The sequence below is a fragment of the Halochromatium roseum genome (assembly GCF_016653315.1).
Taxonomy (GTDB): domain Bacteria; phylum Pseudomonadota; class Gammaproteobacteria; order Chromatiales; family Chromatiaceae; genus Lamprobacter; species Lamprobacter roseus.
The window spans coordinates 114,888-172,558 of the sequence record NZ_NHSH01000072.1 but is presented as its reverse complement, the minus strand read 5'-3'; the positions used below and the strand labels follow the sequence as shown (position 1 = coordinate 172,558).

49 protein-coding genes (2 of these 49 cut by a window edge) are annotated in these 57,671 nt (G+C 63.2%); 13 read left to right on the top strand and 36 right to left on the bottom strand.

The genetic code is table 11. The annotated features are described in order from the left end of the window. The 20 genes in view from CCR96_RS20420 to CCR96_RS20325 are tightly spaced (at most 43 nt apart) and all read right to left on the bottom strand, a layout consistent with a single transcriptional unit that may run on beyond the window. Positions 1-506 carry the 5' portion of a hypothetical protein gene (locus tag CCR96_RS20420; protein ID WP_201222936.1) on the bottom strand. It extends 52 nt beyond the left edge of the window, so the window shows 506 of its 558 coding nt (coding positions 1-506); it begins with the start codon at positions 504-506; the stop codon falls past the left edge of the window. Next, positions 503-805, bottom strand: coding sequence for a nucleotidyltransferase domain-containing protein (locus CCR96_RS20415; RefSeq protein ID WP_201222934.1), 303 nt, complete (start codon positions 803-805; stop codon positions 503-505). The genes CCR96_RS20420 and CCR96_RS20415 overlap by 4 nt, the downstream gene beginning before the upstream one ends. 43 nt (positions 806-848) lie before the next feature. After that, complete coding sequence (locus CCR96_RS20410) at positions 849-1,652, bottom strand: ParA family protein (RefSeq protein ID WP_201222932.1); 804 nt, start codon at positions 1,650-1,652, stop codon at positions 849-851. Then, positions 1,649-2,020 carry a response regulator gene (locus CCR96_RS20405; protein WP_201222930.1) on the bottom strand — a complete coding sequence of 124 codons (372 nt, stop codon included), beginning with the start codon at positions 2,018-2,020 and terminating at the stop codon, positions 1,649-1,651. The genes CCR96_RS20410 and CCR96_RS20405 overlap by 4 nt, the downstream gene beginning before the upstream one ends. Then, a complete protein-coding gene (locus CCR96_RS20400; RefSeq protein WP_201222928.1) occupies positions 2,017-3,183 on the bottom strand; it encodes a sensor histidine kinase in 1,167 nt (388 codons plus the stop codon). Before CCR96_RS20400 ends, CCR96_RS20405 begins: the two co-directional genes overlap by 4 nt. Next, positions 3,176-3,763 (bottom strand): SpoIIE family protein phosphatase, encoded by a 588-nt coding sequence (locus CCR96_RS20395; RefSeq protein ID WP_201222926.1) that lies wholly within the window; start codon positions 3,761-3,763, stop codon positions 3,176-3,178. The genes CCR96_RS20400 and CCR96_RS20395 overlap by 8 nt, the downstream gene beginning before the upstream one ends. Further along, on the bottom strand, positions 3,760-4,266 hold the full coding sequence (locus CCR96_RS20390; RefSeq protein ID WP_201222925.1) for an anti-sigma regulatory factor: 507 nt from the start codon (positions 4,264-4,266) through the stop codon (positions 3,760-3,762). Before CCR96_RS20390 ends, CCR96_RS20395 begins: the two co-directional genes overlap by 4 nt. A 1-nt stretch (position 4,267) precedes the next feature. Then, positions 4,268-4,678, bottom strand: a complete 411-nt coding sequence (locus CCR96_RS20385; protein ID WP_201222923.1) for an anti-sigma regulatory factor — start codon at positions 4,676-4,678, stop codon at positions 4,268-4,270. Next, positions 4,671-5,063, bottom strand: coding sequence for an STAS domain-containing protein (locus CCR96_RS20380; protein WP_201222921.1), 393 nt, complete (start codon positions 5,061-5,063; stop codon positions 4,671-4,673). Before CCR96_RS20380 ends, CCR96_RS20385 begins: the two co-directional genes overlap by 8 nt. After that, complete coding sequence (locus CCR96_RS20375; protein WP_201222919.1) at positions 5,060-5,944, bottom strand: STAS domain-containing protein; 885 nt, start codon at positions 5,942-5,944, stop codon at positions 5,060-5,062. The genes CCR96_RS20380 and CCR96_RS20375 overlap by 4 nt, the downstream gene beginning before the upstream one ends. 41 nt (positions 5,945-5,985) lie before the next feature. Beyond that, positions 5,986-7,311: a methyl-accepting chemotaxis protein gene (locus tag CCR96_RS25390; protein WP_201222917.1), complete on the bottom strand. Its 1,326-nt coding sequence runs from the start codon at positions 7,309-7,311 to the stop codon at positions 5,986-5,988. Next, complete coding sequence (locus CCR96_RS20365) at positions 7,304-7,678, bottom strand: response regulator (RefSeq protein WP_201222915.1); 375 nt, start codon at positions 7,676-7,678, stop codon at positions 7,304-7,306. Before CCR96_RS20365 ends, CCR96_RS25390 begins: the two co-directional genes overlap by 8 nt. An 11-nt stretch (positions 7,679-7,689) precedes the next feature. After that, positions 7,690-7,926 (bottom strand): hypothetical protein, encoded by a 237-nt coding sequence (locus CCR96_RS20360; protein WP_201222913.1) that lies wholly within the window; start codon positions 7,924-7,926, stop codon positions 7,690-7,692. Beyond that, entirely contained in the window at positions 7,926-10,682 is a 2,757-nt protein-coding gene (locus CCR96_RS20355; protein WP_201222911.1) for a chemotaxis protein CheA, read from the bottom strand. The genes CCR96_RS20360 and CCR96_RS20355 overlap by 1 nt, the downstream gene beginning before the upstream one ends. Beyond that, the gene (locus CCR96_RS20350) at positions 10,679-11,053 is read right to left on the bottom strand and encodes a response regulator (RefSeq protein WP_201222909.1); all 375 of its coding nucleotides are present in this window, start codon (positions 11,051-11,053) and stop codon (positions 10,679-10,681) included. Before CCR96_RS20350 ends, CCR96_RS20355 begins: the two co-directional genes overlap by 4 nt. Then, the gene (locus tag CCR96_RS20345) at positions 11,050-11,895 is read right to left on the bottom strand and encodes a CheR family methyltransferase (protein ID WP_201222907.1); all 846 of its coding nucleotides are present in this window, start codon (positions 11,893-11,895) and stop codon (positions 11,050-11,052) included. Before CCR96_RS20345 ends, CCR96_RS20350 begins: the two co-directional genes overlap by 4 nt. Continuing rightward, positions 11,895-12,527, bottom strand: a complete 633-nt coding sequence (locus CCR96_RS20340) for a HEAT repeat domain-containing protein (protein ID WP_201222905.1) — start codon at positions 12,525-12,527, stop codon at positions 11,895-11,897. The genes CCR96_RS20345 and CCR96_RS20340 overlap by 1 nt, the downstream gene beginning before the upstream one ends. Positions 12,528-12,552: 25 nt before the next feature. Further along, positions 12,553-13,638 carry a chemotaxis-specific protein-glutamate methyltransferase CheB gene (gene cheB, locus CCR96_RS20335; RefSeq protein WP_201222903.1) on the bottom strand — a complete coding sequence of 362 codons (1,086 nt, stop codon included), beginning with the start codon at positions 13,636-13,638 and terminating at the stop codon, positions 12,553-12,555. 10 nt (positions 13,639-13,648) lie between these two features. Beyond that, positions 13,649-15,286, bottom strand: a complete 1,638-nt coding sequence (locus CCR96_RS20330; protein WP_201222901.1) for a chemotaxis protein CheW — start codon at positions 15,284-15,286, stop codon at positions 13,649-13,651. A 29-nt stretch (positions 15,287-15,315) separates the two neighbouring features. Beyond that, positions 15,316-17,241, bottom strand: a complete 1,926-nt coding sequence (locus CCR96_RS20325; protein WP_201222899.1) for a methyl-accepting chemotaxis protein — start codon at positions 17,239-17,241, stop codon at positions 15,316-15,318. Between the two features lie 347 nt (positions 17,242-17,588). Between CCR96_RS20325 and dnaE the strand changes: the two genes are divergently transcribed. Next, positions 17,589-21,248, top strand: a complete 3,660-nt coding sequence (gene dnaE / locus CCR96_RS20320; RefSeq protein WP_201222897.1) for a DNA polymerase III subunit alpha — start codon at positions 17,589-17,591, stop codon at positions 21,246-21,248. Between the two features lie 222 nt (positions 21,249-21,470). Beyond that, complete coding sequence (locus CCR96_RS20315; protein ID WP_201222895.1) at positions 21,471-22,394, top strand: hypothetical protein; 924 nt, start codon at positions 21,471-21,473, stop codon at positions 22,392-22,394. A gap of 135 nt (positions 22,395-22,529) precedes the next feature. Here the strand turns inward: CCR96_RS20315 and CCR96_RS20310 are convergent, their stop codons facing one another. Beyond that, positions 22,530-23,414 (bottom strand): TauD/TfdA family dioxygenase, encoded by an 885-nt coding sequence (locus CCR96_RS20310; protein ID WP_201222893.1) that lies wholly within the window; start codon positions 23,412-23,414, stop codon positions 22,530-22,532. An 80-nt stretch (positions 23,415-23,494) separates the two neighbouring features. Between CCR96_RS20310 and CCR96_RS20305 the strand changes: the two genes are divergently transcribed. Together CCR96_RS20305 and hrpA are read left to right on the top strand one after the other, a co-directional pair. After that, complete coding sequence (locus tag CCR96_RS20305) at positions 23,495-23,974, top strand: universal stress protein (RefSeq protein WP_201222879.1); 480 nt, start codon at positions 23,495-23,497, stop codon at positions 23,972-23,974. Between the two features lie 29 nt (positions 23,975-24,003). Continuing rightward, complete coding sequence (hrpA, locus tag CCR96_RS20300; protein ID WP_201222877.1) at positions 24,004-28,485, top strand: ATP-dependent RNA helicase HrpA; 4,482 nt, start codon at positions 24,004-24,006, stop codon at positions 28,483-28,485. 88 nt (positions 28,486-28,573) lie between these two features. Here hrpA and CCR96_RS20295 read toward each other — a convergent pair whose 3' ends face one another. From CCR96_RS20295 to CCR96_RS20250, 10 genes are all read right to left on the bottom strand, one after another. After that, the gene (locus tag CCR96_RS20295) at positions 28,574-29,548 is read right to left on the bottom strand and encodes a calcium/sodium antiporter (protein WP_201222869.1); all 975 of its coding nucleotides are present in this window, start codon (positions 29,546-29,548) and stop codon (positions 28,574-28,576) included. 233 nt (positions 29,549-29,781) lie between these two features. Further along, the gene (locus CCR96_RS20290; protein WP_201222861.1) at positions 29,782-30,306 is read right to left on the bottom strand and encodes a hydrogenase maturation protease; all 525 of its coding nucleotides are present in this window, start codon (positions 30,304-30,306) and stop codon (positions 29,782-29,784) included. Continuing rightward, complete coding sequence (locus CCR96_RS20285; protein ID WP_201222859.1) at positions 30,267-31,610, bottom strand: Ni/Fe hydrogenase subunit alpha; 1,344 nt, start codon at positions 31,608-31,610, stop codon at positions 30,267-30,269. The genes CCR96_RS20290 and CCR96_RS20285 overlap by 40 nt, the downstream gene beginning before the upstream one ends. Beyond that, complete coding sequence (locus CCR96_RS20280) at positions 31,603-32,526, bottom strand: NADH-quinone oxidoreductase subunit B family protein (protein ID WP_201222857.1); 924 nt, start codon at positions 32,524-32,526, stop codon at positions 31,603-31,605. Before CCR96_RS20280 ends, CCR96_RS20285 begins: the two co-directional genes overlap by 8 nt. Before the next feature lie 22 nt (positions 32,527-32,548). After that, positions 32,549-33,406: an FAD/NAD(P)-binding protein gene (locus tag CCR96_RS20275; protein ID WP_242519242.1), complete on the bottom strand. Its 858-nt coding sequence runs from the start codon at positions 33,404-33,406 to the stop codon at positions 32,549-32,551. Next, a complete protein-coding gene (locus CCR96_RS20270) occupies positions 33,403-34,524 on the bottom strand; it encodes a 4Fe-4S dicluster domain-containing protein (protein ID WP_242519241.1) in 1,122 nt (373 codons plus the stop codon). Before CCR96_RS20270 ends, CCR96_RS20275 begins: the two co-directional genes overlap by 4 nt. 543 nt (positions 34,525-35,067) lie before the next feature. Beyond that, entirely contained in the window at positions 35,068-37,326 is a 2,259-nt protein-coding gene (locus CCR96_RS20265) for a putative bifunctional diguanylate cyclase/phosphodiesterase (protein WP_201222855.1), read from the bottom strand. Between the two features lie 70 nt (positions 37,327-37,396). Next, on the bottom strand, positions 37,397-37,843 hold the full coding sequence (locus CCR96_RS25385) for a circadian clock KaiB family protein (RefSeq protein ID WP_201222853.1): 447 nt from the start codon (positions 37,841-37,843) through the stop codon (positions 37,397-37,399). Next, positions 37,840-39,561, bottom strand: coding sequence for a circadian clock protein KaiC (kaiC, locus tag CCR96_RS20255; RefSeq protein ID WP_338035924.1), 1,722 nt, complete (start codon positions 39,559-39,561; stop codon positions 37,840-37,842). Before kaiC ends, CCR96_RS25385 begins: the two co-directional genes overlap by 4 nt. Positions 39,562-39,744: 183 nt before the next feature. Continuing rightward, positions 39,745-42,723, bottom strand: coding sequence for a sensor domain-containing protein (locus CCR96_RS20250; RefSeq protein ID WP_201222851.1), 2,979 nt, complete (start codon positions 42,721-42,723; stop codon positions 39,745-39,747). A 147-nt stretch (positions 42,724-42,870) separates the two neighbouring features. Between CCR96_RS20250 and CCR96_RS20245 the strand changes: the two genes are divergently transcribed. The 3 genes from CCR96_RS20245 to CCR96_RS20235 all read left to right on the top strand — a co-directional run bounded on the left by CCR96_RS20245 (position 42,871) and on the right by CCR96_RS20235 (position 45,665). Next, on the top strand, positions 42,871-44,094 hold the full coding sequence (locus CCR96_RS20245; protein WP_201222849.1) for a geranylgeranyl reductase family protein: 1,224 nt from the start codon (positions 42,871-42,873) through the stop codon (positions 44,092-44,094). A gap of 241 nt (positions 44,095-44,335) precedes the next feature. Next, positions 44,336-44,767: an FKBP-type peptidyl-prolyl cis-trans isomerase gene (locus CCR96_RS20240; protein WP_201222847.1), complete on the top strand. Its 432-nt coding sequence runs from the start codon at positions 44,336-44,338 to the stop codon at positions 44,765-44,767. Positions 44,768-44,915: 148 nt separating this feature from the next. Further along, positions 44,916-45,665: a RibD family protein gene (locus CCR96_RS20235; RefSeq protein ID WP_242519240.1), complete on the top strand. Its 750-nt coding sequence runs from the start codon at positions 44,916-44,918 to the stop codon at positions 45,663-45,665. A 72-nt stretch (positions 45,666-45,737) separates the two neighbouring features. Here the strand turns inward: CCR96_RS20235 and CCR96_RS20230 are convergent, their stop codons facing one another. Next, a complete protein-coding gene (locus tag CCR96_RS20230; protein WP_201222846.1) occupies positions 45,738-46,280 on the bottom strand; it encodes an EF-hand domain-containing protein in 543 nt (180 codons plus the stop codon). Between the two features lie 267 nt (positions 46,281-46,547). Here CCR96_RS20230 and CCR96_RS20225 point away from each other — a divergent pair, with 267 nt between their 5' ends. From CCR96_RS20225 to CCR96_RS20215, 3 genes are all read left to right on the top strand, one after another. Beyond that, positions 46,548-48,401, top strand: a complete 1,854-nt coding sequence (locus tag CCR96_RS20225; protein ID WP_201222838.1) for a glutamine--tRNA ligase/YqeY domain fusion protein — start codon at positions 46,548-46,550, stop codon at positions 48,399-48,401. Then, on the top strand, positions 48,398-48,979 hold the full coding sequence (locus CCR96_RS20220) for a DinB family protein (RefSeq protein ID WP_201222836.1): 582 nt from the start codon (positions 48,398-48,400) through the stop codon (positions 48,977-48,979). Before CCR96_RS20225 ends, CCR96_RS20220 begins: the two co-directional genes overlap by 4 nt. 349 nt (positions 48,980-49,328) lie before the next feature. Further along, a complete protein-coding gene (locus CCR96_RS20215; protein WP_338035923.1) occupies positions 49,329-49,937 on the top strand; it encodes an LOG family protein in 609 nt (202 codons plus the stop codon). A 16-nt stretch (positions 49,938-49,953) separates the two neighbouring features. Here CCR96_RS20215 and CCR96_RS20210 read toward each other — a convergent pair whose 3' ends face one another. Continuing rightward, positions 49,954-51,519, bottom strand: a complete 1,566-nt coding sequence (locus CCR96_RS20210; RefSeq protein ID WP_201222834.1) for a cryptochrome/photolyase family protein — start codon at positions 51,517-51,519, stop codon at positions 49,954-49,956. 200 nt (positions 51,520-51,719) lie between these two features. Here CCR96_RS20210 and CCR96_RS20205 point away from each other — a divergent pair, with 200 nt between their 5' ends. Beyond that, a complete protein-coding gene (locus tag CCR96_RS20205) occupies positions 51,720-52,823 on the top strand; it encodes an AAA family ATPase (RefSeq protein WP_201222993.1) in 1,104 nt (367 codons plus the stop codon). Between the two features lie 4 nt (positions 52,824-52,827). After that, positions 52,828-53,184 carry a hypothetical protein gene (locus tag CCR96_RS20200; protein WP_201222832.1) on the top strand — a complete coding sequence of 119 codons (357 nt, stop codon included), beginning with the start codon at positions 52,828-52,830 and terminating at the stop codon, positions 53,182-53,184. Between the two features lie 139 nt (positions 53,185-53,323). Here the strand turns inward: CCR96_RS20200 and CCR96_RS20195 are convergent, their stop codons facing one another. Then, complete coding sequence (locus CCR96_RS20195; RefSeq protein ID WP_201222830.1) at positions 53,324-54,256, bottom strand: histone deacetylase family protein; 933 nt, start codon at positions 54,254-54,256, stop codon at positions 53,324-53,326. Positions 54,257-54,355: 99 nt separating this feature from the next. On the opposite strand from CCR96_RS20195, the gene CCR96_RS20190 reads away from it, so the two are divergent. After that, a complete protein-coding gene (locus tag CCR96_RS20190; protein ID WP_201222828.1) occupies positions 54,356-57,049 on the top strand; it encodes a bifunctional acetate--CoA ligase family protein/GNAT family N-acetyltransferase in 2,694 nt (897 codons plus the stop codon). Positions 57,050-57,113: 64 nt separating this feature from the next. Here the strand turns inward: CCR96_RS20190 and CCR96_RS20185 are convergent, their stop codons facing one another. After that, positions 57,114-57,419 (bottom strand): P-II family nitrogen regulator, encoded by a 306-nt coding sequence (locus tag CCR96_RS20185; protein WP_242519239.1) that lies wholly within the window; start codon positions 57,417-57,419, stop codon positions 57,114-57,116. A 149-nt stretch (positions 57,420-57,568) separates the two neighbouring features. Beyond that, on the bottom strand, positions 57,569-57,671 hold the 3' end of the coding sequence (locus CCR96_RS20180; RefSeq protein WP_201222825.1) for a sodium-dependent bicarbonate transport family permease. The gene runs 902 nt beyond the window's last position; only the last 103 of its 1,005 coding nucleotides appear in the window; the start codon falls outside the window, past its right edge — the gene reads right to left on this strand; it ends in the stop codon at positions 57,569-57,571.

Here is a 57,671-nt window from a genome sequence, read left to right as displayed (position 1 = left end):
TCAGCGGCAAAACTCTCTGACAAGGGATGCACGTCCAAGGCGCTGTCGCAGTAGTCCACGAAGCGTGCGGCGACGCCATAGAGCATGGGTGTGAGCCGATTCAGCGTGTTGAAGTGTTCCGCGATCGCCGCGTAGTCAGTCTCGTAGGCATGCGCCGCCAGGTTGCGTGTCGCCCGGCACAGCTGCCAATCGGTCAGCGCGTCGAGAATGCCGATTTTTTCGTAGAAGGCCAGCATCTTCAGGAAGGTGTCTCCCGGTTCGCCGGAGAGCAGGTAGGCGTGGCGCATGGCCGCGCCGAGGGTATCCTGCAATTTCGCGAACCGCTCATTCATCGCGGCGAGCGTCTCGAATAACGCGATCTCTTTGTAACGCGCGGCAAGCTCTTCGGGTTGGAGCGGCCAGGGGGCTTTGGCGCGTGAGGCTTGCAGGAAGTAGACGCAGCGCTGAATGGCTTCCAGCAGACCGGCGAGGTGACGCTGTTCGGCGACGAGCGGTGGTATGGTCATGTCGGCAGTCTCAAGGGCTGGGCGCGAGCGCGGGCGAGTTGCTGAAATGGCGAGGCCGCCCTGTCATGATCGTCAACGATCAGATCCACCGGCAGTCCGAGTTGGGTTTCCAAGTCGAGCTGCAAGCGGGCGCGCTCGAGCAATGGCATGGGCGTTGCGGTTTCGACGAGTAGGTCGAGGTCGCCGCCACGCGCTCGGTCATCGAGGCGCGAGCCAAACAGATAGGTGCGCGCTGAATGGCCGGCATGTTCGGAGACGATACGCAGTATGGCTTCGATTTGTATCGGCGTCAGGCGCATGGCTTGCCTTTGCTGTATTGGCTTCGGGCCGGACTATCCAGGACTATCCAACCGCTGTCCGCAGACAGGCCTCGATCGCCTCAAACGCCTGCTGATAATCCTGTTGGCCGCGGCTGCGCGGGGCGTAGTGGCGCACCGGCTGGCCGGCGGCGAAGGCCTCGGCGAGCTTGATGTCGTTGCGGATGCCACCTAAGACGCGCTGCTCGCCGAATTGCTCCGCGACCTGGGTGCGGATCAGCCGATGCTGTCCGATCCGCGTATCGAGCATCACCGGCAGCACGCCGAGCAGGCGCAGTCGGGTGTTGGTGCGCAGGGCGACCTGGAAGAAGACCCGTGAGAGCTGTTTGACACCTTCGCCGGCGAGTGGATGCGGCACGAACGGGATGATCGCCCAGTGCGCGGCCGAGAGGGCGTTGAACAGCAGGTGATCGAGCGAGGGTGGTGAGTCGATGATGATCTGATCGTAGCGCTCGCTGATCGCCGACTCGGCGAGGGCGCGGGCCAGGATTTGGTCATCATCGCGGATGTTGCCGTGGCGAAAGTCGGTGCTGGCGGGAACCAGATCGAGCCCCTCCCAGGCTGTCGTGCGGCACAGCTCGGCCAGCGTCGGTGGTGCCTCGGCAAACAGGTGATGGGCGCTGAGCTGCCCCGGCGCTGGCCGCAGACCCAGCCCGAAGGCACAATGGCCTTGGGTGTCCAGATCGATCAGTAAGGTCCGTTTGCCAGCGGCGGCGAAGGCGGCGGCCAGGTTGACCGCCGTGGTGGTCTTGCCGGTGCCGCCCTTGCGATTCGCCACCGCCAGTACGCTGGGACCAGGCGTCTCGCCAGCGCTTGCGGTTGTGGTCATGGTTGCAGCGCGTCGGCGAGCGCTTGGCGCAGGTTGTCGCGCGTGAACGGCTTCGGCAGCGTCGCCTTAACGCCCATCAGTGTGGCCGATTCGAGGTTGAACTCCAGGCTGATTGAGCGCCTGCCGCCAGACATGGCGATGATTGGGATGTCTCGTTGCTGTTGATTGAGAGCGGAGATCAGTTCGATGCCATCGCCATCTGGCATCAGGATGTCGGTCATGATCAGATCGGGGGATTCCGTCTCCAACAGCGCAAGGGCCTGGGTGCCGTTGATGGCATTGAGCACCTGATGACCCTCCTTGTGCAGCATGGCTTCGAGCATGGTGCGGAACAGTTCGTCGTCGTCAACAATCAGGGTCGTTGTCATGGCTCGTCGTCTTTTGTCGCTGGGCCCGGCGCCTCGCGGGCGTTTTCGTCAAGTGCTCCCGGTTCGAAGGTCCCGGTGAGTGCTGGCAGATCGATGCTAAAGCGGGTGCCGAGGCCGGGAGTGCTGTCTAGGCTGATGGTACCGCCCATGCTGGTCACTAGGCCATGGATCACCGAGAGGCCGAGGCCAGTGCCCTTGCCGGGCGCCTTGGTAGTGAAGAAAGGATCGAAGATGCGCGCTCTTGTCTCCATCGTCATGCCTTCGCCGTTGTCGCTCACGCTCAAGCGAACCTGCGTCTTAGGCGGGTCGTTTGGCGGCTCGGTCCAATGTTCGCCAAGCCATTCGGTCGGCGTACTCTCCACCCGGGTTTCGATGCCAACCTGGATGCGGCCATCGCGCACCTGGATGGCGTCGGCGGCATTGATGCAGAGGTTCATGATGATCTGCTGGATCTGACTCGCGTCGGCCATCACCCAAGCCTGCGGGACCAACGGCTCGAGCACGAGGCGAATGCCGACCGGCAGGGTCGCGCGCAGCAACTCGAGCGTCTCGGCGGCGACCGGCACCACATCCACTGGCTCGCGCACCTCGGGCATGTCACGGGCAAAGGTCAGCAGACGCGCGGTGAGGTCGCGCGCCCGAAAGCTCGCTTGCAGGATGTGCTGCAGGTATTGGCCGCCAGGAGAGGTCTGATCGACCTCATCGGTGAGCAACTCGCTAAAGCCGATGATGCTGCCGAGGATGTTGTTGAACTCATGCGCGACGCCGGCGGCTAGGGTGCCGATCGATTCCAGGCGACGTATCTGATCGATGCGGGCGTTGAGAATGACGCTGGTGCGATGTTCAAGCTGCTCGCGAAAGCTCAGGCTGTAGGCCATGTAGGCCTCCATCAGCGGCGCCGTGACCCGGTGCGCGATGCTCGGCAGGGTCAGTTGCGGATGCGCCTGTGCGAGGTCGACTAGCGCCTCGTGATGGACCTCGCTCACCTCTTCGAGTGGGATCTCTGCGCGCATCATCTCGCGGCCGAGCTCGGCGGCCTCGGCAAGGGCAGTCTCGACCACCAGCGGATCATCGCTGAGCACGGCCCGGTGTAGCAGCCGCGCGTAGCGAGCTGCGATGCTGTCCGGCGGCGCTGCGTCGGCTTGGACGGGGGCTTCAGGCATGCTGGTAGATGAGGAGGGAGGCATCGTCGTGCGGACTCGCCCAGCGCTCGAGCAGGGCCTCCGCGGTGGCCTGGTTGGGTTCGGCATCCTGCAGCGCATCGGCGATCTGGGCGCCTTCGCTGATGCCGTCAGAGAACATCACCAACCAGTCTCCAGGTAGAAAGTCATGCTGTTCCAGGTAGAGGTTGCGGAAGTGTGCGCCAACGATGCCGCGCGCGCCACCGAGCCGCGTGATCCGTCCCTGGCGCAGCAGCAGCGAGCGGATGTTGCCGACCGCGGCATGGGTCAGGTAGTGAGCTTGGAGATCGATGTCGGCCAGCGCCAGTGCCACGCCACGGCTGTCGAGCAGTTGTTCATCGCAGCGTTGAAAACGGGCGTCGATGGGTAAGTGGCGCAGGGCGCTCAGGATCTGTATGGCGCGAGCTGCGGCCTGATGGGCGCCTGGGCCATGCCCGAGGCCATCGGCCAGGGCGAGCCGAAGTGGCGACTCATCTGACCAGACGCCGACCTGATCGCCGCAGACCGATTCGCCGGGCATCGGTCGCAAGGCCAAACCTAGATTGGCCAGCCTGGCGTTCATGGTGCTGTCCGCGTGGGTGCGAGCGAGCCGGCTTCTGTGCTTATGGGCGCTGTCGGTAGCAGCGCTGGCTGGCGCCATTTGACAGCGCGAATGCGGGTGCCCTGGTGCGCCGAGGTGTCGATGCTAAACTCATCCATCAGGCGACTCGCGCCGGGCAAGCCGCAGCCAAGACGCGCGCCGGTGCTGAAGCCCTCGGTCATCGCGAGGGCTAGATCCGGAATACCCGGGCCTTGATCCTCAACGCGAAGCTCGACGCCGATACGGTTTGCCTTCGCGGGATCTTCGATGACGTGCAGTTGCACCATGCCGCCACCAGCGTAGACGGCCAGATTGGTCGCCAGCTCTGAGGTCGCGGTGGCCAGATGATAGGCCCGCACCTGACTGAAGCCGAGATGCTCGGCGAGCTGTCGCGCGCCACGTGCGACCGCCATCACGTCGGCTTCGGTCTGGATCGAGAAGCGACGGCTGCCACACTCCTCGCTCGGCGCGGGAAGGTCAACCATCTCAGCGGGCTTTGCGGATGCTGATGACGACACGGGTCAGTCCCGGCTCTGAGCTGATCTGGAAATGATCCACCAAGCGACGCGTGCCAGGGAGACCTGCGCCAAGTCCGCCGCTTGTGCTGAAGCCATCGGCCAGGGCCAGGGCCAGATCGGGGATGCCAGGGCCGTGATCCTCGACGCTGACCCGAATACTGCAGCCATCCTCATCGGCGTGCTCCTCGATCAGACAACTGCCCTCGCCGGCGTACTGGATGACGTTGCGAGTGAGTTCCGAGACCGCCGTGGCAAGTCGAGTCTGATAGGCGCGGCCGAAGCCCAGACGCGCGCTATGTTCGCGCGCGGCATGGCGAGCGGTGACGATGTCGTTATGGCTACGGATGGCGATACGCTCGGCGGGTGCTGGCTCATTCATCCTCGTCACCGGCGAAGCGAATGTCACCCCGACTGGCGATGCGTGTCTTGAGCTGTTCCAGGCCTTGATCTAGGTTGAAGGTGCAATCGGCGCCGATCAAGTCGCGGCCCATCTCGATCAGGGTCATGGCGACAAAGGGCTGTACCCCGCAGATCACGACCTCGGCGCCGAGCAGGCGCACCATGCTGGCGGTGTCGTTGATGACGCGCGCCATGTAGGAGTCGACCACGTCCAACGCGGTGATGTCGACGGCGACGCCAAGCGCCTCGATCTCGGCGACCTCGTTGACCAGGTCCGACTGGAACTGCATGGCCTCGGTGTCGGTGAGATCCTCCTGGATGGACGCCAGGAGGATGCGCCCCAGTCGCAGGATCGGGATCTTCATCGCGGGCTGGCCTCCATCGCCGCGATGCGCTTGCCGGTGATCAGCAGGGCCTCGGCGATGCCGGCGCGCAGGCTGGCACGCGAGATGACATCGCCGAAGCGAATGCCGAGCTTGGTCAGGGTCTGCGCCCCCTCGGGGCTGATGCCGGTGAGCACCACGCGGCTGCCGAGCAGACGCGCGGCATCGATGGTCTTCATGATGTGCTGGGCGACGCTGGTGTCGATGATCGGCACTCCGGTGAGGTCGATGACTGTCACTCGCGCCTCGTACTTGGCGATGGCCTCAAGCAGATGATCGGTAATCTGGCGGGCACGGCCGGTATCGATGACGCCGACCAGCGGCAGCAGCAGGATCTGATGCCAGAGCCGCAGCACCGGGGTCGAGAGTTCCATGATCGAGATGCTCTGCTCGGAGATATAGCGATCGCGCTGGGCGAGCGCGAGATCGAAGGTCTGCCGTGCAATCTGCTCGAAGCAGTGGTCGAGCCACAGGATCGAACGCTCCTCGACAGCTTGGTCAGCAGCGGCAAACAGCGCCTTGAACAGCAGGTGTTTCAGATACAGCAGGAAGCCAAGGGTATCGGAGAGGCTGCGCTGCAGCCGGGCCTGTTCGGCGACCAACTGCTTCAACGGTGGTTCCAGTGCCGTTTGCTGTTCACGCTCTAATCTGGATGGCTGATCTGTTGCTAGTGAGATCTCCCGCGAGGCGGCTTGATCGAGCTGCGTCATGAGGACATAGAACAGCTCCCGCAGTGGTTCGATCAGCTCCGGATGCGCGCTGCTGAAGCTGCCGTCGGAGGAGGTCTGGGAGAGATCGCGTAACCAGTGCTCGAGCAGTTCGTCTTGACGGTGCTTTAGGACCTGGGAAAGTGACGGGGTCATGATAAAGGCCTAGTGGAGACGTGGAAGCAGCGCGGTCGGCCTCAGAACAGCTCGATGCGTGGGCCGGTATCAACCTCGGTCTCGGCGCTGGCATGATCTGGGTGGCTATGCCGAGCCTCGCTTTCGAGATACTCCTGCAGCAACTGCTGCAAGGCATCCGTGAGCTGCTGCAGCCTATCGGGTTCTGGGTTGTCATCGACACTGATTTGGGTCACCGCCGTATAAAGCGCCTGGCGCTGCATGAGCGTGTTGTTGATGCGCGTTAAACGCTGACTCTCGACATCCTGATACTGCAACAACCCGAGCATATCGGCAATCTGCTCGGCCAGCTCGGTGTTGTGTCGGGTCACCACGGCGAACAGCGTCTTGTAGAACTGCCGCATGTCCTCGTAGCTGTGCTGAAGCTTCTCGAAGGCCTCGGCGACCTGATTGGCCTGTTCTAGCTCGTGGCTGGCGTTGGCCAGATCGCTCTCGTTGAGGCTTTTCTGCACCGCGCTTAGGGCGTGATCGAGACCGGATTCGATGGTATGAGCGGCTTCTGACGAGCGGGTTGCCAACCTACGAACCTCGGCGGCAACCACGGCGAAGCCGCGTCCGGCCTCGCCGGCGCGGGCGGCCTCAATGGCGGCATTGATCGATAGCATGTTGGTCTGCTGGCTGATCGACTTAATCGATCCGGCGAGGCCTTCAAGATGCTTGACCTCGGTGAAGATGCTTTCGACGGCCTGATTGTTTTGGCGAATCTTGTCCGGCAATTGCTGGACAAAGCTAGCGATCTTGTTCATCTCGTCAACACCCTCACGGATGTCCGAGGCCATATCGCTAGCGTTGGTGTCGGAATGCTGCAGATAGTCGAGCAGTTTGCGCGCAGAGCTATTCAGATCATTGACGCGGGTGATCAGGGTGAGCGTCGAGGACTCGCTATCGCTCACCGCGAGCTGCAGCTGATCTTGCAGGGCGTCATCGATATGGGCGCTGGCGCTCAGCGTGCGCTGGGCATCGTCGAATTGGTGGCTGAGTCCTTCCTGCTCGCGGTTGAGGATACCGAAGCTGGCGCGAAACAGCAGCACGGTAGTGAGGGCGAGGGTAAGCAACAGCAGGGCGCCAACGAGCACCGCCAAGGCGAGCGCATCGCTGATGGAAAGCATCCGCGCCAGGTGTTGTGACCAGGGGTAGCCCAGGTAAACCACACCGCTGAGCAGGAGCGTGCCAAGCCCGATCGCGCCCGCCGTGATGAACTGCAGACGACGAAAATGCTGGCTGCGAGTCGCCTCCGCGGGCGGTTGCAAGGCGGCCGCGATCTCACGCAGCCGGTCGAGCTTGGGCAGCCTGCGCGACGCGAGCCAGCGCGACAGCCGCTCAAGCACCCGGCAGCACCTGTTTGATGACCTTGACCAGATCACTGCCACTGGTCGGCTTCAGCAGCCAGCCGGTCGCGCCGAGCTTCTTAGCCTCGTCGCGTTTGGCCTGCTGACTCTCGGTGGTCAGTGCCAGGATTGGTATGAAGCGCATGCCGGGCAGGGCGCGCGCCTTGCCGATGAACTCGATACCGCCCATGTTCGGCATGTTGATGTCGGTGATGATGAGATCCGGCTTGACGCCGCTCTTGAGCTTGTCGATGGCCTGAACGCCATCATTGGCGGTCTCAACCTTGAAACCAGCGATCTCCAGGCTGGCCTTGAGGCTCATGACCATGGTGGCGGCATCATCGACCACGAGAATGGTCTTGGGCATGGTTGGGCTCCTTAATCGTCGAGTGCGGCTTTTAGCCAGTCAGTGAGTTCCGGATCATCCGGCCAGGCTTGTATTCTTGGCCGCAGTGCCATCAGCACTTGTAGATTTGCGGCATGCAGGTGGTTGCAGTTGCTGAGGTCGACCTGTGCCTGAGGATGTTCGAGCAGCCATTCGAGCAGGGTTTCGGCCTCTTCGACGCCCAGAATGTCGTTGATGACAACCGTCTCGTCGTGAAAATCCATGCCCATCACAGCAGACCTCTGGGGTTGATGACCAGTAACACCGAGCCATCGCCTAATAGAGCAGAGCCGGCATACCCTTTGATGCTGCCAAGGAAGCCGGCGAGGGGTTTGAGAATGATATCCACGGTTTCCAAGCAATCATCAACCAGGATGCCGAGAAAATCATGCTCGAGACGCACCACCAGCACGGCAAATTCGCGGTCATCGTTGGCAACCTGCGGCTGATCCAGGCCGAGTAGATCGTTCAGCGCCATCAGCGGCATCACGCGTCCGCGCAAGACGGTGGTTTTCTGCTGTTTGATAAGCTGGATATTGGCCTCGGGCACGCGCACGGTCTCGGCCACGGCATCCATCGAAACGCCGAAGCGCTGTCCGGCGGATTGGATGATCATCACATTGCTCACCGCCATCGACAGCGGCAGCGAGAGGCGCAGACGAGTGCCCTTGCCGAACTCGCTCTTGAGATCGATGCTGCCGTTGACTTGGGCCACCGCGTTGCGCACGACGTCCATGCCAACACCGCGACCGGAGAGGTCGGACACCTTGGCGGCGGTTGAGAAGCCGGCGGCGAAGACCAGGTTCACCGCCTCTTGATCGCTGAGTCGCTCTAGGGCCTGCTCATCGATGATGCCCTTCTCGTAGGCCTTGCGACGAATCGTATCCGGATCGATGCCGCGGCCATCGTCGGCGATCTCGATCACCACTCGATCCGACTCCGAGCGCGCGCGAATACTCAGTTGTCCGGTTGGCGGCTTGCCGGCGGCGCGACGCTCATCGGCCGTCTCCAGACCATGATCGAGGCTATTGCGAATGATATGGACAAGGGGGTCGGCGAGGGATTCGATGACGTTCTTATCCGCCTCGGTGGACTCACCCTCCATCACCAGATGCACCTCCTTGCCGAGCTTGTTCGCGGTATCGCGTACCAACCGGGGGAAGCGCTGGAAGACAAAAGACACCGGCAGCAGACGGATCTGCATGATGGCGTCCTGCATCTCGTCGGCGATGCGATGGATGGTGCTGTACTGGGCCTTGATCTCGCGCGCAAGGTCGCGCACACCAAACACCTTTTCGGCGCGGGCGGCGAGATAGGGCAGGGCATTCTTGGCGACAATCATCTCGCCGATCAGGTTCATCATGGTGTCGATCTTGGTCTGATCGACCTTGATCGAGCTTGGCGCGGCGTAGCTATCCTCGAGCCGGCGTCCGAACTTGCGCGCCGGGGGCTGCGCACTTGCCGCAGCGTCCGCTGGCGTGCTGGCCGTTACGACCTCGGGTGAGGAATCGAGCGAGGTCGCATCATCCGGCGCGGGTGAAGCGGTTTGCGATTCGAGGGCCGCCATTGCATTCGCGGCGCTGGCTAGATAGGGCGCGCCGTTGACCTCAAGCCAGGCCCGAAGAGGTTGCGGATGCGTCTGCTCCAGCGCCTGCTCCAGCGCCTGTTCTAAAGGCGCCAGCAAGGCCTCTTGCCCGAGACATCGGAAGGCGGCGCGCAGGCTGGCGGCTACCGCGTGCAAGCGACCTGGCAGCCAGTCCGGGTGATCATCCAGGGCCAGGATTTCGGCCTGTGTTTGCAGGATGCCGGTGAGGTGTTCATCGATCGCGATCGACTCGGGTTGCGGCATCGCTGATACGCCTGTTGCCGCATTGGCCGAGGTCGCCGTTGGCGGCATCGAGGTTGCGGCTGGATCTTCCTGTTGGCGAATGCGCTGCAGCAGGGCCGCTGCCAAGCGCTGATCCTCGGGTTGGGTTTCCAGGAGCAGCAGCAGCCAGCGCATCGCCGAGGCAATGCGCAATTCGGGAGCGGTCAGTTCCAACAGCACCTTGCTGCTCTGGATCAGGCTCGGCAGATCACCTTGGTGCAGAGACGCCATGGCGCTTTGCAAATAGTCGGCGACAGGCACAGCATCATGCTCGGCACCGGACGGGATGGGCAGGTCGTCGAGCGCGATGGGCCGGATCTGGACCTGATCGGGCACATAGCGAAAATGCTCCAAGAGGCCCTCGCGGTCCATGGCGGTAATGCACTCAAAGCGCAGCAGGCAACGGTAGGCATCCAGGGCCTCCGCGGCTGGCCAAGGCTCGCGCGCACTGAGTGCCCGCCAAGCCAGTGTCGGTAGCTGGATGATCTGGAACAAGGGGTCTTCGCCCTTATAGAAGCAGCCCTCCTCGGGCTGGTAACAGATCCAGAAGAAGGTCTCTCCCGCCAGCATCCGCTCAAAGAGATGCATGCGCACCGCTTCTGGAACCTGCGCCAGCGCAAGGTCCTGGTCTGCATCGTTTGCCGCTTCTGCCGCTTCGGTTGCTGATTCGGTTGCTGTGTCTGTGGCTGGGTTCGTGCTGGTTAGGGTTTCCGGCTGCGCCTTCTCAGGCTTGAGTTGCTTCAACGAGCCCGCAAGATCGAGCGCCGCAGCAGAGCGTTCGGCATCCGCCGGCAGGCTGTCGGTGCCGGCCTGTTGGATCTCGTCGAGCACGGCTGAGACGAAATCCATCGCCTCTAACAGTTGGTCAGCGAGGTCTTGGGAATAACTCGCCTCGCCGGCCCTGACCGTATCCATCAGGTCTTCGGCCGCGTGCAACACGCGGATCATCTCTGGCAGCTCGAACAGACCGCTGTTGCCCTTGAGGGTATGCACCAATCGGAACAGCTCACCCATCAGCGCCTCATCGTTGGGCGCGGTCTCCAGCTGCAGTAGTTTTTCGCCGATGCTCTGGATGGCATCGCGCGATTCACTGAGAAACTGTTCCAGTAATGGATTCATGTCCGTTGCCACTCCCCGAGCAGGCTCTGCACATAAGGCAGGAGGTGTTCAGGCCGGGTCGGTTTAAGGATATAGAGATTGGCGCCGGCCACCAAGGCGGCTTGGCGATCACTGTCGGAGGATTCAGTCGAGATCATGATCGCCGGTGCCTGGGGCATCTCGCGCTGACGCAGCGCGCGCAGAAAGCCGTAGCCGTCGAGCTTGGGCATGTTGATATCAACAAGATACAGATCGAAGGGCGCCTCCTCGATCTTTTCTAGGGCCTCTAGTCCATTGATGGCCTCGGCGACCTGATATCCCGCTTTTTCGAGGATTTCCCTGTGATAGAGCCGAACCGTGGCAGCGTCATCGATGACCAGAATGCGCTTCATCTCGCCTCCAGGGGTTTTTGATAGACGATGGCTTCGGGAAATCGCCGAATCTGAAACAAGGATGAGATGCGGCTCATGGCTTCGGAGTGACCAAGGCAGATGAAACCGCCTGGGTTCAGGGCATCGTAGAAGGATTCAGCGGTTTTCTTGCGCGAGAGGTCATCGAAGTAGATCAGCAGGTTGCGACAGAAGATGACATCGAAATGACGGTGGCTACGCATGTCGGCGCTGTCGCTGACATTGACCTGGGTAAACTCGACCGCTTCGCGCAGGGTCTGGCGAACCTGATACTGGGTACCGACGCGCATGAAGTACTTCTTCAACAAGGGCTCGGGCACATGCTGCACCGCACGCTCGCCATACAGCCCCTGCTTGGCAAGCTTCAGGATCGAGGTGTCGATGTCCGAGGAGATGATCTCAACATCCCATTGGCGCAACAGTGGCCAGTGTTCGAGCAGGTACATGGCGATGCCATAGGGCTCCTCACCAGAGGACGAGGGCACGGACCAGATGCGGATCGGCTTGTTCAGCGGGCGCCGGGTCACAAGCTCTGCCAGCATTGAGTCGACCAGGCAGCGAAACTGATACTCCTCGCGAAAGAAGTAGGTCTCGTTCACCGTCATCAGGTTGATCAGCGCCTGTAATTCGGCGCCGGAGGCCTGGAAACGCAGCATGGTGAAGTAGCCGCGAAAGGTCTCGTTGTTGGTCGCGGCCATGCGATCGAGTAGGCGCTTGTCGACGAAATAGCGCTTGCTGTCCTCGAACAGCATGCCCGTCTTGCGATAAAAGAATTCCCGGAACTTCTGGAAATCTTCGTCGCTGATCTGCGGTTGATTGGGCATCACGCGCCGTCGGCCTCGATACGCTTGAGCGCGAGATCAGCGGCGAATTGGATATAAGGCTCATCGGCAAAGCGCTGTTTCAGCGACAACAGGGCGGTCTTGGCCTGGTCGCTGCCGACCTCGCCGAGCAGGTCAACCGCGGTGGCGCAGACATTCACATGGGCATCTTGGCTGATGACCTCGATGAGCCATTCCTCGACGCGCGGATGTCGCAGAGACTCGAGCACGTCGACAGCGAAGATGCGCACATCAGGATCGGGGTCTTGAAGCAGACGGCCCATAAAGGGCGCGACCTGATCGGGTAATTCCTTCAGCACATCAATGGCTGCATTGCGCAGCATCGCATCCTCCAGATAGAGGCAGTCGATCAGTCCCTGAATGGCGGCCTCATTGCCAATGTTGGTCAGCGAACTCAGGATGACCTGGCGAACACTGTTTTCTGGTTCGCGGCGCAGTTGCTTGACAAGGTCGGCGGTCGCCTCGGGATGAGCGGCTAGATCGCGCGCCGCCCAGCGCCGCGCCATCGGCTCATCCGCGTGCAAGGCCTGCAGCAGGCCATCTAGATCGCGTGCCTGATGGCGCTCGCCGGGGATATCGGTCTCCGGTGTCGGTTTGCCCTTCTTGAGTCCCATAATCTGCGTGCCTTGGCCTCGTGGATTAGCCGGCGTTGACCCACTGCATGATCTGTTCGGCGACACGTTCCATCGGCAACACCTTGGTCGCGCCACCACGCTTGATCAATTCCGCCGGCATGCCAAAGACGACGGCGGTCTGTTCGGATTCGGCGATGGTCCTTGCGCCACGACGTTTGAGTTCGGCGAAGGCTTCAGCGCCATCGTAGCCCATGCCGGTGAGCAGGACGCCGATGACCCGCTGCGGCTCGCAATGCTGGAGCACGGATTCGCCGAGGAGTTCGACCGACGGATGCCAGAGATGTTGAACTGACTCCGGGCGGGTGCTGACCATGAGCCGGTTGGCTCGGCGCATCACCACCATGTCCGCGCCGCCGCGTCCGATGCAGATCTTGCCCGGCTCGAGTGGCATCGGTCGCTGCAATTCGAACACATCCAGCGCGCACAGCTGATTGATGCGCTCCGCAAACGGTCGCGTGAAGCTCGGAGGCATGTGCTGCGCGACCAAGACTGGCCAGGGAAAATCGCCCGGCAACTGCGGCAGGATGTCTTCCAAGGTGCGCGGGCCGCCGGTAGAGACGCCGATGATGACCAGGCCGTCGTTGCGAGCGCCTTGCTCCACCCGTAGCGTCGAGCGCTTGGGTGGCGCTGCTCCGGTCACCTTGGAGACGCTCAGATCGCCTCGGATGCGGGCTGCGAGCCCGCGCGACTTCTTCAGGTGTGCGCCAGCCGCGGCGCGCACCTTGGCGATGATCTCCTCCTCGATCTCGGTGATCGATAGCGAGATGGTGCCGTCTGGCTTCGGGATGTAATCCACCGCCCCAAGGTTGAGCGCCTCGAAGGTGGAGATGGCGCCCTTTTCGGTCAGTGAGGAGACCATCACTACCGGCACCGGACGCTCGGCCATGAGCAGGGACAGCGCGGTGAGTCCGTCCATCTGCGGCATGTTGATGTCGAGCGTGATGATATCGGGCTCAAACCGCTTGTTCAGCTCGACTGCCTCCTCGCCGTTGCGGGCGACCTCGATCACGAAGTCGCCCTCGGCCTGGAAGATGGTCTTGAGCTGACGGCGCATCAGCGCCGAATCATCAACGATCAGCAGCTTGATCACGGCTAGCCCCTCATGCTTCAGTCACGGCGACCTCTAGCTGCTCGGGATGAGTGGTCAGTCCGGCCAACTCGCGGCGCTGCTCATGGGCGATCAGGTGCGTGGGATCGAGCAACTGGATCAGGCGCTGTTGCTGCTGCATGTTGGCTACGCGATTGATGAGCATGGCTTGCTCTGCAGACAGATGCGGGGCTGGCTCGATCGCGGCCTGGGGGATCTTCAGCACCTCGGTGACCAGATCGACGATGAACCCGATGCGCACCCCGTCGAGGAGAAACACCATGATGCGTTGGCGATCATTGTGCTCGACCGCGGGCAGGCCAAGACGTCGGCGCTGATCGATTACCGGCAGCACCGAGCCGCGCAGATTGATCACGCCCTCGACGAAGGCCGGCGCCTTCGGCACATGGGTCAGCTCATCGGGGACACGCACGATCTCCTGCACGCTTGCGATGGGGACGCCAAACTCTTCCTTATCGAGCCGGAATACCACCACCTGCTCTTCGTCATCACGCTGACCAGCCTTTTCGTTGCGTCCGGTGAGATCGGCGCTTGGGTCGTGCGTCGGGTCATCGGATGCTTGCATCATACTCACGCTGTCCAAGGCCTCTTGAATGGCTGAATGTCGGAACAGATTGCGGATCGAGATGATCGAGACCAGCCGCCTGCCGTCCTCGCCAAGCCGGCAGATCTCGGTGATCTCCTGCAGATTGCCGCTCACGGCCAACAAGGCTGGCATCGGTTCGACGACCGAGGTGGGAACCCGCAGCACCTCATTGACGCTGTCCATCACCAAGCCCACCGTCACATTGCCGAGGCGCACCACCACGATGCGGCTATGCTCGTCGGCGTTGCGCACAGGCAGTTCGAGCAGGCAGCGCAGGGAGACCAGCGGCAACAGGCGATTGCGCAGGTTCATCAGGCCCAGCACATGCGATTCGGTGCGCGGCACCTTCACGATGTGCTCAGGGAGTTGAACGATCTCCTGTGTATGCTCGATGGGGATCGCATATTCCTGCTCGGCGACCTGGAAGCTGACCAGCTGAAGCTCATCCTGGGTGGCGTCGGTCTCCTCGCGCGCAGCTCCATCCTCGCCCAAGCTGGTGGCGTTGGCCACGGCGGCCGCCTCAAGTTGATCGATTTCGGTCAGTTCGAGGCCGATCAGGCGCTTGAAGTCCATCACCATGACCATCTCGAAGCCGCCTACGTTCTTCAGCAGGCCCGAGAGCATCTCGGTGTTGACAGTGGTACTGAGCCCAGTGACGTCTTCGATCTGTTCTGGCTCGACCGCAACGACACTGCTGACGCGATCGACGACGAACCCGAGTGGCTGCCCAAGATCGATGACGAGGGCACGCGAGGCATCATCGTTATCGCGCTCATCGAAGCCGAACAGGTCGCGCAGACTGATGATCGGCAAGACCTTGCCGCGCAGATTAGCCAGGCCCAGCAGCGAGCCAGGCCCGAGCGGTACGCGCACCACATCAGGCACGCGGATGATTTCCTGGACTGGGGCCATGTCGACCCCGAACACCTCACTGCCACAGACGAAGATGACGAATTGGCGCACCGCGGATTCGGTATCCAGGGTTGGCGACTGAGCGTCACTGCCGACGGCAGGCGGTGAGGTAGTGACCGTGTCGTTGGTCATGTGGATCTCCGGCAAGACGGTGGTGGCACTCAGACGCTCTGCAGCTCATCGGCGAGCGAGGCGATCTCTTCGATCGCGGCGGCCAACTCCTCGGCGCCCTGTGATTGCTCGGTCGCGGCTGAGGCAGCCTCGGCGGCGGCCTTCTCTGCCTCTTCGGCTGCCGCGGAGATCTGTTCGACGCCGGTCTTCACCTGGCTAATGGAGGCGGCGATCTCGGTGGCGGCATCGAGTACATCGACGGTGCTCTTCTGCACCGCGGCGACATCGGTCTCGGCGCTCACCAGGCCGGTGGTGATGGAGCGCGCTTTTTGCGCCTCGGCATTGGCCGTGTTGATGTTGTCCTCAAGGTCGCGCCAGACCGTGTCGATCTGATCCTGCACGGCCTTGACCAAATCTTTGATGCGGTCGGCATTCTCGGCTGAGTCATGGGCGAGGTTGCGGATATCGGTCGCCACGACCACGAACCCCTTGCCGAATTCACCAGCTCGAGCGGCCTCAATGGAGCCGTTGACGGCGAGCATGTTGGTCTGTATCGAGACCGTGGAGATGGCATCGACGATCTTGTCGATATTGCGCGAGACCAGCTCCAGGTTTTTGATCTGGCGCAGGCTTTCCCGGGCGGAGTCAGCCGACTCGGCGACGCCGTTGACCAGGCTCTCGACGCTGTTCTGGTTGGTCTTGAGCAGTTCGGTGATGACGCGGATCTTCTCATCAGCAGCCGTTGCCCGCTGCTTGGAGATCTCGATGCCCTTTTCAATCTGCGCAACAGCGGTGGCGGACTGCTCGGTCGCCGAGGACTGCAACTGAGCGCTCTTGCGGATTTGCTCGATGGCCTCGGAGATCTGCGCGCTGGAGCGGTTGATCTCTTGTACCGCTGAAGACAGCTCCTCGGCCGCCGAGGCCACTTCCTCAGCGCTCTTGCTGATGTCGGTTGAGCTTCTCAGCTCCTCGGCGAGATCTGAGAGGTTTTGTGCGGCCTGCTCGCACTGGCCCAAGGCTTGGGTCTGCTCGGCGACCGTCTTTGCCGTTTCTTCGGCCGCAGAAGACTGCTCCTCAGCGGCGGTGGCGATCTCCTCGGTGCCCTGAAGCGCTTGTTTGGTGGCCATCTCCGACTGCTGCGCACCGGCTGCGATCTCTTGGATTGCGGCAGTGACCTCCGCGGAATCTTGCTGGATCTGCGTCAGCTGCTCGTTGATCTGCTGACCGTTCTCAGCCTCTGTTTTAACCTTGGCCGCCGAGGCGTTGATGCCTTCGGAGATCTGCTTGACCTCGGTTTGGATCTGACCGACGAGATCCTGAATCTGCTTGGCGCTCTTCTCCGAGGTCTCGGCAAGGGTGCGCACCTCGTCGGCAACAACCGCGAAGCCCTTGCCGTGATTGCCAGCGCGAGCGGCTTCGATGGCGGCATTCAATGCCAGCAGGTTGGTCTGATCGGCAATGCGTACCACGGCGTTGACGATGTCGCCGATATTCGAGGCCTGCTGCTCGAGTTCGGAGACCATCTTCACCGACTCGCCTTGGCGCTCGGCGCTGGTGCGCACGTTATTGATGAAGGTCTCGATCTCCTCGCCGACGTTTACGATCAGCGCTTTCAGGGACTCCACCTTGGTCTGAGCACCCTCGGCATTCTGCAGCTGATGGGTCAGGGCGGTGGTGACCTGCTTGAAGGCGGTCAGGGATTCCTGCGAGGCGCCCGATGCCTGCTCGGCACCGGAGGCGATCTGGTCGGAAGAACGCTTTAGCTGTTCGGCCGCTGAGGCTGCCTCGTTGACGCCCGAAGCCAGCTGCGCGGTCGCTGAGGCAATGCGCTCGGCGGCTTGCTGCTGCTTGGCCAGGGTGCGAGCCCGTTTGCGCTGGGCTTCCGCCTCGCGGGTCGCAACGGCTTGGCTGCCGCGGCTCTCCTGGGTGCCTGCGGAGGCAGAAGGGCTATCGGGATTTTTCTTAACGAGTGCCATAGCGGTTTCCTAGACGGATGGTCGGAATAGGTTTCTGAGGCGTTGTTTTGTCGCGCTTAATCGCCGGAGTTGCAGCGCCGCCGCCGATGAATCGTATCAGGGTTATTGTGGTGCTTGCCGTGAGGCTGCTCACATCTTTCGCACTTTCCAACAGCTGTTTGAAGGCCGGCCGCGAGCGCCTCAACCGCCTGCTGATCAGGGGCCACCGGGCTGATGGCCCAATGCGCCGGCTCGGTTGCAGACGCTCGCTTTGCGCTGTTCGGTCGGCGACACCCTGGTGATGAATCGCTGGTGATGAATCGTTAGACTAGGGCGCCCTTTCGTCTTGTCACCACTCGGAGTGCCTCTTGTCGCCGGAGCCTGGTTTCGTCCATCTTCATCTGCATACCGAGTACTCGCTTGTCGATGGCCTAGTGCGGATCAAGCCGTTGGCGAAGGCGGCGGTTGCCGCTGGGATGCCTGCGGTTGCGGTCACTGACCAGTCGAATCTCTTCTGCCTGGTGCGCTTCTACAAGGCCGCGTTGGCCGCTGGCGTCAAGCCGATCGTCGGCAGCGAGTTGGCGGTGCGCAATCCGGCTGATCCGAGTAAGCCGCATCGACTGGTCCTGCTGGTGCATGAGGATCACGGCTACAGGGCGCTGACACAACTGATCTCGCGTGCCTACACTCAGGGCCAGCAGGATGGCATCGCACAGGTTGAGCGCGCCTGGGTGCTCGAGGCCGCCGACGGGCTGATCGCGCTCTCAGGCGGCAGCGGGGGCGATGTCCAGCGCGCCCTACTCAGCGGTTATCAGGACGACGCCGAGCGCCTGCTGGACGAGTGGCAAGCCGCCTTCGGTGATCGCTACTATCTCGAGCTGATCCGCACCGGGCGCGAGGACGAGGAGCGCTGTGTCGAGCTGAGCGTGGAGCTAGCGCTGGCGAAAGGTGTGCCGGTGGTGGCGACCAACGATGTCGCCTTCCTCGCTGCGGATGATTTTGATGCCCACGAGGTGCGCGTCTGCATCAACAGCGGCCACACCCTCGATGATCCACGCCGCCCGCGCCGCCATAGCCCGCAACAATACCTGCGCACGCCCGAGGAGATGGCCGAGCTGTTCGCGGACCTCCCCGAGGCGCTCGAGAACAGCGTCGAGATCGCCAAGCGCTGTAACCTGGATCTGCGCTTGGGCGAGACCTTTCTGCCCGATTCGCCGGTGCCTGATGGTCTCAGCATCGACGAGCACCTGGCCGCCGAATCGCGCGCCGGGCTCGAATGGCGGCTCGATCGGACCTTCGATCGCAAGGCGCCCGCGTTTGCCGAACAGCGCCGCGTCTACGACGAGCGCCTGCAGCTCGAGCTCGATGTGATCTGCCAGATGGGCTTCCCGGGCTACTTCCTGATCGTCGCCGACTTCATCCGCTGGGCCAAGGACAACGGCATCCCGGTGGGGCCCGGGCGCGGCTCCGGTGCCGGCTCATTGGTGGCTTATGCGCTCAAGATCACCGATCTGGACCCGATCGAGCACGAGCTGCTGTTCGAGCGCTTCCTCAATCCCGAGCGCGTCTCGATGCCGGACTTCGACGTCGACTTCTGCATGGACCGCCGCGACGAGGTCATCGACTACGTCGCCGGCAAGTACGGCCGCGAGGCGGTCTCGCAGATCATCACCTTTGGCACCATGGCGGCCAAGGCGGTGGTGCGCGATGTTGGGCGCGTGCTCGGCCATCCCTATGGCTTCGTCGACAAGATCGCCAAGATGGTGCCCTTTGAGCTGAAGATGACGCTCGACAAGGCGCTGGAGGAGAGCCCGGACCTGGCCGCTGCCTATAAGGACGATGAGGCCGTCACCGGCATCATCGATATGGCGCGCAAGCTCGAAGGTATCGCCCGCAATGCCGGCAAGCACGCCGGCGGGGTGGTGATCGCGCCGACCAAGCTCACCGACTTCGCGCCACTCTACTGCGAGCCCGACGGCCACAACCTGGTGACCCAATACGATAAGGACGACGTTGAGCAGGCCGGTCTGGTCAAGTTCGATTTCCTTGGCCTGCGCACCCTGACCATCATCGACTGGGCATTGAAGACCATCAATGCTGAGCGTCAGGCTAAGGGCGAGGCGCCGCTCGATATCAACCTGATCGACCCGCATGACGCGGACGCCTTCAAGCTGCTCAAGTCTTGCCAGACCACGGCGGTGTTCCAGCTTGAGTCGCGCGGCATGAAGGAGCTGATCCGCAAGTTGCAGCCCGACAGCTTTGAGGACATGACCGCGCTGGTGGCGCTGTTCCGGCCCGGCCCGCTGCAGTCGGGCATGGTCGATGACTTCTGCGATCGCAAGCACGGTCGCGCCGATGTCGCCTATCCGCATCCAGACCTGGAGCCGATCCTCAAGCCGACCTATGGCGTCATCCTCTATCAAGAGCAGGTGATGCAGATCGCCCAGGTACTGGCCGGCTACTCGCTCGGTGGCGCGGATCTGCTGCGCCGAGCGATGGGCAAGAAGAAGGCCGAGGAGATGGAGAAGCAGCGCGCCATCTTCGAGCAGGGCGCGACCGAGCGTGGGGTCGACCCGAAGATAGCGACTTATATCTTTGATTTAATGGAGAAATTTGCTGGTTACGGATTTAATAAGAGTCATTCTGCCGCCTATGCCTTGGTCTCCTACCAGACACTCTGGCTGAAGGCTCATTATCCGGCTGCCTTCATGGCCGCGGTGCTCTCGGCGGATATGGACAACACCGACAAGGTGGTGACCTTGATCGACGAGTGCCGGAGCATGCGGCTGAAGGTCGAGCCGCCGAGGATCAACCGTTCCGAGCTGAGGTTCACCATCGACGGTGACGAGACGGTGGTCTACGGGCTAGGGGCGATCAAAGGGGTTGGTGAATCGGCGATCGCCTCGATGTTGGCGATGCGTCAGCAAGGCGGCCCCTTTGAGGATCTCTGGGCCTTCTGTCGTCGCATCGATCTGCAGAAGGCGAACAAGCGCGTGCTTGAGGCGCTGGTGCGTGCGGGTGCCTTGGACGAGCTGGGCGAGAATCGCGCCACGCTGATCAACCGGCTGCCGTTGGCGCTCAAGCTTGCCGAGCAGCATCATGCGCAGGAGGCGGCTGGGCAGGGCGACCTGTTTGGCGCCCTGGATGCGACGCCGAGCAAGGCCGCGGCGCTGATGCCAGACCCGCAGATTGCGGCCCAAACCTGGCCAGATTGGGACCAGGATGAGCGCTTGCTGGGCGAGAAGGAGACGCTTGGACTCTATCTGACCGGGCATCCGATCAACCGCTATGAGACCGAGCTGAATGCCATGGTCTCGCAGCGCATCGGTCGGCTGCTGGAGACGGCGCAGGGGCTGGGGGCTAACCTTGGGCCGCGCGGTCAGGATCGCGAGCAGCGCACCCTGGTCGGACTGATCATGGCGATTCGCGCCAACAAGACCGCGCGTGGTCGCATGGCGACGGTGACGCTGGATGATCGCACCGGCCGCATCGAGGCGACCATCTTCCCGGAGCTATTCGAGCAGGTGCGGCATGTGCTGGTGCCGGACGCGATCATTGCGGTGACCGGCAATCTGCGCCCGGACAATTTCACCAATGGCTGGACGCTCACCGCCACCGAGGTGCGCACCCTCGCCGAGGCACGTACCAAACTCGCCGATCATCTGGCGCTGCGGCTCGATCTTAGCGATCCAGTCGCGCACGCGGGCGGGGCGGAGGTGTTGCAAGCGCTGGCGACCGCGCTCGAGGCGAGTCGGCTTGAGACGGGATTGCCGGTGTTGCTCGAGTATCGCTGTCCTGAGGCCGCGGTGACCATGCAGCTTGGTGCGAGATGGAGGGTCGAGCCGACGGATGCCTTATTGAAGCAACTGCGGCAGTTGTTAGGTAACGACGCCGCGGTCGAGGTCGTTTATCAACGCAGGCTGAAGCGGCGCATCGCGGGTCCTAAGTTGCCGCAGCCGCTGACCGGTTCTCATGCTGCGACCGGGTCGACTGCTGGGGTTGCGGCCGGGGCTGAGGCCGCTGCTTAGGCGAGCACTTAATCGCGCACTTAATCGCGGCGCAAAGGGTAGCGCATTGGTGGCGCGCTGGCTCAGCATTGCCGTTCGAGACCTAGAATCGTTGCCCAGTCGCCCAATATAATCGTCGTTCATGTGGTTGCGCCTTGAACACCGCCGCAGAATCAGGCAGTCTTCACAGGGTTTTGACCTGCCCCATGTGCGGCTCGAACTTGCGCGAAGAGGAAGATTTCAGTGAGTGACAATAAATCCGGTCTCGGTTCCATGCTCGAGACCCTGAACACGAAAGATATCGGCATGCTGTCGGTCAAGGTTGTTGCCGTGTTATTGGTGATCGGCGGCGGCTACGTCTTTCTGGCGGGTGGCGATGATGACGACGCCCAACTGCCACCCTCGACGGTCGCCGCGAACCTCGCGCCGGTCGGTCGGGTCGCTGTAAAGACAGCAGAACCGCCGCCAGAGCAGCCAGCGGCAGCCGCTGCTTCTGAGCCTACCGCCGCCCCAGCAGCGGCTGAGCCTGCCCCAGCGGCAGAAGCGGCAACGGCGGCCGCCCCTGAGGACGAGCCGGCGGCAGAGGCGGTGGCAGCTGAGGCCAGCGATGCTGAGCCAGCGGCAGCACCTGAAGCCGAGACAGCAGCAGCTGAGCCAACGGCAGCCGAGCCAGCGGCAGCGCCTGATGCGACAGAATCGGTGACGACCGCGTCGAGCGATGCCGAGCCCGTGGCGGCCGAGCCGGAGACCGGGGAGGCGGCACCTGAAACCGTTACGACCGCTGAGGAAACCCCAGCAGCCGAGCCGGCATCCACAGCAACCGCAGCAGCAGAGACCGCTTCTGAGGCGCCCGTTGCTGCTGAAGCGCCTGCAGTGAGCGACGAGGAGCCTGCGAAGGTCGCTGAAGCGACTGAAGCCACAGTGCCGCCGGCCGAGCCGGCTGCAGCTGAAACCGCAAGCACTGAGCCTGCGGTTGATACCGAGGCGCAGGCGAGTGCTCCAGCCGAAGCGCGTCCGTTGCCGGTTGCCCAGGTACCGCCCTCGCCGATCCCTGGCACCTTCACGCCTCCGGTTGAGCCTCGCAAATTCATGCCGAGTCGACCGGTTCCGACCTGGGGGCCGCAGTTCTCGCCGATGCCACCGCGCCCGGTCGCGAGTCCACGCTGAGGCTAGGCCTTCCGCCGTCTTGGCGGGCCAAAAACGCCATGATCCTACTGTCAGGATCGTGGCGTTTTGTCGTTTCAGGTTGTATAGCTGACCGCGATCTGGCTCGTTCCAGGCGGTCTGAGCAGGGCGTGGAATTTAGGTATCAGCAATGCGCCGGTAATAGCGGGCACGGTAGAGCAGTCGGGTCTGAGCCGCGTTGTCTTCAAACTGGCTGCGGCTGTGCAGCACGTTGTTGCAGATCAGGCCCCAGCCGGACTCGAGTCGGGCCTCGAAACAGGGTGTTTGCGGGTCATCGAGCTGGCCACGAAGGGCCTCGACGGCGGTCTCGGTTGGCCCGTCTTGCCGCCACTGGATACTGCGCCGCCGATCGGTATAGCGCAGTGCCAGATGGCCGGCCTCGCCGCGCCGGAACACCGGTCCGATGCTGGCCGGTCTCAGCTCGACGCCGTCGACGCTGTTCGGTGGAATGGTCATCGCACTCGGGTGCGTCAGTGCGGCGATGTGCTCTGGGTTGCGCTCGCGCAAGCGGATGTAGAGCATCTCCGGGTCGATGAGTCGATTACTGCCGCCAACGGCGGCTGGCCGGACACAATGGAGGATGAAGGCGTTGATCTGGCGCTCCGGAGGGTTGTAGTACCCGTCGGTGTGCCAGGCAATGGGCCGGTCGGTGTAGGGAATGTAACGACGATGCAGCGCATCAGGCTGCACGCTCAGGGCAGTGATGGCATCCTCATCAGCGCCGGGGTTGTGATCCAGCGCGCCGAGCCCGAGCTGTATCCCGAGCCGATGCGGGATCAGCTTGTCAGGGTCGCTCCCAAGCGCGGAGACATAGATTGCCATATTGGCGCGTCGACAACGATCGATGAGGGCCTGACGCTCGGCTTCACTGAGCTGCCGGGGGTCGCGCACCTCGACGATCAGCTCCTCGAGCCGCTGGGGTGCCTGCGCGAGTTTCTGATCGCGCCAACGCACATAGTCCTCAGGGCGGTTGAGGCTGAGCAGGGCGTCGAGATCAATCATGGTTGTGCTACTTCTGAAGGCAATGACAGTCGAAACCTCTATACTTTGGGCAGGATCAGGCTGTCTACAGGTGCCGAGTGATGTCTAGCAAGGGTTACACGCATATCCTCGTCGGTGTTGACTTTTCACCCGAGTCCGAGGTGGTGCTTGAGCGTGCCGTGATGATGCGGGATCGATTCGACGCGCGGCTTTCGCTGGTCAACGTGGTCGATTACGTGGCGCCTGGCACCGAGTATGCCGGTGGTGCCTTCGTCGCCGAGCCCATCCTGCCGAACGATGGTCGCCTGGAGAAGGAACTGCTGGAGCTTGCGCAGAAAGAGATCGATGTGCTCGGTGAGCGCCTCTCGGTGCCGGTCCAGGATCGGATCATCGAGTCAGGCCCAACGGCCCGAAGCATTCAGCATGTCGCGCGCGATATTGGCGCCGATCTGGTGATCGTCGGTGTCCATGAGCGCAACTGGCTCGGTCGGCTGCTCGGGTCGACGCCGCAGTCACTGCTCAAGCATGAGGTTTGTGATGTGCTTGCGGTTCGGCTCGATGGTGATGCGGAGGCGGGCTAGGTTTCTGTCTAAGATTGTAAGAGATTGCCTTGTCTACCCGCCGCCAAGATACGCTGGCCGCCATTGCCCAATGCCTCTTCAAGGATCGCCGTCGGCTCAAGCGTACGCTGAAACGGCTGTCAGTGTCGGCCACCGCGGTTCAGCCAGATGCCGAATCGACACAAGACCATGACCACTGGCGTGATCTTGCGCACGCGATCGACCAGTCGCGCGCGATCGTCGACGCCCGTCGAGCCGCGATCCCGAGCCAGATCCCGTTTCCACCCGAGCTACCGGTCAGTGAGCGCCGCGACGAGATCGCCAAGCTGATCGAGCAGCATCAGGTCATCGTGCTCTGCGGCGAGACCGGCTCTGGTAAGTCGACCCAGCTGCCGAAGCTCTGTCTCGCACTGGGCCGCGGCCTGTTCGGACGCATCGGCCACACCCAGCCACGCCGCATCGCCGCGCGCAGCCTGTCCAGCCGCATCGCTGCCGAGCTGGGCACCGAGCTTGGTAGCACGGTTGGCTACAAGGTCCGCTTCCACGACCGGGTGCGCCCAGAGACCTCGGTGAAGCTGATGACCGACGGCATCCTGCTCGCCGAGATCCAGCGCGATCGTTATCTGAACGAATACGACACCCTGATCATCGATGAGGCCCATGAGCGCAGCCTCAATATCGACTTCTTGCTCGGCTATCTGAAGCAGCTGCTGCCAAAGCGGCCCGATCTGAAGCTGATCATCACCTCGGCCACCATCGACCCGCAGCGCTTTGCTAACCACTTTGGCGCTGCTGCTGGCGCTGCCGCCGCGCCGATCATCGAGATCTCCGGGCGCACCTATCCGGTCGAGGTCCGCTACCGCCCTCCCGAGGAGGAGCACGCCGGTGAGCGTGACGATGCGATGCAGCAGGCCATCTCGGACGCCGTTGCTGAGCTCGCCCGCGAGGGGCCGGGCGATGTGCTGGTGTTCCTCTCTGGCGAGCGCGAGATCCGCGAGACCGCCGAGACGCTGCGCAAGCAGCATCCACCCTCGACTGAGGTCTTGCCGCTCTACGCGCGCCAAGGGCCGGCCGAGCAGGCGCGGGTGTTTCAGCCGCATGGCACGCGGCGCGTGGTGTTGGCCACCAACGTCGCCGAGACCTCGCTGACGGTGCCCGGTATCCACTATGTGATCGACCCCGGCTTCGCCCGCATCAGCCGCTATAGCCATCGCAGCAAGGTGCAGCGCCTGCCGGTGGAGCGCATCTCCCAGGCCTCGGCCGATCAGCGCAAGGGTCGCTGTGGGCGCATCGCCTCCGGCGTCTGCATTCGCCTCTACGACGAGGATAACTTCGCCGTCCGCGCCGAACACACCGAGCCCGAGATCCGTCGCTCCAATCTGGCTGCGGTCATCCTGCAGATGAAGCAGCTCGGCTTCGGCGAGATCGAGCGTTTTCCGTTCGTCGATCCGCCCGATTCCAAGCTGATCTCGGATGGCTATCGGGCCTTGGAAGAACTGGCCGCGATCGATGCTAAGGGCGACCTGACGCCGATCGGCAAGCAGCTCGCACGGCTGCCGGTGGACCCTCGTATCGGCCGCATGCTGCTCGCCGGTGCCGAGCACCATTGCCTGCGTGAGCTGAGCATCATCGCCGCCGCACTGGCGGTGCAGGACCCGCGCGAGCGGCCCATCGACCAGCAGCAAGCCGCCGACGAGATCCACGCCACCTTCCGCCATCCCGACTCGGACTTTCTCGGTTTCCTCAATCTCTGGGAGTTCCTGGAGAAGGAGCGCCGGCATCTGACCCGGCGCAAGTTCCAGCGCCTGTGCAAGCAGCACTTCCTGTCCTGGAATCGGGTGCAGGAATGGCACGACACCCAGATCCAGCTGCATGAGCTGATGGCCGAGCTTGGCTATCGCGAGAACAGGGAGCAGGGCCTGGGCAAACAGGCCGAGAAACATGCACAGGTCGCCGGCAAGCGTGCACAGGCCTCCGGCAAGCATATGCAGGCCGCCAGCAAAGATGCGGAGATCGCAGGCAAAGATGCGGAGATCGCAGGCAAACATGCGGAGACCTCAGATAAGCATGCGGAGACCGCAGGCAAGCATGCGGGCAAGACCACAGGCGAGCATCAGAGCAAGCACGCGGACAACCACCCTCCGAGGCATCGCCCGGTCAAGCCTCAAGCCGAGGGCACCTACGAGGAGGTCCATCGCGCCTTGCTCACTGGTCTGCTCAGCAACATCGGCCGCAAGGACGAGCAGCGCGAATACCAAGGCGCGCGCGGCGGCCGCTTCTACATCCACCCCGGCTCGACGCTGTTTGCGGCGACGCCAAAGTGGATCATCTGCGCCGAGCGGGTCGAGACCACGCGCCAATATGGCCGCACCTGCGCGCGCGTGCAGCCGGCCTGGGTCGAGGCCGCCGGCCAGCATCTGGTCAAGCGCAGCTGGTCGGAGCCGCACTGGCAGTCGCGCGCCGGTCAGGTCGCCGCCTTCGAGACCGTCACCCTCTACGGCATCACTCTGTTCAGCCGGCGGCGCGTCAACTACGGGCCGATCAACCCGGCCGAGGCGCGCGAGGTCTTCCTGCGCTCGGCGCTGGTCGAGGGCGATTTCGAGACCCGCGCGCCGTTTTGGCGTCACAATCAGGAGCTGATCGAGTACATGCATCAGCTCGAGGCCAAGTCGCGCCGGCGCGATATCCTGGTCGACGAGGAGGGCCTCTATACCTTCTATCAGCAGCGTGTCCCCTCTGGCATCTATTCCAAGCCCCAGTTTGAGCGCTGGCTGCGCAAGGCGACCCAGAAACAGCCAAAGCTGCTGCACATGGACCTAGAGCAGGTGATGCAGCAGGATGCGCGCGCTATCACCGGCGAGCAGTTTCCGGATCGGTTACAGGTCGGTGCCACCGAGCTGCCGCTCGAATACCGTTTCGAGCCTGGCCATGAGGCCGATGGTCTGACCCTGGTGCTGCCGGCGATGTTGATCAACCAGGTCTCCTCCGAGCGCCTGCAATGGCTGGTGCCGGGGCTGCTGGAAGAGCGCATCACCGCGATGCTGCGCGGGCTGCCGAAGACGCTGCGGCGCTCGTTCGTGCCGATACCAGATACCGCGGCCCGGGTGGCAGCGCGGCTGACGCCCTCGGATCGGCCTCTGGTGCGCGCCTTGGGTGAGGCGCTGAAGGCCCTGACCGGCGTGCAGGTGCCGGAGGATGCCTGGGACGAGGCCGCGCTGCCGCCCTATCTGCGGATGAAGCTGCGGCTGGTCGATCTGGAAGGGCGCACCCTGGCATTTGACGACGATCTGCTGCGGCTCAAGCGCCGACTGGCTGAGGGGGCCTTTGGTGAGGGGGCCTTGGGGGAGGGTCAGCGCGGGCTGGCAGGGCCGTTTGCGTCAGCGTCTGGACCTGAGCTGTCTGGAGGACCTGAGCCAGGAGGCCGTGCACTCCGCTCTGGCGCGCAAAGAGGCCAACGGACTAAAGGTGCTGCGCATGGAGCAAGGACGCCCAGCGGTAAGGGGCGTGAAGCCAATCCGCCTCAAGGGCATACACCGGCAAGCGCGATGGTGCGAGGGCAGCGGGCCGCCATGGCCGCATCGGGAGCCACCGCCTTGGGCTCGGCCAACCCTGCAGCGACCTGGGGGCATGCGATCGAGCGCGATGGCATCACCCGCTGGGACTTTGGCACGCTGCCGGAGTCGGTCGATCTCGACCGCGCGGGTATCAAGCTACGCGGCTGGCCGGCCCTGGTGGATCAAGGTGGCGCGGTTGCGATTCGAGTGCTGGATGCTGAGCACAGCGCCGCCGAGGCGATGCGCAGCGGACTGCGGCGGCTGTTCATGCTCGCCCTCGGCGCCGATCTGCGCACATTGCGCCGTGGTCTCTGCGACACCGCCGGTGGCCTCAGTCGCCTGCGTCTGCAATATGCCAAGGCGCCCCAAACCGAGCCAACCGCGGCCGGTCCTGATCTCGCCGATGAGCTGCTGGCCTTGATCCTTGACCTGACCTTTACCGAAGGTCAGCCGCCGATCCGCGAGCAGGCCAGCTTCGAGCAGCGTCTGAAGACCAACAAGCCGCGTCTGTTCCCGGTCGCGCAGGAGGTCTGCGGCTTAGCCGCCAATCTCCTTGGCACCTATCAGGTCTTGCGCAAGCGTCTTGATGGCATCACCCAGATGCAATGGATGCCCTCGGTGCTCGACATGCGCGCGCATCTAGACAGCCTGGTCTACCGTGGCTTCCTGGTCCAGATCCCATTTGCGCACCTGCAAGACTATCCGCGCTATCTGCGCGCGCTCGAGCAACGCGCCGAAAAGCTGCCGCAAGCCGCCACCCGCGACCGCGACCGGATGCAGGAGCTGGCGCCGCTACTCGAGCGCTGGCGCGAGCGAGTCGTCGCGGCCGCCGACGCCGAGCGTCAAGACGAGCGCCTCGACGAGATCCGCTGGATGCTCGAAGAGCTGCGCGTCTCACTCTTCGCCCAGCAGCTTGGTACCGCCTATCCGGTCTCGGTCAAGCGCCTTGAGCGGCGTTGGCGTGAGCTGGGGCTGTGAGCGACGCTCAAGCCTGACCCGAACAGCCGACCGGCAGGCACAGTCACGATGCGATACTGAGTGAGCAGTTGTTGCCGCGCCATGAACCTTAGGCCGGGACGGCGCTCAGCACCAAATAGACGCTGTAGGCGATAAAGGTCGCGAGCAGAATACTACCCTCGAGCCGATTGATCCGACCCTGGCCACGAAATCCATAGCCCATCACGAAGAGTGCGATCGTGCCCGCCATCATCATGGGCCAGTCGCGCAACATCACCTCTGGTGGAATCGCCGAAATTGGCGTGATACTGCCCGCGATGCCGATCACTGCGAGCAGGTTGAACAGGTTCGATCCGACGATGTTGCCGATCGCGATGTCGTGCTCACCTTTGCGCGCGGCGATCAACGAGGCCGCCAACTCTGGCAGTGAGGTTCCGATCGCAACGATCGTCAAGCCAATGACCAGATCGCTGACACCAAGCGTCTGGGCAACGGTCACCGAACCCCAAACCAACACCCGCGAGCTGGCGACCAACAGGGCTAGACCCACCACGAGCCAAAACAGCGCCGGTCTTAACGGCATCGGATGTTCAGCCAGGTCTTGGCTGACCGCGGTCGCGAGGGTGTCACCGCGGACATGGCGCGCGCTGAACAGCGTCCAGCCGATGAGGGCCACAAACCCGATCAGCAATAGCATCGACTCGATTCGCGTCAGGCTGCCGCCCCAAAGCAGCAGGCCAAGGACTGCGCTGATCACGAGCAACAGGGGGAGCTCGCGGCGAATAATCATCGAGTGCACAGGAATTGGTGCAATCAATGCCGTTAGACCCAGGATCAGCCCAATATTGGCGATATTCGAGCCAATCGCATTACCGAGTGCAAGGTTCGGACTGCCATCCAGCGCGGCAAAGGCCGAGACCACCATCTCCGGCGCTGAGGTGCCAAAGCCGACGATGACCATTCCGATGACTAGGGGCGGCATCCCGACCTGTACCGCGGTTCCCGCGGCACCCTCGATAAAACGCTCGGCACTCCACACCAGGACCCCGAGACCACCAACAATCGCAACAAGTGCTAGCAGCATGATCATTGCGCTCCGGCCATCGCGGATGACACAGAACGGCCATGAGCGCAAGCAGGGGAAATGGTCACTACCGAAGCGATCTGTGGGTAAGTTAATTTTATATTTAACATATACTTATGTCGATGCTGTGTGACTTCTCAGTAGGTTGCGGCAAGCCTGCCATCGCAGGAATCCAATTTGCCAATGCTCAAGGAGCCGACACCGTGAGAGAAACCGCTCCACCACGCGCAGCGTCAATCAAGATTGACTCGACCGACCATCCCGGAGATGGCGTCAGCGAGTGAGCCCACGGCGGTTGCTACCGCTGGCGTCAGCTCAAGGCCGGTCTGCCGGGTCTGCACCGCATCGATGCTGACGATGTAGATATCCAGTGCCAGCGGCAGCATGCACAGACTGCGGCCTAGGGCGAGTGTGTCGGCGAGCCCGAAACCGTGGCTGGAGCTGATGCCCGCGCTCCTTGTCGCTACGCTCATTATTGCTAGCTCATCGAGCGACAGATGCTGCACGGCGCCGATGCGGCTATTCATGCCGGTATTGGTGACCGCAGCGTCCACCAAGATGACGTACTGCTGGCCGGCGATGTGCGCCAGCAGAGCAGGACCAGGTCGGTCGAGCTTCAGGACCTGAGCTTGGTGCGGACTCAGGCGCTCGGCGAGGGCATCGGCCAGGCACCAGCCGACCCGGTCATCGCCCCAGGGCGAGCCGAGACCGATAACGATCACCGGTTCAGGGTCAAGCGCAGGAAATGGGTCGCGCATGATATACAGGGGTCGTAGTTGCGGATCACCTGCTCGCCCGCCTGCCGCAGTCGGTCGGCATCTGCGTTCAGACCGATGCGGGTAAGGGTTTGTGCCAGGTCCGCCTCGATCCGCGCTTGGTTCTGGCTGGTGGGTGGCACGATGCGAGCCTGCTGGATGCGGCCATCAGCGTCCAGATCGTAGCGATGCCAGAGTAGCCCGCGCGGCGCCTCGCTGGCGCCGCGGGCGATCCCAGCACGAGGCGCCAGCTCGGCATAGGCCGGGGTCTGCGGGGCAACGTTAGCCAGGATCTCGGCCGCCTCCAGCACTGCCTGCAGGATCTCGACCGCGCGGGCGATGACGCTCTGCGCCATGTCGTGGCTCGGGAACTCAACGCCCAGCTCGGCGAGCAGGGCCTGCACGTGCGGGTGCAGCCGGTCCTGGTTCAGGTTGACGCGCGCGAGCGGGCCGACCAGATAGGGTTCGCCTTCCAGCAGCCCGTGCAGCGCGGTGGAGTGGGGCACCTGATGCTCGCTGAAGTGCGCTTCGAAGTCGTCCACTGAGATGTCGAGCCCGGACTCGGCGACGATGCGCTCTGCCATCATCGGGTACTCCAGCGGATGGCGCAGCGAGACGCAGTTGAAGTGCTGCGGCTGTTGCGGCAGCGGAAGCGCCGCGGTCCAGCGCAGCAGCGCCTCGGCCGCCGGCAGGGCGCGCTCGGCCTCGGCCTTCACCGTAGCGATCTCGGACAGTGCCGGCCGGCGCCAGAAGCCGCCGACCCGGGCACCCACAGGGTGCACCGAGCGGGCGCCGAGGAGCGCGATGATGCGATTGCCGAAGGCCTGCAGTGCCAGGCCGCGACGCAGCTCGTCGCCATGGCGAGCGGCCATGGCGATGGCGCTGTCGAAGCCGAGGAAGTCCGGCGCCGCGAGCAGATGGATGTGCAAGGCGTGGCTCTGAATCCATTCGCCGCAGTAGAACAGGCGGCGCATGCGTCGGACCCAGGCTGCCAGCCCAGTGTTTGGCTGGCTGTGTTGGTGGCTGTTCTGATCAGTCGCCGCATCCGCGGCGAACAGCCGCTCGATAGCACTGACCCCGCTCATCTGATAGGCCACCGGGCAGATGCCGCAGATGCGCGCCACCAGATCAGGGATCTCGCTATAGTGATGGCCAACCAGGAACTGCTCGAAGAGTCGCGGTGGCTCGAAGATGCGCAGCGCTAGATGCGCGATCCGATCGTCGCGGATGCTGACCTCGAGACCGCCTTCGCCCTCGACGCGGGCTAGGATGGGCACCTCGATGCGGCGGCTGGACGACTCAGTCATCCTCATCCTCCCCGCTGGCGCTGATCATGCTGTGATCACGATCCTCACTGGTCATGCTGCTGCCCTGATCGACGCTGGCCGTTGCTGATCCGGCCCGCGGCTTCGGATGCCATTCGCGCAGCAGTTGCTGGAAGGGCGCGGCGCCGCTCTGCTGGAACAGGAAGCGCCGTTTGACGGCCTCGGCATCCAGACCCAGCTCTGCGAAACGCTGCGCCAGCGTGGCGACTTCGGGGTTCTCCGCCGGTCCGTAGCAGCCGTAGCAGGCGCGGCCGAGGCTGGGGCAGAGCGCGCCGCAGCCGGTGACGGTGATCGGGCCGAGGCAGGGAGCATCCTGAGTCACCAGCACGCACACCTGGCCGCGGCGTTTGCAGTCCAGACAGATCTTGTCCTGCTCGGCAAGCGGGGTGGCGCCGGCGAGTAGGCTGGCGAGCGCGGCAAGCACCTGCGGCGTGCTCACCGGACAGCCCGGCAGCTCCAGCTCCACGTGCACGTGCGCGGCCACCGCATCGGCGGTGGGCCGGGCGTCGATGTGCTGCGGCTCGGGATAGCTGGATGCGATCCAGGCCTCGGCGTTGGCCAGGTTTTTGAGCGCCTGCGGGCCGCCGGCGGTGGCGCAGGCGCCGATGGGCATCAGCCAGCGGCTGCGGGCGCGGATGGTCTGGATGCGCTCGGCCTCCTCGGCGGTCGAGACACTGCCCTCGACCAGCGCGATATCGGCCTCGGCGTCGACGTCGATGATGCCGGCCTCGGCGAAGTGGACGATGTCGAAGCGCTCGGCCAGCCTCAGCAGGGACGCCCCGGCGTTCAGCAACGCCAGCTGGCAGCCGTCGCAAGAGGAAAGCTTGTGCACGGCGAGCCGCGGCCGGCGGTCCAGGCTGTCGACAGGCTGAAGTGGGGATTTTGGGGGGCTGGTCATGCGCGCTCTGCTCCGGCCTTGGTCAGAAGCCCTTGCGGCCCACCAGCCAGCTGATCTCTGACCAGGGGAAGACGGGGCCGTCGCGGCACAGGAAGTAGGGTCCGAGCTGGCAATGCCCGCAATGGCCGACGCCGCATTGAAAGCCGCGCTCCAGGCTCAGCCAGATACGGTCGTCGCTGATGCCTAGCGCCACTAGCCGCTTGGCGGCGGCGAGCATCATGGGCTCGGGGCCACAGATCAGGGCGATGCTCGCCTGCGGGCGCAACGGAACCTCATCGAGCAGGTCGGTCACCAGGCCGACATGGTCCTGCCAGTGGTGGTCAGGCTGGTCGGCGGCGAGCCGTACCTCGGTGTTCGGCAGCTCGGCCCAGGCGTCGTAACGCGCGCGCCAGAACATATCGGCCGCGTGCTTGACGCCTTGTAGGATGACCAACTGGCCGAAGTCTGTGCGGCGAGCGAGGGCGTAGTCGATGGCCGCCACCACCGGCGCACAGCCGAGGCCGCCGGTGACCACCACCAGGTCTTGCCCCTCTGCCTTCTCCAAGGGCCAGCCGCGGCCATAGGGTCCACGCAGGCCGATGCGATCGCCCGTGCCGAGCGTCGCCAACACCCGGGTGACACGACCGACGGCGCTGATCGTGTGTGCCAATCGCTGTGGCTGTGCGGGGTCTGAGGCAATGGAGATCGGCACACCGCCAACCGCCGGCACATAGAGCATGTTGAACTGACCGGGCAGGAAGCGGTACGCGGCTCGCGCGTTCGCATCGGTGAGGCGCAGATGGAGGGTGCACAGGCCTCGGGTCTCTTGATCACGGGCAAGGACCTCGGCTTCCCAGGGTGGCCCCATCCAGGGTGGCCCCATGGCGGCGGCGGTGCTCATGGCGCCTCCTGAGCGGACTCGCTGGCATCGGAACAGATGGCGTTGGCCTCGGCGGTGAGGTCGATGCCGACTGGGCACCAGGCGATGCAGCGCCCGCAGCCGACACAGCCAGAGCGGCCGTATTGGTCATGCCAGCCGCCGAGCTTGTGGGTGAGCCATTGGCGGTAACGGGTGCGGGTGTCGGGCCGCAGCAGACGCCCGTGCACGTAGCTGTGCTCGGCGGAGAAGCAGCTGTCCCAGAGCCGCACGCGGGTGCTGCCGCTGCCGTCGATGGACGGCTGCTCGCGCTCGGTGGAGCAGAAACAGGTGGGGCAGACGGCGACGCAGTTGCCGCAGGCCAGGCAGCGGGTGGCGACCTCGTCCCACCGCGGGTGATCCAGATTCGCGAATAGCGACTCGCGTAGGTTGCGCCCAGGCAGGCTGCGGTGTTGGCTCAAGCGAGCCTGTTCGATCTCGGCCTCTGCCTGGGCTAGCTCTCCGTCACTGGGTGCGCGCAGCGGTAGGGCATCGCACAGTGCGCTGCCGACCTCAGTGCCTGCACGCACCAGGAAGCCGGCATCCAGCTCGGTCAGCGTTAAGTCGGTGCCGGTACTGATCGCCGGTCCTTCGCCGGTGGAGGCGCAGAAGCAGGTGTCGGCGGGCTGTCCGCACTCCACGCCCACCAGCAGTAGGTCGTGGCGTCGGCGGCTATAGCTGGGATCAGCGCGCGCGTCGGCGAAGTGGGCGTCTTGGAGCGCGAGTGCGGCAAGGTCGCAGGCGCGCACGCCGATGACGGCCTGTCGCTGCGCTGGCTGTAGCTCGCGGGTGAAGGCGAGCCGGCCGGCGTCATCGCGCTCGGTGCGCCAGAGCGTCTCGTGGGGCGCGAACAGCAGCGGCTTGAGTGCTTGGGGGCCATTGGCCCAGGCAAAGCAGCGCTGGTGATCCTGATGCTCCAGACGGTAGCGGCCTGGTGTCTGATGAGCACCGATGCCGATCGGCAGTGCAGTTAGGTCGCCGAGCCTGTCATAGACGATGGCGCCGTCGCGCACCTGCGGGCCGATGCAACGATAGCCAAGCGCGTCGAGCTGGTCGAACAGCGTCTGCAAGTGTTGCCGAGGCAGAAAGCGCGAGGCGATCAACGTAGACTCCCGGCTGTGCGCTGGTTCATCATCGGCGCGGCGGGACTGGCACCATCGGGCGCAGTCACCAGGCTACACCCGAAGCAACGCAAGACCGCCTAACCTCGTGGCCCTGAGCATGGCCGAGAACATCGAGAATCTGGTGCTCGAGCACCTGCGAGCAATCCGCGGCATCCTTGCCGAACATGGCAAGCACTCAGACCGGATCGAACTGCACCTATCTACTCTCTAGGTCAACAGATCGACGCGCTAACTACCGCCGTCTATGCCATGATCATGGTCGCACTGTGCGCGAAGCACACAGACAAGCCTCATGTCTCCGCGGCCAAACGCTTGGGACAAGCGGCAGCCCCCACTGAGCGCTTACCATAAAAGGGCTGGTCCCCGCATCCCGAATTATGAGTATGGTCGACCGGGAGCATCACTGCCACACGGGAGAGTTGACCTGGGGCAAGTGATTGGAACGTCAAGAGAAGGAAGACCCGGCTTGACCCTGCTCGAGCTTGACAGCGTCGGCGTCTTGGGCACTGTCTTGGTCGCGGCTCAGGTCGCCGGATGACTCGGGCTGCAGGCAGTGCTGTAGCTCGACAGGGCCGCGGGTGGCCCGGGGCGGCCAAACAAATAGCCTTGGAAGGCATGGCAGCCATTGTGAGTGAGGAAGCGTCGTTGGGCCTGTGTCTCGACGCCCTCGGCGATGACTGAGAGTCCGAGCTGCGGCGCGAGGGCGAGGATGGCGCGCACGATCGCAGCGGCATTGGGGTCGTTGGTAACGTCGTCGACGAAGGAGCGGTCGATCTTCAGCGCATCGAGCGGCAGCCGTTTGAGATAGGAGAGTGACGAGTAGCCGGTACCAAAATCGTCGAGCGCAAACCGCAGTCCAAGTGTGCGCAGTGCCATCATCTTGGTGATCGTGTCTTCGATATCCTCGAGTAACAGACTCTCGGTGAGTTCAAGCTCGAGCAGGCTCGGATCAATGTCATATGCGAGGACGGCGGAGCGCACCATGGCGACGAAGCCTGGGTCGCGAAACTGACGTGCGCTGATGTTGATGGCGAGTGAGCGTTGTGCGCTGCAAGCCTCGGCTGCCCAGGCGGCCAGCTGCGAGCAGGCTGCGTGCAGCACCCATTCACCGAGCGGCAGGATCAGTCCGGACTCCTCGGCGAGATGGATGAAGACATCTGGACCCAACAGCCCGCGCTCGGGATGTGTCCAACGCACTAGGGCTTCGGCGCCAATCAAGGCCCCGGCGCTGTCGACTTGGGCCTGGTAGTGCAGAACGAACTGCCGGGTCAGTAAGCCCATGCGTAGATGCGCCTCGAGCTCGGTACGCTCCTCGAGCGCGATCTGTGTCTGCGGGTCAAAGAAGCGAAAGGTGTTGCGGCCGGCGTCTTTGGCTTGGTACATCGCCAAGTCCGCGCGCTTGAGCAACTCGTCGACGCTCGCGTCGGCGGGCTCGATCAGGGTGGCGCCGATGCTTGGGCTCACATGATGAGGGTTCTCCCCGAGCTGATAGGGCTTGGTGAGTGCCTGCTGCACCTTTTCGGCGACGGTGCGGGTCTGCTGCGCGGCTTGATCGGGCTCATCGCTCAGGCCTTCCAAGACGACAACGAACTCGTCACCGCCGAGGCGGGCGACGGTGTCGCGTGCCCGCACGTTTTGAACCAGACGCTCGGCGACCTGCTGCAGGAGGTGGTCGCCCATATCGTGGCCGAGGCTGTCGTTGAGGTCTTTGAAGTGGTCGAGATCAATGAACAGTAGCGCGCCATGATGGCCGTCGCGGCGGATCGTGGCCAGTGCGTGATCGAGCCGGTCGAGCAGTAGACGTCGGTTGGGCAGGTGGGTTAGGACATCGAAGAACGCGAGCTGCTTGATCTGGTTTTCCGCGACTTTACGAGCGGAAATGTCCTGATTCAGGATCACCGCACCGACGATGCCGCCATCGTGATCCTGGATCGGGACGGCCGAGGTCAGGATGGTCTTTACTTTGCCGTCGATACACTCGATGTCGATCTCTTTATTTAGGGCTGTCTCGCCGCGGAGGATGGCGCGTGATGCTGAGCAATTCTGGGGAGCAACCGCGCGACCGCGTGTGCTTGAGCAGGCCTTGCAGTGGCGGAAATGCTTGAGCCCAATGCATTGTGTGCCGCTCCAGATCTGGAGTGCCACCGAATTACCGTAAGTGATCTTGCCGCGTTGGTCTAGAAACCAGACCCCGACGGGGAGGTGCTCGACAATGGTCTTGAGCTGATGCTCGCTCTGTCGCACGGCGGCTTCGGCATGTTTCTGTTCGGTCAGGTCGGTGGCGACCACGCAGAAGGCACCCTGCTTCTGCGCCAACGGTAGTTCAGTCAGCGAGAGGTGGCAGGGAATCAGAGCGCCGCCTTGACGGATCAGCCGCAGCTCCAGGCGCTGTTGAGGGCGCGGTGATTGGGTATCCAGCCAGGTTTGGTAGGCTGGGCAATCCGTCGCGCTGATCAGCTCGCTCAGGGCGGTGCCAGTGAGAGCCTCACGCGGAAGGTCGAGCATGGCCGCCATGCGTCGGTTGGCAAAGTAGATGTGGCCGGTAGCGGTCAGCGTCATGGCCCCTTCGCCCATCTCTTCGACCATCAGCCGATAGTCGTGCTCGGCGCCTTGCAGCTCGAGCACCCGGCTGCCTTGATGGCCGGCGATGAGCAGGGCATCGATCTCGCCGGCGCGGATCGCGTCGAGCACCGCCTCGGCCTCGACCAAGCGCTGCTTTAGATCTCGAATCTGCGCTGTGGCGTCGGCGAGCGATGCAGGGGATGGGTCGGTGACAATCATGGCCGTGGTGGGTGGATCAACCGGTTGCCGATGCGGGACATCTGTCCGGCGTGGACCTGCACGTTAACGGCTACGGATTGACTTGCCAGGTCGACTGGCGTAAGTCGAGGCCGACAATGGCGCGCTCGGTGTCGGAGAGGTCGCCGATGATCTTCCGCATGGGAAGTGGAAGCCGGCGCACGACGGTCGGGATCGCGAGAATCTGATCACCTTGCGCCAAGTGTGGCTTCTCGAGCAGGTCGATGACCTCGATCTGGTAGCGCCCGCTCAAATGGGCCTCACACATGGCCTGCAGGTTAGAAAAAGCGGCCAGCGACTTCGGTGTCTGGCCGGCGACATACAGCCGCAGCGTCCAGCACTCATCCCCCTCGCTGGCTTCGGACTGATCCGTAGTAGCGGTTGTGTCGATCGCGGTGCCGGCCTGCGGGGTGGCGGATTCGCTAATCGCGTGGCGAAGGCTGCTGTCTTCGGGTTCGGTGCGAACCGACCGCGTGTCGTTGTCGGCGGTTGCGCTCATCGTTGATCCTCCTCCGCCATCTGGTTGTGTGTATCAGCTCGGCGTACTGAGGCCATCGAAGCGCGATTTTGAGCCGACTGTGCCTGACGCTGCAGCTCGCGGTCGATGAGCGCTCGAGTTTCGGATTCCTGCGCTTCGAACTCCTGCTGCAATGCGGCGATCTGCGCGGTGAGGATGGTACGACGCCGCTCGATCTCCTGCTTGCGCCGCTCGATCTCCTGTTGCCGCTCGAGCTGCTCGCTCTGCTCAGCGGTTTCTTGCGCTAGCCGGGCACTGCCGGTCAAGACCCCGCCAGGTCCAACATAGACGTCACGGAGCGCGATGCCATTGTCGGTGATCAGGAACTCACGCGTCTGATTGGAATGCGCCATGCCGCGCGACTTGAGGATGCTGAGGGCGCGGTTACGCTCGCCGCCGGTGTTCACTGACATCAACAGCAGCCAGGTATCGATCAGCGAGGAGATGGCCGAATCGGTTCGCTCCAAGGATTCGCCGCCGAGTGTCAGGCTGGTAAAGAGCGCTGTGATCTGGCGCATCTTGAGAAAGTCGATGAGCCGGGTCAGCATGCCTTTGACCTCGAGCTCGTTACCTTGGGTAATGAAGCTGTTCAGTGGGTCCAAGATCACCACCGATGGCGCGAACTGCTCAACCGCCCGATGGATGAGCGTGAGGTGCATCTCAAGGCCGGTGAAGCTAGGGCGGGCGGCGTGAAATCGCAACAGACCCTGCTCGGCCCAGTGCGCTAGGTCGAGACCGATGGTACGCATGTTCCGCTGAATCTGGCCCGCCGACTCTTCAAAGGCAAAATAGAGCGCGCGCTCTCCGCGGGCGCAGGTGGCTGCTGCGAAGTGTCCGGCTAGGCTTGATTTACCGGTGCCGGCGGTGCCCGAGACGAGCACGCTGCTGCCGCGAAAGAAGCCGTTGTCGCCGAGCATGGTGTCGAGCCGCGCGACGCCGCTCGAGATCCGCTCGGTGGAGACCGGGTGGTCGAGGCCGAGTGAGGTGATGGGGGTCACCGAGATGCCGTTGGCATCGATCAGAAAGGGGTAGTCGTTGGTGCCGTGGCTGGAGCCGCGGTATTTGAGCACGCGCAGGCGGCGGGTCCAGGTCTGATCGCGCTGCTGATGATCGAGCGTGATGACGCAATCGGAGACATATTCTTCGAGGCCTTGGCGAGTCAGCTGACCATCGCCGCGTTCGCCGGTGACGATGGCCGTGACGCCCTTGTCCTTGAGCCAGCGAAACAGGCGTCGGAGTTCAGCGCGCAGGATTAACGGATTCGGTAAGCCGGCGAAGATGGTCTCGATGGTATCGAGCACGACACGCTTGGCGCCGATCGAATCGATCGCATAGCCAAGACGGATAAACAGTCCGCTGAGATCGAACTCACCGGTCTGCTCAAGTTCGCTGCGCTCGACTGCGACAAAGTCCAGCGCGAGCTGGCCCTGTGCCACCAGGTTGTTGAGGTCGAACCCCAGCGAGGCGACATTCTGGGCCAACTCCTCGGCGGTTTCTTCGAACGCAATAAAGACCCCTGGCTCGCCAAAATCGGTTGCACCTCTGATCAGAAACTCCATGGCGAGCAGTGTCTTGCCGCAGCCTGCGCCGCCGCAGACCAAGGTCGGGCGGCCGCGGGGCAAGCCGCCGCAAGTAATCTCGTCGAGTCCAGAGATCCCTGTGGCGGCCTTCGGCAATACACTGTCTATGGTGGTGCTCACGCGTCTCCTCAAGCTAAATCAGTCTTCATTAATGCTCAGGCATCATACAACGGCTGGCGGGATTGAGCTTGCGCAGCATGAGGTATGGCGATTTCGCATTCGGTGCCACCAACGGGGGGTGCCCGTGCGTCGAGAAGGCTCTGGCGCGCGCAGCACGGTTAACGTGAATCTCGCGCGATTCATCTACCAGCGTGGCGCGGCGCCACGCGCGTTAGGGCTGAGCCGCTCGCGCCAGTGCGTGAGTAGCTCGTCGGCGGGCAGCGGCTTGGCAAAGTGATAGCCCTGGCCAAGATCGACCTGCTCGTGGCTAAGAAAGGCAAGCTGCTCGGCGTCCTCGACGCCCTCGGCGACGGTCTCTAATCCGAGTGTGCGGGCCATCGCGATGATGGTGCGCACGATCGCCTCGTCGTTGTCGTCGGCGCCGATGTCACGCACGAAGCTCTGGTCGATCTTCAGTTGATCCAGGGGTAAGATCCGCAGCATTGCCAGGCTCGAATAGCCGGTGCCGAAGTCGTCGATACTGATGCGTGTGCCAAGCCGCTTGAGCTCGGATAATAGTGCGCGCGCGGCATCCGGGTTGCGCATGAGCATGGATTCGGTGACCTCAAGCTCAAGCCGTTCGGGTTGAATCGTGCAGGCTTGCAGGGTGGTCGCGATGGTGGTGGGCAGGGCGACTTCATCGAGCTGCCGCGCGGATAGATTGATCGCGAGCCGCGGCAGATGGAAAGCTTGGCGGTCCCAGTCTGCGAGCTGCTGGCAAGCGGCTCCGATGACCCAGCTGCCAATCTCACTGATCACGCCGATATCCTCAGCCAGCGGAATGAACTGGCCAGGCGGGACCAGCCCCAGGTCTGGATGTTGCCAGCGCACCAGCGCCTCGACCCCGACCAGCGCACCATCGCTAAGCCGTACCTGCGGCTGATACTGCAGCCGCAGCTCGTTGCGCGTGACGGCACCACGCAGCGCGTGCTCAGTGATCAGTCGTTCTAAGGCGCCTTCCGTGAGCGAGCGGTCAAAGAACTGAAAGCTGTTGCGACTGAGGCGCTTGGCGGCGCCAAGCGCCTGACTCGCATGACGGGTGAGGCTATCAGCATCGGTTCCATCTGTCGGATACAGACTGATCCCGATGCTGGCAGTGACCACCAACTCACGGTCGGTAACGTTGACCGGCTTGGCGATGCGCGTCAGCAGTTCGCGCGCGAGGGCTGCGACTGGGGTTGCGTTGGCACGCTCCTCGAGCAGCAATGCGAATTCGTCGCCACCGAGCCGCGCCAGCGTATCGCTTGGTAGCAGCTCTGAGCGAATACGACGTGCCATTTCGATCAGGAGTTGGTCGCCGTCCTGATGGCCAAGGGTGTCGTTGACCTGCTTGAAACGGTCGAGATCGAGATTGAGCAGTGCCAGATGGCCTTTACGCGATGCGCGCGTCAGCGCATGCTCCAGGCGCTCGTTGAAGAGTGCACGGTTGGCGAGGCCGGTAAGCGCATCATGATGCGACAGATAATCGATCTTCTCTTGCGCCTGTTTTGACTCGCTGAGGTCAGTAAACAGGCCAACGTAGTGGCCAACCTGCCCGTTTGGATCGTGCACGGCGCTGATCGAAAGCCACTGCGGATAGACTTCGCCGTTCTTGCGTCGATTCCAGATCTCACCGCGCCAGCTTCCGTGCTGGGCGATCTCGGACCAAATCGCGCGGTAGAAGGCTGAATCATGGACTCCGGATTTCAGCAGCCGAGGATTTTGCCCAAGCACCTCCTCGGCGCTGAAGCCGGTGATGCGGGTGAAGGCCGCATTCACCCGCACCAGTGTGCCGTCGGCGGCGGTAATGGCGACGCCCTGAGGGGTCTCGGCAAGCACCTGGTCAGCGAGCTTGAGTTTCGCCAAGGATCGCACCTGTTGGGCGAGACGCCAGGCTTCGTTCGCCAACAGTTGTGCGGATTCGATATCGATCTTATCGTAGTCGGTCGCCTTGTTTCCAAGGCCGAATAGCATGGTGACGCGATTGCCATCGAGGACCGGCACCACCAGAGCGCGGTTGAATGCGATGTGTCCAGTGGGTAAGCCCTTCGCGTGCGGATGCGCCGCATAGTCACTGATGATCACCGGTGCTCGCCGGCGCAGTGCATCAGCCCACAGCCCAGCCTGCTGCAACGGATAGTGCATGTCGTGGTTGACTTGGCAGCCGGCGTCGAGGGTGCGCGAGGACCAGGCGGCGAATTCGACCGAGGTTTGATCGTTGTTGACGAAGTGCGCGAAGCCGATCTCGCTCTCAGTGAGGCCCTCGGCGAGTGCGAGCGCATGCTGGAGCATGGCCAGCTCGTCCAGATCATCCGCGATGCGCGGTAGGGCTAACAGGGCCTCGTCTCGGCGTGCCTTCACGGCGAGCATCAGGCGATTCTGCTGCTGCTCGGTGATGTCCTGGACCGTGCCGACGGATCGCAGCGGTGTCCCGTCGTCGGCGTACTGGGTTTCGGCATATTCGTTCAACCACTTGACGCTCCCATCCGTGAGTTGGATGCGATGCGCAAGGGTGTACGGATGATGCTCCGCGACCGATGTCTGAAAGGCGCGATCAACGGCCTCGCGGTCCTCGGGATGCACCAGATCAAGGAACCTGCGGTAAGAAGGCGCGATCTCACCGGGTTCACAACCGAGCAACCGATAGGTCTGATCGGACCAGAAGAGTTGTCCGGTCTTGAGATCCAGCTCCCAGCTGCCGAGGACACCGAGACGCTCGGCGTCGCGCAGTCGGCGTTCATTCGCGCGCAGCGCCTGGGTGGCTTGTTGTTGCTGGGTTACATCATGGGCAATGGCGTAGATGCAGCCGGTGTCGGGCGCTGCCACCGCAGACCAGGCCAGACTGCGCCATTCGCCATCCCCGCGGCGATAGCGGTTGACGAATTGCGAGGTGATTCCGCCGGCGCCTAGCTTTGCGGCTTCGGCCTGGGTGGCGGAAAGGTCGTCTGGGTGGACCAATTCCAAGAACGAACGGCCGATCAGCTCATCGGGGCTCCAACCGAGCTGTTCCTGCCAAGCGGGGTTACAGCGACGGATGCGCCCGTCTAACTCCGCGATCAAGAGAAGCTGCAAGGATAACGAGAAGAATCGATCGACATCCTGCCGGCCGGCTGCTTCGCCGTCGATATCTGCGACAATGCCCAACTGCTTCACCGATTCCAAGTCAAGACGTTAACAGACTAAGGATAGCCAGCAAACGCAGCCTTGCCAAAGGGTTTATTGGCCTCAGTTGTCGCAGGGCTCTACCCGATCGGCGATCGATGACATCCGCAACCGTCAAGGGGGATCAGCATGGCCAAGGCAATCGAGCATGAAGTGATTGTGGTCGGTGCCGGACCTGCCGGCAGCGCGACCGCCTATCACCTGGCTAGCGCTGGTATCCGGACGCTGCTAATCGACAAGGCGGCATTTCCTCGCGACAAGGTCTGCGGCGATTGCCTGAGCCCGCGCGCGCAGCACTCTCTCGGGCGTCTCGGGCTATTGGAGCAGGTCGCCGCCGCATCGCATCAGGCGACGCGGATTCGCTTCCGTGCGCCTGGCGGGGCTGAGGCTGAAACCTTGATCACCGGCGCTGCTGCGATGCCGAATCGGACCCTGGTGCTGGCGCGCCGGCGCTTCGATCTGCTCCTCCAGCAGCGCGCGCTGGCGGCGGGTGCACGCTTCTGGATCGGACATGTGCGTGGGCTGGCTGCTGGCGGTGGCGTCGAGCTCGAGGGCGAGATGCTGCCGGCGCGGCTGGTGGTGATCGCGACCGGTGCTGCGCTATCGCTGATCAAACGGACACCGTTGGCGCCAAAGCGTGGCGTACATAGCGTGGCGGCGCGCTGCTACCTGGCGCAGATGCCTGCTCCGGGCCCAGACTTGCGCTTCTTCTTTGATCATCTGCCATTGCCTGGCTACGCCTGGCTGTTCCCGACCGGCCCGACGAGCGCAAACCTGGGCTACTGGTACAGTGGGCGGAAACGGGTGTCAGCGGCCACGCTACTGCCCAGGCTGCTCAGGCAGCATCCGGAGCTGTCGCGTCTGACGGCGGGCGGCGAAGGTGCTGGACCGGTGGCCGGCTATCCGATCCGCAGCGATTTCCTACGAGCACCAAAGCGGGCAGACGGACTGCTCGCGGTTGGCGAGGCGGCTGGCCTGGTCAATCCGTTCACCGGCGAAGGCATCGATTACGCACTCGAATCGGCCGAGCTTGCGGCTGCTGCGGTCGTCGAGGCGCTGCGCCGAGCGCCGGGCGATCGACCCGTCTCCGCGCGATTGCTGGCTGGCTATTCACGCAGCCTCTGGCAGCGCTTTGGCGCGCTCTTCGTCCTGATGGCGCTTGCGCAACGTTATGCCTTTACGCCATGGGTGTTTGACCGGCTGTTCGGTCGCGGTGCAGACGGGCAGCGGCTGGTGGATACCCTGATCCAGGTCTGCTTTGGCGCTGCGCCGCCGTCGCGCGTATTGGCACCGCTGGAGCTGATCCGGCTCATCAGTTCGCGGCCGGCGGCGACCAGGTCCCTCATGGAGTAAAAAAGGAGATTGGATGAAAAAGACCCAGTCTTCGAATAGGCTTTAGCGCCGCCCCCTGAGGTCGCCATGCAATGCTTCTCTGACAGAGTCTCTGACTGACTCAATCTCTGAGCGTCGGGTTTGCGCTCGGCGCGAGGCTCGTCTAAGGTGAGCTGAATCCACTGGCCGCGCCTGTTCAGGCGCGTGCTGCTCCATGCATCTCAGCCGAAACCCTTCGAGTATTCCTATGGCTAATTCTCCGATGACCGAAGCAAAGAGCGGCGATACCGTCAAAGTCCACTATACCGGCACCCTCACCGATGGCACCGAATTCGACTCTTCACGCGGCCAGGAGCCGTTGGAGTTCACGCTCGGTCAGGGGCAGATGATCAGCGGCTTCGAAGAGGCCGTGGTCGGCATGACACCCGGCGAGAACAAGACCATCACCATCGTCTCCGGCGAGGCCTATGGTGAGCGCAACGAGGCCATGGTGCAGCAGGTGCCGCGCACCGCGATCCCGCCCGAGATCGAGCTGGCGCAGGGCATGCTGCTGCAGGCGCAGGGGCCTGAGGGCGAGACGCTCAGCTTCACGGTCGCCGATTTCAACGACGAGGAGGTCACGGTCGACGGCAATCATCCGCTGGCCGGTCGCGATCTGACCTTTCAGCTCGAGTTGGTCCAGATCGCTGAGTAGCGGTTCAGAAACATCTTCCGCTAACGCTCGCAGATGGCAGGCGCTGCTTGCCGCCGCGAGCGGCGATAGGGCAGCTGCCGCGGCGCTTGGGCTCGTTCGTGATCCAGTGCAGCACTGGCGTTGGTCTCGACCTCCGTCTGAACCGTCATTGACTGGGTGGCAAGACCTATGGTCGCTCTATCTGCCGTTTCTTCCGAACGATAGCGGTGCGAACCGAAGCTGTATCATCGGCCATCTCGGCCAAAGCCTGGACGGCTATATTGCGACTCAGGTCGGCGACGCCTGTTTCGTCACCGGACCTGAAAACATTGCGCATCTGCATCGGATGCGCGCGCTTGCTGATGCAGTGATCGTTGGTGCGGGCACGGTCGCGGTCGATGATCCGAAGCTGACCACCCGTCTGGTGCCGGGGCCGAGCCCGGTGCGCGTGGTGCTCGATCCGGATGCGCGGGTGCCGAGCGATCGCCAGCTCTTTACTGACGGCTGCGCGCCGACCCTGCTGTTTTGCCGCCCGACGCCTGTTCGAGGGGGCGACGTTGGCGATGCGGCGGTGGATTATGGCGATGCGGAGATCATCGAGGTGCCTGAGTTAAGCACTTCGGCCGCCGGATTCGACTTGGCAACAGTCGTCAACGCATTACGCGATCGCGGGCTGAGGCGGCTGTTCGTCGAGGGGGGTGGGGTGACGGTGTCGCGGTTTCTGCAGCAGGGGCTGCTCGATCGGCTACAGATCACGGTTGCGCCCCTGATCATCGGCGATGGCCGTCGCGGCGTGACGCTGCCAGCCACCGAGCGGCTTGCGGATGCGTTACGTCCGGCCCACCGGCTCTATCGAATGGGTGAAGACGTGCTGTTTGATTGCGACCTGCAGGCCGAACCAGTTAATCGACAAAGTTAATCGACACAGTTAACCCAAACGGCTCGCCATTGATACCGGCCCTCCCTGGCCGAGCGTTGCGGGCCTGCGTGCTTACTGCTGTGGAGCGGCTGCGCCTTCTTGCTGTTGCTGCATCTGCTGCATTTTCTGCATTTGCTCTTGCATCTGGCGCTGCATCTCCTCGAAGAACGCCGTTGCCTCTTCATTGGTCGCAAAGCCGTCGCTGTCAGCGTCCATGCGCTTGAAGGATTCGACCGTCGGCTGCTCGAACTCGGCCGGGCTGACCTTGCCGTCGCCGTCTTTGTCGAGATTCTTGACGAAGGTCTCGCCGGGGTCGGGCATGCCGCGCTCTTTCATGGCCTCGAGCATCTCGGCGGGCACCTGATTGTTGAATGCGGTGCTCGCCTCCTCCATGCTAATGAAGCCATCGCCGTCGGTATCGGTCTCAGTGAAGCGCGGTTTTTGCGGTGCGAGTGCCTCCTCGAGGCTGACCTTGCCATCGCCGTCGGTGTCGAGCTGCTGGATAAAGGCGTCGGCTGGCTTGGTTGGGGCTGGCGCGTCATCCTGTGCGAAGCTGAGGCTGGTGGCGAAGGTGCCGGCGATGGCGACGGCAAGAATGGAAGCGGCTCTCTGCATGGTCTGGCTCCGGATGTGGTAAGCGGGCTTGTTGGTCTCGGCCTGCGATGAAGACGATCTAGGCTTCTTCTGAAGCGGATGCGCTTTGATCGAAATCGCCTAAGGGTTTTAAGGCCATCAGTGGGATGCCGAGCTGGCGATAGGGTAGTGGTCCTGAGGCGTGCTGGCAAACGCAGGGTTCAAGGATGCGCGACAAGCCAGTATGCTGCGCGTTTTTCGCCGATCGGCTGCTGACCCTAGCCGGCCGGTCTTTGGGTGCTTTTTGATATGGCTGATTCTGTCTCGACGCCGACCCGGACCAACTTCATCCGTCAGATTGTTCAGGACGATCTGGCGAGCGGGAAGCATACAAGGGTGGTCACGCGCTTCCCGCCTGAGCCCAATGGCTACCTGCACATCGGTCATGCAAAATCGATCGTGCTCAACTTCGGCTTGGCCGAGGCGTTGGGCGGGGTCTGCAATCTGCGCTTCGACGATACCAATCCGGGTAAGGAGAGCCCGGAGTTCGTCGAGTCGATCAAGGCCGATGTGCGCTGGCTCGGTTTCGACTGGGGCGGGCGTGTGCGCTTTGCCTCGGACTATTTCGAGCAGCTGTACGCTTTTGCCGTCGAGCTGATCGAACAGGGCTTGGCCTATGTTTGCGATCTGTCCAGCGAGGAGACACGCGCTTATCGCGGTACCCTGACCGAGCCGGGACGCGACAGTCCCTTTCGTGACCGCAGTGTGGAGGAGAATCTGGATCTGTTCCGCCGCATGCGCGCTGGCGAGTTCCCGGATGGCGCGCGCACGCTGCGGGCGAAGATCGACATGGCGTCGCCCAATATCAACCTACGCGATCCGGTGTTGTATCGGATTCGGCACGGGGTGATCCATCATCAGACTGGCAGCGAATGGTGTCTGTACCCGACTTACGACTACACGCATCCGATCTCCGATGCGCTGGAAGGCATCACCCATTCCCTCTGCACGCTGGAGTTCGAGGATCATCGCCCGCTCTACGATTGGTGCGTCAGCCACGTCTCGGTGCCCTGCCAGCCGCGGCAGATCGAGTTCAGCCGGCTCAATCTCGAGTACACGGTGATGAGCAAGCGCTTGCTGACGCAGCTGGTCTCCGAGCAGATCGTCGATGGCTGGGATGATCCGCGCATGCCGACCATCGCTGGGCTGCGCCGACGCGGCTACACGCCAGGGGCGATGCGTGGCTTCTGTGAGCGGATCGGCGTGACCAAGGCCGACAACCTGGTCGAGATGGGCGTGCTGGAGAGCGCGATTCGCGATGAACTCGATGCGAACGCGCCGCGAGCGATGGCGGTGCTGCACCCGCTGCGGGTGGTGTTGACCAACCTGCCGGCTGACGCACCGGCCGCGGTCGAGGCCCGCAATCATCCGAAGGATGAGTCGATGGGCGTGCGTGAGCTGCCGCTCAGCGCGGTGCTCTGGATCGACCGCGGTGACTTCGAGGAGACGCCGCCGAAGGGCTTCAAGCGCTTGACTCCCGGCGGCGAGGTGCGGCTGCGCAATGCCTACGTGATCCGCTGTGACGAGGTGGTGAAGGATGCGGACGGCGCGGTGATCGAGCTGCGCTGCGCAGTCGATCCCGATACCCTCGGCAAGAATCCGGAGGGGCGCAAGGTCAAGGGCGTGATCCATTGGGTACCGGCTGAGACGGCGCTTCATGCCGAGGTGCGGCTCTATGATCGCTTGTTTACGGTGCCGCAGCCGGGTGTTGGCGATCGCGATTTTCGTGCGGATCTGAATCCGGACTCGCTCCGTGTACTGAGCGATGCGATGCTCGAGCCGAGCCTGGCCAAGGCAGAGCCGGGCGCGCGCTTCCAGTTCGAGCGCGAGGGCTATTTCGTGGTCGATCCGGACTCGACGCCGGAGCGTCCCGTCTTTAATCGCACCGTGACCCTGCGTGATACCTGGGCGAAGGCTCAGGATAGCTCCGGTCAAGCGCGTGCTGGTCAGACTCAAGGCGCAAGAGGCCAGAAAGCCACAGGCCAGAAGGCGCGCTCGGGGGATGGCAGGGGCAACGCCAGCGTCAAGGATCAGGGCGATGGCAAAGCTGAGTCTCAAGCCACTTCCGCGCGGGGCATTGGCGCCACGGGAGGTGTTGCATGAGTTCGACAGCGCCACCACCACTCGAACTGCCAGGCGCGGGCATCAGCTGGCTCGAGCGCCAACTGCTCGGCGCGGGTATTCGTGCAGCGGCACGTTTCTACGGCAAGGACCGGCTGACGCAACTGTTTCGTCAGGAGGCCGAGCGCGCCATCGCCTTAGCGCGTGGCCTGAGTGAGGCGCAGGGGCGACAGCGGGTGCGGGTCGAGCGCTTCATTGGCATCGAGGACAGCAGCCGCGACTGGTCGATATACATGACGCTCGAGCATCTGGTGATCGTCAACACCGCGATCGCCGCGATCTTGCCGCAGCTTTATTCGGGCAGCTTGGTTGGGACTCAGGTTAAGATCGAGGAGGTCAAGCCGGTGCCGGAAGCCGGCCCGGAGCAGATCGACGATCTTGTCGCCCTGATCGAGCGCTATAGCGATATCGTTGAGAAGCTCGGCAATCTGCGTGCTGGGGCGAGGCTGCCGCATCCCTGGTTTGGCCCGCTCTCAGCGGCGCAGTGGCATGCTCTCGCGGCCATCCATAACAGCACCCATCGGCGCCAGATCGAGCGCATCAAGCAGGCGTTGAGCTGAGCAGAGCTGAGCAATCAGAGGCTCGTGTAAAACGTGTTGGGATACTTCAAGACGCCAAACAGGCGTCTAGCAACGGCCTCCCAACTTGAGCGCCACGATCCGGCAAAACCGGGCATAACGACTGGTCGGCGGTGATCGCGATGCAAGACACACCAGCAAGCACACTACCAATCGCGCCACTAAGCGCGCTATCAAGCGCGCTATCAAGCGCGCTTCACATCGCACCAGGAGACGCGTTATAAACGTTCAACCGAAGACGCCAAAGTCCGCGCGTGAGCGCGAGCTGCTGCGTGGCGCCGATGATCTGCTGGTCGATTTCGATCGTGGTGTCACGGTCTTCAACGAGCTGGTGAAAGGCTGTCGCAGCCTGTTCGACCTTGGGCGTGGCATCACCCTCTTCGGATCAGCGCGTTTTGCCGAGGGGCATCACTGGTATCAGCTGGCGCAAGCGACGGGCGCAGAACTGGCGCGAGCGGGCTGTGCGGTGATCACTGGCGGTGGGCCTGGAATCATGGAAGCGGCCAATCGCGGCGCTCAAGAAGCCGGCGGCATGAGCGTCGGCTGCAATATCCGGCTGCCGCATGAGCAACACCCAAATCCCTACCTCGATCGGGTGCTGACTTTCGATTATTTTTTCGTGCGCAAGGTTATGTTGCTGAAATACTCGTCTGGATTCGTGTTCATGCCAGGCGGCTTTGGCACCCTGGACGAGCTGTTCGAGACCCTGACGCTGATCCAAACCGGCAAGGTCGAGGCCTTTCCCTGCGTGCTGGCGGGCTCGGCCTTTTGGCAGCCGATGCTGGATGTAGTGATGACGCAGCTCTACGATGCCGGCACGGTTACGCCCGGCGAAGTCGAGCTTGAGTTGCTCGACGACCCGGCCGAGATCGCCGCCCATCTGCTCGCGAATCAAACGGTGCCGCCACCTGGCCCTTGGACTGAGCAGGAGCCGTCTTAACCTGAATCCCGCCTGCTCAAATGTTGCCCTTGACCTGATCATAAGCCGCCAAGGCCTCGGCGCGGCTTTGCTTGAGATCGACGATCGGCGCTGGATAGTCGCGGCCGAGCCGGACACCACATTGGGCCAACAGGCTCGCCGGCGCCTGCCAAGGTTGATGGATGAACCGATCGGGCAGGCGGGCCAGCTCCGGGCACCAGCGCCGGACATACTGCCCCTTGGCATCGAAGCGCTCACCCTGCAGCACCGGGTTGAAGATGCGGAAGTAGGGTGCGGCATCGGCGCCGCAGCCGGCGCTCCATTGCCAGCCTTGGGTGTTGTTGGCCAGATCGGCATCAACGAGCGTATCCCAGAACCAGCGCGCGCCCTCTTGCCAGGGTAGGCGCAGGTTCTTGGTCAGCAGCGAGGCGACGATCATCCGCACCCGGTTGTGCATCCAGCCGCTGTGCCAGAGTTCGCGCATGCCGGCATCGACGATGGGGATGCCGGTCTGGCCGCGTTGCCAGGCCCGAAGCAACGGTTCGGTGTCGCCGCCGCGCCAGGGGAAGTCGGCGAAGCGCGGGTTCAGGGGCTCGCTCGGCGTCTGAGGGAAATGATAGAGCAATTGATGGCTGAATTCGCGCCAGCCCAGTTCGCGCTCAAAGGGCTCGGCGACCTCGGTAGCGATGCCTCGGTCGCGGATAGCGGCGAGGATCTGGCGCGGGCTGATCTCGCCAAAGTGCAGGTGTGGCGAGAGCCGCGAGGTGCCGTGCTCGGACGGCCAGTCGCGAGCCTGCTGATAGGGCTCGATGGGGCCGTTGAGAAAGCGCTCGAGTTCGGCGCCCGCGCCCGCCTCGCCTGGCTGCCAGGTCTCCCGCAGCCCTTGATCCCAGGGGATGCTTGGGCGCAGTTCGAGGGCCTCGAGGGGCAGCTGCTCGAGCGGGGTTGGCAGCGGTGGCAGCGCATCTGGCGCGGCGCCATGCGCTTGAGGTCGGCCGCTTGATGGCCGGCTGGCGTCGTTCGCTGGCCCAGTTGGGGAGTCGGGATAGAGCCCCCGGTCTGCTTTTAGCCCCTTGTCGGCGTTTGCCGGTGGACTTAGGTCGGTCGTCAGGTCGTCCCGTTTCAGCAGTTCCGCCCTGAGGCGGCGCCAATAGGGCGTGAAGACGCGATAGGGCTCGCCGGCGCCGGTCTTCAGCTCCCAGGGCTCACTGAGCAAGGCGGCATTCTGACTGCTGCAGCGGATGCCTTCGGCACGCAGGGCCTGCTTGATTGCGCTGTCGCTAGCGATCACCGCTGGCTCGTAGCAGCGATTCCAATGCACCGTTGTCGCCCCGCTCTCTAGGATCAGTTGCCGCAACACGGCAAGGCTCTCACCGCGACGGATGAGCAGCCCGCTACCTCGCTCCCGCAACCCTTGGTCAAGCGCGCTCAGACTTTGATGCAGCCACCAGCGCGAGGCCGCGCCGGGGTGCCATGGCGCCTCCTCTTCAGGGGCGTGGATGTAGACCGGGATCAGTCGCTCGCTCTGTGCAACGGCAGCCTTGAGCGCAGGGTTATCGCCGAGCCGCAGATCGCGACGCAGCCAGAGGATGGCGGTGGGCATGCTGTTTGTGGGTTGCTTCGGGCTGCTTGCTGGAGAAAGCCGATTATCGCAGACTAATCGCGAAGACGATTCGTCTGCTGGGTGGTGGGCGTGAGATCAGCTCGCCTGTTGCGATGGCTTTGGAAAATGGAAGCCGTTCGAGGCCATCGAGATCGACCTGGCTTCTGTCCTTGGTAATTGAAGGGAGTCCGGAGGTCAATATGCTCAAGCAACTCAAGCTGACTCAGTTCACGGCCTTTGGCAAAGCGACCTTCGATTTTTCTGATGGGCTCAACGTGATTGTCGGTGCCAACGGCACCGGCAAGACGCATGTCCTGAAGTTGGGCTATCTCTTCACTCGCGCATGGTCGGAACTGTCGAAACAGGGCGTATCGCCGGAGGGAAAGCGTGCCGAAGCTTATTTCGAAGAAAGGCTCATGGGGCTGTTTCGACCGGAGCGTCTAGCGCATCTTGCACGTCAGGGAGGAAAGACGACGACCAGGCTCGACGCTAACGTCTACGGCGAGATCTCAACGGCCAAGATTGATATGACCAATGAGGAGCGACCGGTTGGAATTGGTGAAAGCCTTCAATGGGAGATCGGCATCGATCAGGACGAAGCAACAATTCGTACAGCAAGGCTCGTCAATCACGCTGCTCGCAATACCATATTGCCCGCTTCGCTGTTCGTGCCGAGTAAGGAGATTGTCTCCTTCTTCGACGGGTTGATCTCGCTGTTTGAGAACTACAAGATCAACTTGGATGAAACCTACCGAGATCTTGCGGTGGCAATGACGGTTCCTGAAAGTCAGCGACCTTCGGAACTGTTGCCGCACTTATTGGAGGCGCTATCTGGATCGATCGGTGGGGAGTTGGTGCTCGAAAAGGGTAAGCTGTTACTACGTCAGTCCAACGGCGAGCGGTTGGAGCCACAGTTGCTTGCCGAGGGCTTTCGGAAGCTCGGAATGCTCTTGTTCTTAGTAAGAAATCATCTCATCGAAACGGGCAGTACCCTGTTTTGGGACGAGCCAGAGGCCAATCTCAATCCGGAGCTGATGCGGCCGTTGATCGAGGTGCTTGTCGCGCTGTCGGGCATGGGCGTCCAGATCGTCCTCGCCACCCACAGCCTGTTCGTGCTCCGGGAGATCGAGATCCTCCTGCGCCAACCCGAATACCAGTCGGTGCCTCGCGCCTGCTTCGCCCTGGCCCCGTCGCAACAAGGGGTCAAGGTGTCGCGGGGAACCTCATTCGAGGGTGTAGACCCGATCTTGACGTTAGATGCCGACCTGGCTCAGTCCGGCCGCTTCATGGACGTGATGGATTGAAGCCATGCCGGGCGTGACGGTCGATCGTTTCCGATTCAACCTGCCGACAGGATGGGCGTGGCTTGAGTACGACAAATGCACCTACTATCGTGAACATTTTAACGATCTGGCCTCGTCGAAGGCGGTCGATCTCCTCGTTCTGTCATCTGAGCGGGCGGAGCTTTGGATGGTCGAGATCAAGGATTATCGGCGTCATCGACGCACCAAGCCCGGAAGTCTGTTCACGGAAGTGTCTTGCAAAGTCCGCGACACGCTGGCAGGACTGGCGGCCGGACGCTTGGTCGCCAATGACCCGATTTCACGAGACTTCGCCGTGGATGCGATGCAGGCATGTCGTCTGCGGGTTGCGTTGCTTTTCTGAGTGCAAAGACCGCTTGGACCGTCACGCCTCCCTGAAGCGAACAGCTCAATGAGCATGAAGCCCGAGCGCGAGATCGCTATCCTGTACCGTGAGTCCTCAAGACAGTAAAGAGCCGGGTCGCACGTCTTTATAAGTCGAATCAACCATGCCCAATCAGCTCATCAATATGCACGGCGACGCTGCGCCCGAGCGCTGAGAGGCTATAACCACCCTCCAGGCAAGAGACAATCCGCTCATGCGCATGGCGCACCGCGATCTTGCGCAGCTCGGCGGTGATCCAGGCATAGTCCGGCTCGCGCAGCATGAAGTGGGCCATGTCGTCTTCGGCGTGACCGTCGAAGCCGGCCGAGATCATGATCAGCTCCGGCGCGAAGGCGTCGAGCCGCGGCAGACACTGTTCCTGCATCGCGGCGCGGAAGGCTTCGCCGTTGGTGCGGGAGGGAAGCGGTAGGTTGATCACGTTGGGCGCCTTGGAATCGGCGCCGGAGCCAGGATAGAACGGATGCTGGAAGCTGGAGCAGAACAGCACCCGCTCATCGCCAGTGAAGATGTCCTCGGTGCCGTTGCCATGGTGGACGTCGAAATCGACAATGGCGATGCGCTTGAGCCCATGCGCGTTCATCGCGTGCGCGGCGCCGACGGCGACGTTGTTGAAGAAGCAGAAGCCCATCGAGCGGGCGCGCTCGGCGTGATGGCCGGGTGGGCGCACCGAGCAGAAGGCGGCATGATGGCGATCGCTCATCACCAGGTCGACCGCGAGCACCGCGGCGCCGGCGGCATGCAGCGCGGCGCTCAGTGAGCCGCGCGACATGGCGGTGTCGCCATCGACCCAGACCAGCACATCCTCGGCGCTGGGCGCGGCCTCGAACAGGGCATCGACATAGTCCGCGTCATGCACCGCCAAGAGTTGCTCACGGCTGGCCTTGGGCGCGTCATAATGGGTCACTAGCATCTCCATGCCGGCGGCGATCATCCGATCCGAGATCGCGTGCAGGCGCTCCGGCACCTCGACATGGTGCGCGCCCATCTTGTGTTCGAGACAGTCTTGGTGAGAGATAAAGGCCAGGTTCATCGGGCGCTGCCTCAGCGGCTTGGGTCGGTAGTCCGCAAGCTTAGTCGCTTTGTCATCTTTTTGCTTCGTTACCCGATTCGCCCCAGGAGGGGCCAACCGATGAGACTCTCTGATGTCGACCAGCTCTTTGTACCTGATGCCGTCGCCGTGTTTGGCGCCAGTGATCGCGAGGGTTCGGTGGGGGCCATGGTCTATCGCAATGTCCTCGCCGGTGGCTTCAAGGGGGCTTGCTATCCGATCAATCCGAAGTACGAAACCGTGGCTGGCCAGCCCTGCTGGAAGGATCTGGCCGCGCTCGATAAGCATGTCGATCTGGCGCTGATCGCGACCCCGGCCGAGGCCGTGCCGGGCATCTTGGATCAGTGCGGCGAGTTTGGGGTACGCGCGGCGGTGGTGCACTCGGCCGGCTTCTCCGAGCAGGGCGAGCAGGGCAGCGCGCTGCAGGAGCGCTTAGTGGAGGCGGCGCGACGCAATCGGATTCGGGTCTTGGGGCCGAATTGCCTGGGCGTGATGCGGCCCTCGCATGGGCTCAACGCGACCTTTGGCAATGAGCTGCCGCGCGCCGGCAACGTCGCGCTGGTGTCGCAATCCGGGGCGGTCTGCGCGGCGATGCTGGATCGCTCCGGGCCGCGCCGACTGGGCTTTTCGGCGGTGGTCTCGCTCGGTGCCGCGGCCGATGTCGATTTCGGCGACTTGCTCGATTATCTGGCGCTCGATCCGCAAACCCAGAGCATCCTGCTCTATGTCGAGGGGGTGCGCGATGCGCGCCGCTTCATGAGCGGGCTGCGGGCGGCGGCGCGGCTGAAACCGGTGGTGGTGGTCAAGACCGGCCGGCATCCGGCTGGGTCACGCGCGGCGCGCTCGCACACCGGGGCTTGGGTTGGCTCGTCCGAGGTCTTTCGGGCGGTGCTCGAGCGTGGCGGCGCGGTGCAGGTCGAGCGCCTCGCGCAGCTGTTCGCGGCGGCGCAGGTGTTCGGCGCCGGCCGGCGCCTGGCGGGCAATCGCGTCGCGGTGATCACGAACGGCGGTGGCCCGGGTGTGCTCGCCGCTGATCGGGCCGTGGATCATGGGCTGATCCTGTCCGAGCTCAGCGAGGCGACGCGCGCCAAGCTCGAGCAGGCCTTGCCGGATCATTGGTCGCATGGCAATCCGGTGGATGTGATGGGCGATGGCTCGGCGCAGCGCTATCGCGAGGCGCTTGAGGCCTGCTTGGCCGACGAGGGCGTTGATGGCGTGATCGCGCTGATGGCGCCCTTGGCGACCAGCGATCCGACCACCGTGGCCACCGAGGTGATCGAGGTCGCGAAGAAGACCCGCAAGCCAGTGCTGACCTGTTGGATGGGCGAGAGCCGGGTGGCCGAGGCGCAGGCGTTGTTCGCCGAGCATGGGGTGCCGCATTTCGAGTCGCCCGAGGTGGCGGTCGATGCCATGTCCTTCCTCGCCGAGCAGCGGCGTAATCGGATGCTGCTGATGCAGTCACCTGGGCCGCTGTCGCATCAGTTGGGGCCGGATAGCGAGGGCGCGCGGCTGATCATCGAGGGGGTGATGGCCGAGGGCCGCAAGGTGCTCGGCAGCATTGAGGCCAAGGCGGTGCTGTCGGCGTTTCGCATCAACAGCACCCAGGCGGTGCTGGCGCGCTCGCCGAACGAGGCGCTGATCGCCGCTGAGTCGCTCGGCTTCCCGGTGGTGATCAAGATCAATTCGCCGGACATTCGCTACAAGTCGGATGTCGATGGCGTGCGGCTGGGCTTAAGCGACGCGCAGAGTATCCGCCGCGCCTACACCGAGTTGACCGAGCGCGCGCGGAAGCTGCGCCCGCAGGCACGCATCGAGGGGGTGACGGTCGAGCACATGGTGCCGACCCGCGCCGCGCGCGAGCTGATGGTGAAGGTGGTGCGCGATCCGATCTTCGGCCCGGTGATCAGCTTCGGCGCCGGTGGCACCGATATGCAGGTACTCGAGGACAAGGCGCTCGGCCTGCCGCCGCTCAATGCCTTCATCATCCAGACCATGATCGAGCATACCCGGGTGGCGCGGCTGATGGGCGCCTACAGCAATATGCCGCCGATGAATCGGCAGGCGCTGTCACGCATCCTGCAGCGGGTCTCGGAGATGGTCTGCGAGCTGCCAGAGATCATCGAGCTGGAGATCAACCCGCTGATCGGCAATGATCTGGACGTGATCGCGGTCGATGCGCGCATTCAGGTCGAGTACCCGCCGCCGCAGATGCCGGTGTATGGGCACATGGCGATCCATCCCTATCCGCAGCATCTGATTGAGCGGGTGCCGCTGCCCGATGGCACCGATCTGACCATCCGCCCGATCCGCCCCGAGGACGCCGAGATGGAGCAGGATTTCGTCCGCGGCCTCTCCGATCAGACCAAGTATTTCCGCTTCATGCAGACCATCAAGGAGCTGTCGCCGGAGATGCTGGTGCGCTTCACCCAGATCGACTATGACCGCGAGATGGCGCTGATTGGGGTGATTCGACCGCAGGGTGAAGAGGGGGTTGGTCCGGAGCAAGAGGTGGGTGTCGCGCGCTACATGGCGCATCCGGGCGGCGATACCTGTGAGTTCGCGATCGTGGTCTCGGATGCCAGCCGGCGGCGCGGCATTGGCGCCCGGCTGATGCGCTCGCTGATGCGCAACGCGCGCAATAAGGGGCTGCGGATCATGGAGGGCGAGGTGTTGAGCGCGAACTCGCGCATGCTGGCGCTGGTCAAGTCGCTTGGTTTTCGCATCGAGACCGATCGCAATGATCCGACCGTGAAGTTGGTGTCGAAGGTGTTATGAGCGGTGAGTGGTGAGTGGTGAGTGGTGAGCATGGCCCCATCCCTGGTGGCCGTTCAGTGCACGCTTATAGGCTGTGCGCGTACAGGACCTCGACCCGTCCGATATGGATGATGCCCGAGAAGTTGTCGAAGTATTTCTCGGCGACCTGCTTGGCAATCGTCCGGGCCATATCCCCGCTAGCGGTGATGACCTCGATCTTGATGTTCGAGTAGGTGTCTGAGACGATGGATTGACCCGGCGAGGGGGTGTTGCGGCTACCGACACCGCCGGCGTCCATCACGGTGTAGCCGGTGGCTCCCGCGGCCTGGATGAGCTTGGTGACCTTTCGCAGCAGCACCTTCTCAGTGATGATCACGAGCTTCGTGGCCATTTGTGTCATGACTTGATACCTCTGGGTATAGATCGACGAAACCGGAAGTCTCTCTGTTTGCGATATCACGGTTCCGATGCTTCACATTGATCGATACTGATGCACCGACGAGTTTCTAAGACCGCCGGTGCGCTTCAGTAAGCATCGCATCAGGCCCCGAAGACCACCTGTGCCAAACCGATGTAGAGCGGAATGCCGATGGCAATCGCGACCGGGGTGCCGATACTGGTCGATGCGCCGATATAGGACGAT

Excerpts from the sequence above, each read along its gene's own strand:
- CCR96_RS20415 (WP_201222934.1), bottom strand. The coding sequence starts at position 805 with ATGCGCCTGACGCCGATACAAATCGAAGCCATACTGCGTATCGTCTCC.
- CCR96_RS20410 (WP_201222932.1), bottom strand. The coding sequence starts at position 1,652 with ATGACCACAACCGCAAGCGCTGGCGAGACGCCTGGTCCCAGCGTACTG.
- CCR96_RS20405 (WP_201222930.1), bottom strand. The coding sequence starts at position 2,020 with ATGACAACGACCCTGATTGTTGACGACGACGAACTGTTCCGCACCATG.
- CCR96_RS20400 (WP_201222928.1), bottom strand. The coding sequence starts at position 3,183 with ATGCCTGAAGCCCCCGTCCAAGCCGACGCAGCGCCGCCGGACAGCATC.
- CCR96_RS20395 (WP_201222926.1), bottom strand. The coding sequence starts at position 3,763 with ATGAACGCCAGGCTGGCCAATCTAGGTTTGGCCTTGCGACCGATGCCC.
- CCR96_RS20390 (WP_201222925.1), bottom strand. The coding sequence starts at position 4,266 with ATGGTTGACCTTCCCGCGCCGAGCGAGGAGTGTGGCAGCCGTCGCTTC.
- CCR96_RS20385 (WP_201222923.1), bottom strand. The coding sequence starts at position 4,678 with ATGAATGAGCCAGCACCCGCCGAGCGTATCGCCATCCGTAGCCATAAC.
- CCR96_RS20380 (WP_201222921.1), bottom strand. The coding sequence starts at position 5,063 with ATGAAGATCCCGATCCTGCGACTGGGGCGCATCCTCCTGGCGTCCATC.
- CCR96_RS20375 (WP_201222919.1), bottom strand. The coding sequence starts at position 5,944 with ATGACCCCGTCACTTTCCCAGGTCCTAAAGCACCGTCAAGACGAACTG.
- CCR96_RS20365 (WP_201222915.1), bottom strand. The coding sequence starts at position 7,678 with ATGCCCAAGACCATTCTCGTGGTCGATGATGCCGCCACCATGGTCATG.
- CCR96_RS20360 (WP_201222913.1), bottom strand. The coding sequence starts at position 7,926 with ATGGGCATGGATTTTCACGACGAGACGGTTGTCATCAACGACATTCTG.
- CCR96_RS20355 (WP_201222911.1), bottom strand. The coding sequence starts at position 10,682 with ATGAATCCATTACTGGAACAGTTTCTCAGTGAATCGCGCGATGCCATC.
- CCR96_RS20350 (WP_201222909.1), bottom strand. The coding sequence starts at position 11,053 with ATGAAGCGCATTCTGGTCATCGATGACGCTGCCACGGTTCGGCTCTAT.
- CCR96_RS20345 (WP_201222907.1), bottom strand. The coding sequence starts at position 11,895 with ATGCCCAATCAACCGCAGATCAGCGACGAAGATTTCCAGAAGTTCCGG.
- CCR96_RS20340 (WP_201222905.1), bottom strand. The coding sequence starts at position 12,527 with ATGGGACTCAAGAAGGGCAAACCGACACCGGAGACCGATATCCCCGGC.
- CCR96_RS20330 (WP_201222901.1), bottom strand. The coding sequence starts at position 15,286 with ATGACCAACGACACGGTCACTACCTCACCGCCTGCCGTCGGCAGTGAC.
- CCR96_RS20325 (WP_201222899.1), bottom strand. The coding sequence starts at position 17,241 with ATGGCACTCGTTAAGAAAAATCCCGATAGCCCTTCTGCCTCCGCAGGC.
- CCR96_RS20310 (WP_201222893.1), bottom strand. The coding sequence starts at position 23,414 with ATGATTGATCTCGACGCCCTGCTCAGCCTCAACCGCCCTGAGGACTAT.
- CCR96_RS20305 (WP_201222879.1), top strand. The coding sequence starts at position 23,495 with ATGTCTAGCAAGGGTTACACGCATATCCTCGTCGGTGTTGACTTTTCA.
- CCR96_RS20295 (WP_201222869.1), bottom strand. The coding sequence starts at position 29,548 with ATGCTGCTAGCACTTGTTGCGATTGTTGGTGGTCTCGGGGTCCTGGTG.
- CCR96_RS20290 (WP_201222861.1), bottom strand. The coding sequence starts at position 30,306 with ATGCGCGACCCATTTCCTGCGCTTGACCCTGAACCGGTGATCGTTATC.
- CCR96_RS20285 (WP_201222859.1), bottom strand. The coding sequence starts at position 31,610 with ATGACTGAGTCGTCCAGCCGCCGCATCGAGGTGCCCATCCTAGCCCGC.
- CCR96_RS20280 (WP_201222857.1), bottom strand. The coding sequence starts at position 32,526 with ATGACCAGCCCCCCAAAATCCCCACTTCAGCCTGTCGACAGCCTGGAC.
- CCR96_RS20275 (WP_242519242.1), bottom strand. The coding sequence starts at position 33,406 with ATGAGCACCGCCGCCGCCATGGGGCCACCCTGGATGGGGCCACCCTGG.
- CCR96_RS20265 (WP_201222855.1), bottom strand. The coding sequence starts at position 37,326 with ATGATTGTCACCGACCCATCCCCTGCATCGCTCGCCGACGCCACAGCG.
- CCR96_RS25385 (WP_201222853.1), bottom strand. The coding sequence starts at position 37,843 with ATGAGCGCAACCGCCGACAACGACACGCGGTCGGTTCGCACCGAACCC.
- CCR96_RS20245 (WP_201222849.1), top strand. The coding sequence starts at position 42,871 with ATGGCCAAGGCAATCGAGCATGAAGTGATTGTGGTCGGTGCCGGACCT.
- CCR96_RS20240 (WP_201222847.1), top strand. The coding sequence starts at position 44,336 with ATGACCGAAGCAAAGAGCGGCGATACCGTCAAAGTCCACTATACCGGC.
- CCR96_RS20230 (WP_201222846.1), bottom strand. The coding sequence starts at position 46,280 with ATGCAGAGAGCCGCTTCCATTCTTGCCGTCGCCATCGCCGGCACCTTC.
- CCR96_RS20225 (WP_201222838.1), top strand. The coding sequence starts at position 46,548 with ATGGCTGATTCTGTCTCGACGCCGACCCGGACCAACTTCATCCGTCAG.
- CCR96_RS20220 (WP_201222836.1), top strand. The coding sequence starts at position 48,398 with ATGAGTTCGACAGCGCCACCACCACTCGAACTGCCAGGCGCGGGCATC.
- CCR96_RS20210 (WP_201222834.1), bottom strand. The coding sequence starts at position 51,519 with ATGCCCACCGCCATCCTCTGGCTGCGTCGCGATCTGCGGCTCGGCGAT.
- CCR96_RS20205 (WP_201222993.1), top strand. The coding sequence starts at position 51,720 with ATGCTCAAGCAACTCAAGCTGACTCAGTTCACGGCCTTTGGCAAAGCG.
- CCR96_RS20200 (WP_201222832.1), top strand. The coding sequence starts at position 52,828 with ATGCCGGGCGTGACGGTCGATCGTTTCCGATTCAACCTGCCGACAGGA.
- CCR96_RS20195 (WP_201222830.1), bottom strand. The coding sequence starts at position 54,256 with ATGAACCTGGCCTTTATCTCTCACCAAGACTGTCTCGAACACAAGATG.
- CCR96_RS20190 (WP_201222828.1), top strand. The coding sequence starts at position 54,356 with ATGAGACTCTCTGATGTCGACCAGCTCTTTGTACCTGATGCCGTCGCC.
- CCR96_RS20185 (WP_242519239.1), bottom strand. The coding sequence starts at position 57,419 with ATGGCCACGAAGCTCGTGATCATCACTGAGAAGGTGCTGCTGCGAAAG.